The organism is Corynebacterium sp. PCR 32 (genome assembly GCF_037464985.1).
GTDB classification, from domain to species: domain Bacteria; phylum Actinomycetota; class Actinomycetes; order Mycobacteriales; family Mycobacteriaceae; genus Corynebacterium; species Corynebacterium kroppenstedtii_D.
The window spans coordinates 173,015-230,685 of the sequence record NZ_JBAHVL010000003.1; the positions used below are offsets into that span (position 1 = coordinate 173,015).

The 57,671-nt window shown below is 56.5% G+C and carries 49 protein-coding genes and 1 tRNA gene (1 of these 50 cut by a window edge); 15 read left to right on the plus strand and 35 right to left on the minus strand.

The genetic code is table 11. From position 1 onward, the window contains the following. Nucleotides 1-394 precede the first annotated feature (394 nt). The 5 genes from aceA (at nucleotide 395) to V5S80_RS05935 (ending at nucleotide 7,167) form a co-directional block, all read left to right on the plus strand. Nucleotides 395-1,690 carry an isocitrate lyase gene (aceA, locus tag V5S80_RS05915; protein ID WP_395169834.1) on the plus strand — a complete coding sequence of 432 codons (1,296 nt, stop codon included), beginning with the start codon at nucleotides 395-397 and terminating at the stop codon, nucleotides 1,688-1,690. 100 nt (nucleotides 1,691-1,790) lie between these two features. After that, nucleotides 1,791-3,260 (plus strand): acetate metabolism transcriptional regulator RamB, encoded by a 1,470-nt coding sequence (gene ramB, locus V5S80_RS05920; protein WP_395169835.1) that lies wholly within the window; start codon nucleotides 1,791-1,793, stop codon nucleotides 3,258-3,260. A gap of 197 nt (nucleotides 3,261-3,457) precedes the next feature. Beyond that, nucleotides 3,458-4,858, plus strand: coding sequence for a dicarboxylate/amino acid:cation symporter (locus tag V5S80_RS05925; RefSeq protein WP_395169836.1), 1,401 nt, complete (start codon nucleotides 3,458-3,460; stop codon nucleotides 4,856-4,858). 122 nt (nucleotides 4,859-4,980) lie between these two features. Next, a complete protein-coding gene (locus tag V5S80_RS05930; protein WP_395169837.1) occupies nucleotides 4,981-5,763 on the plus strand; it encodes an SDR family oxidoreductase in 783 nt (260 codons plus the stop codon). A 165-nt stretch (nucleotides 5,764-5,928) separates the two neighbouring features. Beyond that, nucleotides 5,929-7,167, plus strand: coding sequence for a hypothetical protein (locus V5S80_RS05935; protein WP_395169838.1), 1,239 nt, complete (start codon nucleotides 5,929-5,931; stop codon nucleotides 7,165-7,167). A gap of 185 nt (nucleotides 7,168-7,352) precedes the next feature. Here V5S80_RS05935 and V5S80_RS05940 read toward each other — a convergent pair whose 3' ends face one another. The 7 genes from V5S80_RS05940 to V5S80_RS05970 form a co-directional block, all read right to left on the minus strand. Further along, nucleotides 7,353-8,951, minus strand: a complete 1,599-nt coding sequence (locus V5S80_RS05940) for a carboxylesterase family protein (protein ID WP_395169839.1) — start codon at nucleotides 8,949-8,951, stop codon at nucleotides 7,353-7,355. Nucleotides 8,952-9,168: 217 nt separating this feature from the next. Next, nucleotides 9,169-9,636: a hypothetical protein gene (locus V5S80_RS05945; RefSeq protein WP_395169840.1), complete on the minus strand. Its 468-nt coding sequence runs from the start codon at nucleotides 9,634-9,636 to the stop codon at nucleotides 9,169-9,171. A 644-nt stretch (nucleotides 9,637-10,280) separates the two neighbouring features. Continuing rightward, the gene (locus V5S80_RS05950) at nucleotides 10,281-11,882 is read right to left on the minus strand and encodes an alpha/beta fold hydrolase (RefSeq protein WP_395169841.1); all 1,602 of its coding nucleotides are present in this window, start codon (nucleotides 11,880-11,882) and stop codon (nucleotides 10,281-10,283) included. Nucleotides 11,883-12,158: 276 nt separating this feature from the next. Beyond that, nucleotides 12,159-13,727, minus strand: a complete 1,569-nt coding sequence (locus V5S80_RS05955) for a S8 family peptidase (protein WP_395169842.1) — start codon at nucleotides 13,725-13,727, stop codon at nucleotides 12,159-12,161. A 574-nt stretch (nucleotides 13,728-14,301) separates the two neighbouring features. Further along, nucleotides 14,302-15,711 (minus strand): dihydrolipoyl dehydrogenase, encoded by a 1,410-nt coding sequence (gene lpdA, locus V5S80_RS05960; protein ID WP_395169843.1) that lies wholly within the window; start codon nucleotides 15,709-15,711, stop codon nucleotides 14,302-14,304. A gap of 112 nt (nucleotides 15,712-15,823) precedes the next feature. Continuing rightward, complete coding sequence (locus V5S80_RS05965) at nucleotides 15,824-16,531, minus strand: response regulator (protein WP_395169844.1); 708 nt, start codon at nucleotides 16,529-16,531, stop codon at nucleotides 15,824-15,826. Continuing rightward, complete coding sequence (locus V5S80_RS05970) at nucleotides 16,528-18,030, minus strand: sensor histidine kinase (protein ID WP_395169845.1); 1,503 nt, start codon at nucleotides 18,028-18,030, stop codon at nucleotides 16,528-16,530. The genes V5S80_RS05965 and V5S80_RS05970 overlap by 4 nt, the downstream gene beginning before the upstream one ends. Before the next feature lie 197 nt (nucleotides 18,031-18,227). Between V5S80_RS05970 and V5S80_RS05975 the strand changes: the two genes are divergently transcribed. Then, entirely contained in the window at nucleotides 18,228-19,364 is a 1,137-nt protein-coding gene (locus tag V5S80_RS05975) for an ABC transporter permease (protein ID WP_395169846.1), read from the plus strand. 71 nt (nucleotides 19,365-19,435) lie between these two features. Beyond that, complete coding sequence (locus V5S80_RS05980; RefSeq protein ID WP_395169847.1) at nucleotides 19,436-20,296, plus strand: ABC transporter ATP-binding protein; 861 nt, start codon at nucleotides 19,436-19,438, stop codon at nucleotides 20,294-20,296. Between the two features lie 20 nt (nucleotides 20,297-20,316). Here V5S80_RS05980 and V5S80_RS05985 read toward each other — a convergent pair whose 3' ends face one another. Further along, nucleotides 20,317-21,669 carry an MFS transporter gene (locus tag V5S80_RS05985; RefSeq protein WP_395169848.1) on the minus strand — a complete coding sequence of 451 codons (1,353 nt, stop codon included), beginning with the start codon at nucleotides 21,667-21,669 and terminating at the stop codon, nucleotides 20,317-20,319. Between the two features lie 175 nt (nucleotides 21,670-21,844). Here V5S80_RS05985 and V5S80_RS05990 point away from each other — a divergent pair, with 175 nt between their 5' ends. Continuing rightward, nucleotides 21,845-22,711 (plus strand): oxidoreductase, encoded by an 867-nt coding sequence (locus V5S80_RS05990; protein ID WP_395169849.1) that lies wholly within the window; start codon nucleotides 21,845-21,847, stop codon nucleotides 22,709-22,711. A gap of 615 nt (nucleotides 22,712-23,326) precedes the next feature. Here the strand turns inward: V5S80_RS05990 and V5S80_RS05995 are convergent. The 3 genes from V5S80_RS05995 to V5S80_RS06005 form a co-directional block, all read right to left on the minus strand. Next, a complete protein-coding gene (locus tag V5S80_RS05995; protein WP_395169850.1) occupies nucleotides 23,327-23,575 on the minus strand; it encodes a hypothetical protein in 249 nt (82 codons plus the stop codon). An 807-nt stretch (nucleotides 23,576-24,382) separates the two neighbouring features. After that, nucleotides 24,383-24,458 (minus strand) — tRNA-Thr (locus V5S80_RS06000). 133 nt (nucleotides 24,459-24,591) lie between these two features. Then, on the minus strand, nucleotides 24,592-26,004 hold the full coding sequence (locus tag V5S80_RS06005; protein ID WP_395169851.1) for a DNA polymerase III subunit delta': 1,413 nt from the start codon (nucleotides 26,002-26,004) through the stop codon (nucleotides 24,592-24,594). 104 nt (nucleotides 26,005-26,108) lie between these two features. On the opposite strand from V5S80_RS06005, the gene V5S80_RS06010 reads away from it, so the two are divergent. Beyond that, nucleotides 26,109-27,641, plus strand: coding sequence for an adenylate/guanylate cyclase domain-containing protein (locus V5S80_RS06010; RefSeq protein ID WP_395169894.1), 1,533 nt, complete (start codon nucleotides 26,109-26,111; stop codon nucleotides 27,639-27,641). Nucleotides 27,642-27,652: 11 nt separating this feature from the next. Here V5S80_RS06010 and V5S80_RS06015 read toward each other — a convergent pair whose 3' ends face one another. From V5S80_RS06015 to fepB, 3 genes are read right to left on the minus strand one after another with little or no spacing between them, the layout of a single operon-like run. Next, nucleotides 27,653-27,826, minus strand: a complete 174-nt coding sequence (locus tag V5S80_RS06015; protein ID WP_395169852.1) for a hypothetical protein — start codon at nucleotides 27,824-27,826, stop codon at nucleotides 27,653-27,655. After that, nucleotides 27,823-28,050: an iron chelate uptake ABC transporter family permease subunit gene (locus V5S80_RS06020; protein WP_395169853.1), complete on the minus strand. Its 228-nt coding sequence runs from the start codon at nucleotides 28,048-28,050 to the stop codon at nucleotides 27,823-27,825. The genes V5S80_RS06015 and V5S80_RS06020 overlap by 4 nt, the downstream gene beginning before the upstream one ends. A gap of 11 nt (nucleotides 28,051-28,061) precedes the next feature. Beyond that, nucleotides 28,062-29,072 (minus strand): Fe2+-enterobactin ABC transporter substrate-binding protein, encoded by a 1,011-nt coding sequence (fepB, locus tag V5S80_RS06025; protein ID WP_395169854.1) that lies wholly within the window; start codon nucleotides 29,070-29,072, stop codon nucleotides 28,062-28,064. A 240-nt stretch (nucleotides 29,073-29,312) separates the two neighbouring features. Between fepB and V5S80_RS06030 the strand changes: the two genes are divergently transcribed. Beyond that, nucleotides 29,313-30,341, plus strand: a complete 1,029-nt coding sequence (locus V5S80_RS06030; protein WP_395169855.1) for an enterochelin esterase domain-containing protein — start codon at nucleotides 29,313-29,315, stop codon at nucleotides 30,339-30,341. Nucleotides 30,342-30,350: 9 nt separating this feature from the next. On the opposite strand, the gene V5S80_RS06035 is transcribed toward V5S80_RS06030, so the two are convergent. The 7 genes from V5S80_RS06035 to V5S80_RS06065 all read right to left on the minus strand — a co-directional run bounded on the left by V5S80_RS06035 (nucleotide 30,351) and on the right by V5S80_RS06065 (nucleotide 42,637). Beyond that, nucleotides 30,351-32,060, minus strand: coding sequence for an AMP-binding protein (locus V5S80_RS06035; RefSeq protein WP_395169856.1), 1,710 nt, complete (start codon nucleotides 32,058-32,060; stop codon nucleotides 30,351-30,353). A 162-nt stretch (nucleotides 32,061-32,222) separates the two neighbouring features. Next, nucleotides 32,223-35,444, minus strand: a complete 3,222-nt coding sequence (locus V5S80_RS06040; protein WP_395169857.1) for a cytochrome P450 — start codon at nucleotides 35,442-35,444, stop codon at nucleotides 32,223-32,225. A gap of 108 nt (nucleotides 35,445-35,552) precedes the next feature. Beyond that, the gene (locus V5S80_RS06045) at nucleotides 35,553-35,696 is read right to left on the minus strand and encodes a hypothetical protein (protein ID WP_395169858.1); all 144 of its coding nucleotides are present in this window, start codon (nucleotides 35,694-35,696) and stop codon (nucleotides 35,553-35,555) included. 53 nt (nucleotides 35,697-35,749) lie between these two features. Next, nucleotides 35,750-36,631, minus strand: coding sequence for a GDSL-type esterase/lipase family protein (locus V5S80_RS06050; RefSeq protein ID WP_395169859.1), 882 nt, complete (start codon nucleotides 36,629-36,631; stop codon nucleotides 35,750-35,752). 193 nt (nucleotides 36,632-36,824) lie between these two features. Then, complete coding sequence (locus V5S80_RS06055; RefSeq protein ID WP_395169860.1) at nucleotides 36,825-38,510, minus strand: AMP-binding protein; 1,686 nt, start codon at nucleotides 38,508-38,510, stop codon at nucleotides 36,825-36,827. 700 nt (nucleotides 38,511-39,210) lie between these two features. Then, entirely contained in the window at nucleotides 39,211-42,138 is a 2,928-nt protein-coding gene (gene topA, locus V5S80_RS06060) for a type I DNA topoisomerase (RefSeq protein WP_395169895.1), read from the minus strand. A gap of 295 nt (nucleotides 42,139-42,433) precedes the next feature. Continuing rightward, complete coding sequence (locus tag V5S80_RS06065; protein WP_046203272.1) at nucleotides 42,434-42,637, minus strand: cold-shock protein; 204 nt, start codon at nucleotides 42,635-42,637, stop codon at nucleotides 42,434-42,436. 668 nt (nucleotides 42,638-43,305) lie between these two features. Here V5S80_RS06065 and V5S80_RS06070 point away from each other — a divergent pair. Then, entirely contained in the window at nucleotides 43,306-43,458 is a 153-nt protein-coding gene (locus V5S80_RS06070; protein ID WP_395169861.1) for a hypothetical protein, read from the plus strand. 114 nt (nucleotides 43,459-43,572) lie between these two features. On the opposite strand, the gene V5S80_RS06075 is transcribed toward V5S80_RS06070, so the two are convergent. The 7 genes from V5S80_RS06075 to ssd form a co-directional block, all read right to left on the minus strand. After that, nucleotides 43,573-43,986, minus strand: a complete 414-nt coding sequence (locus V5S80_RS06075; protein WP_395169862.1) for a pilus assembly protein TadG-related protein — start codon at nucleotides 43,984-43,986, stop codon at nucleotides 43,573-43,575. 29 nt (nucleotides 43,987-44,015) lie between these two features. Beyond that, complete coding sequence (locus V5S80_RS06080; protein ID WP_395169863.1) at nucleotides 44,016-44,441, minus strand: hypothetical protein; 426 nt, start codon at nucleotides 44,439-44,441, stop codon at nucleotides 44,016-44,018. Nucleotides 44,442-44,497: 56 nt separating this feature from the next. After that, nucleotides 44,498-44,839, minus strand: coding sequence for a DUF4244 domain-containing protein (locus tag V5S80_RS06085; RefSeq protein WP_395169864.1), 342 nt, complete (start codon nucleotides 44,837-44,839; stop codon nucleotides 44,498-44,500). A gap of 199 nt (nucleotides 44,840-45,038) precedes the next feature. Further along, entirely contained in the window at nucleotides 45,039-45,527 is a 489-nt protein-coding gene (locus V5S80_RS06090; RefSeq protein WP_395169865.1) for a type II secretion system F family protein, read from the minus strand. After that, nucleotides 45,524-46,156 carry a type II secretion system F family protein gene (locus tag V5S80_RS06095; protein ID WP_395169866.1) on the minus strand — a complete coding sequence of 211 codons (633 nt, stop codon included), beginning with the start codon at nucleotides 46,154-46,156 and terminating at the stop codon, nucleotides 45,524-45,526. The genes V5S80_RS06090 and V5S80_RS06095 overlap by 4 nt, the downstream gene beginning before the upstream one ends. Continuing rightward, complete coding sequence (locus V5S80_RS06100; RefSeq protein ID WP_395169867.1) at nucleotides 46,153-47,622, minus strand: TadA family conjugal transfer-associated ATPase; 1,470 nt, start codon at nucleotides 47,620-47,622, stop codon at nucleotides 46,153-46,155. The genes V5S80_RS06095 and V5S80_RS06100 overlap by 4 nt, the downstream gene beginning before the upstream one ends. Further along, complete coding sequence (ssd, locus tag V5S80_RS06105) at nucleotides 47,619-48,830, minus strand: septum site-determining protein Ssd (RefSeq protein WP_395169868.1); 1,212 nt, start codon at nucleotides 48,828-48,830, stop codon at nucleotides 47,619-47,621. Before ssd ends, V5S80_RS06100 begins: the two co-directional genes overlap by 4 nt. A 721-nt stretch (nucleotides 48,831-49,551) precedes the next feature. On the opposite strand from ssd, the gene V5S80_RS06110 reads away from it, so the two are divergent. Further along, nucleotides 49,552-50,091, plus strand: a complete 540-nt coding sequence (locus tag V5S80_RS06110) for a phage holin family protein (protein WP_395169869.1) — start codon at nucleotides 49,552-49,554, stop codon at nucleotides 50,089-50,091. Nucleotides 50,092-50,274: 183 nt separating this feature from the next. Continuing rightward, on the plus strand, nucleotides 50,275-51,234 hold the full coding sequence (locus V5S80_RS06115; protein ID WP_395169870.1) for an alpha/beta fold hydrolase: 960 nt from the start codon (nucleotides 50,275-50,277) through the stop codon (nucleotides 51,232-51,234). Between the two features lie 108 nt (nucleotides 51,235-51,342). On the opposite strand, the gene V5S80_RS06120 is transcribed toward V5S80_RS06115, so the two are convergent. The 4 genes from V5S80_RS06120 to nth are packed head-to-tail and all read right to left on the minus strand — an operon-like array spanning nucleotide 51,343 to nucleotide 54,872. Further along, entirely contained in the window at nucleotides 51,343-52,545 is a 1,203-nt protein-coding gene (locus V5S80_RS06120) for a MarP family serine protease (RefSeq protein WP_395169871.1), read from the minus strand. 10 nt (nucleotides 52,546-52,555) lie between these two features. Next, nucleotides 52,556-53,416 (minus strand): NUDIX hydrolase, encoded by an 861-nt coding sequence (locus V5S80_RS06125; RefSeq protein ID WP_395169872.1) that lies wholly within the window; start codon nucleotides 53,414-53,416, stop codon nucleotides 52,556-52,558. An 11-nt stretch (nucleotides 53,417-53,427) separates the two neighbouring features. Then, nucleotides 53,428-54,135, minus strand: a complete 708-nt coding sequence (locus V5S80_RS06130) for a TlpA family protein disulfide reductase (protein WP_395169873.1) — start codon at nucleotides 54,133-54,135, stop codon at nucleotides 53,428-53,430. After that, on the minus strand, nucleotides 54,135-54,872 hold the full coding sequence (nth, locus tag V5S80_RS06135) for an endonuclease III (RefSeq protein ID WP_395169874.1): 738 nt from the start codon (nucleotides 54,870-54,872) through the stop codon (nucleotides 54,135-54,137). The genes V5S80_RS06130 and nth overlap by 1 nt, the downstream gene beginning before the upstream one ends. 49 nt (nucleotides 54,873-54,921) lie before the next feature. On the opposite strand from nth, the gene V5S80_RS06140 reads away from it, so the two are divergent. Further along, on the plus strand, nucleotides 54,922-55,053 hold the full coding sequence (locus tag V5S80_RS06140) for a hypothetical protein (protein WP_395169875.1): 132 nt from the start codon (nucleotides 54,922-54,924) through the stop codon (nucleotides 55,051-55,053). Nucleotides 55,054-55,489: 436 nt separating this feature from the next. Beyond that, nucleotides 55,490-56,173 (plus strand): CRP-like cAMP-activated global transcriptional regulator GlxR, encoded by a 684-nt coding sequence (gene glxR, locus V5S80_RS06145; protein WP_395169896.1) that lies wholly within the window; start codon nucleotides 55,490-55,492, stop codon nucleotides 56,171-56,173. Nucleotides 56,174-56,189: 16 nt separating this feature from the next. Here glxR and V5S80_RS06150 read toward each other — a convergent pair whose 3' ends face one another. The 3 genes from V5S80_RS06150 to V5S80_RS06160 all read right to left on the minus strand — a co-directional run. Next, complete coding sequence (locus V5S80_RS06150; RefSeq protein WP_395169876.1) at nucleotides 56,190-57,029, minus strand: MBL fold metallo-hydrolase; 840 nt, start codon at nucleotides 57,027-57,029, stop codon at nucleotides 56,190-56,192. Between the two features lie 111 nt (nucleotides 57,030-57,140). Next, nucleotides 57,141-57,623, minus strand: a complete 483-nt coding sequence (locus tag V5S80_RS06155) for a RidA family protein (protein WP_395169877.1) — start codon at nucleotides 57,621-57,623, stop codon at nucleotides 57,141-57,143. A 4-nt stretch (nucleotides 57,624-57,627) separates the two neighbouring features. Beyond that, nucleotides 57,628-57,671, minus strand: the final stretch of a protein-coding gene (locus V5S80_RS06160; protein WP_395169878.1) for a hypothetical protein. The gene runs 115 nt beyond the window's last position; 44 of the gene's 159 nt are visible here — the last part of the coding sequence; the start codon falls outside the window, past its right edge; it ends in the stop codon at nucleotides 57,628-57,630.

Consider the following 57,671-nt stretch of genomic DNA (forward strand, 5'->3'; position numbering starts at 1 on the left):
ATATCTCTGGTGGTCCCCCCACTGATTTTCTGTGTGATGCACAAAACATGTGCGCGTGATTCACGCCATAGTTTGGAGTAGCGAAAGTTATATTTTGGATTACCGCAGCTCATCCCCGGTGCTCACAATTGTGACGTACAACATACGGTTCCGTAGGTTTGCAAGATTTGCAAAATATTAACCCACCCCCGCACAAAGATATGATTCGAAAACTCATTGACGTGGGTTTTCACATCGTCCATGGTGGATATTACGCCAGCACGGCCACCACGGCCGCCGGTTACACAGACATTCACTAACAATGCAATGTCCGGTCTCGCACGGATTTAGCCCGATACGTGGGTGTCATCGTCGCAAAACTTAGCCACAACTAAGACCTCACAGGAGGAACACCATGTCTAACGTTGGACAGGCGCGTACCGCTGCAGAAATCAAGAAGGATTGGGACACCAACCCTCGATGGAAAGGCATTACCCGCAACTACACGGCTGAGAACGTCGAAGAACTCCAGGGCACCGTTGTCGAGGAAAACACCCTCGCACGTCGCGGAGCAGAAATTCTGTTCAAGACCATCCACGAAGAAGGCGACGGATACATCAACGCACTCGGCGCCCTCACTGGTAACCAGGCCGTCCAACAGGTCCGCGCCGGACTCAAAGCCGTCTACCTATCCGGCTGGCAAGTCGCCGGCGATGCCAACTTGGCTGCTCAAACCTACCCGGACCAGTCGCTCTACCCCGCAAACTCCGTTCCACAGATCGTCCGCCGCATCAACAACGCACTGTTGCGCGCCGACGAGGTTGCACGCATCGAAGGCGACACCGCCGTCGACAACTGGCTGGTCCCGATCGTTGCTGACGCCGAAGCAGGCTTCGGCGGCGCCCTCAACGTCTTCGAACTTCAGAAGGCCATGATCCAAGCCGGCGCCGCCGGTACCCACTGGGAGGACCAGCTCGCTTCCGAGAAGAAGTGTGGCCACTTGGGCGGCAAGGTTCTCATCCCAACCCAGCAGCACATCCGCACCCTCTCATCGGCACGCCTTGCCGCCGACGTCCTCAACACCCCCACCGTGATCGTCGCTCGTACCGACGCCGAGGCTGCAACACTGATCACCTCCGACGTTGACGAACGCGACCAGAAGTTCATCACAGGCGACCGCACCGCTGAGGGCTACTACCACGTACAAAGCGGCATCGAGCCCTGCATTGCTCGTGCCAAGTCCTACGCACCGTACGCCGACCTCATCTGGATGGAAACCGGCACCCCTGACCTGGAGCTAGCCAAGAAATTCGCCGACAGCGTCCACGAAGAATTCCCCGATCAACTCCTGGCCTACAACTGCTCCCCCTCGTTCAACTGGTCCTCCCACCTGGAGAAGGACGAGATCGCGAAGTTCCAAAACGAGCTGGGCAAGATGGGCTTCAAGTTCCAGTTCATCACCCTCGCCGGCTTCCACGCCCTCAACTACTCCATGTTCGACCTGGCCTACGGCTACGCCCGCGAGCAGATGACCGCTTTCGTGGACCTACAAAACCGCGAGTTCGCCGCTGCCAAGGAGCGCGGCTTCACCGCTGTTAAGCACCAGCGTGAGGTCGGCGCCGGCTACTTCGACAAGGTTGCTACCACCGTCGACCCGAACTCCTCCACGGTCGCCCTGAAGGGTTCCACCGAGGAAGGCCAATTCCACTAATCCCTTCTGGGGTTGTTCTACACCGCCCCGTCAGGCACACCCTGGCGGGAAAACTGGACAAAACACCACATTGTCATCGGCGACGCCCTATTGTTGTCGCATGACCACTGGAGTTCACAGGGATGCGCCCCCACGAGTATTCGTTGGAACGCGTCTCAAACAGCTCCGAAAAGAACGGGAGCTCAGCCAAGCAACGCTTGCACACACTCTCGGACTCTCGGCCAGTTACGTTAATCAAATTGAAAACGACACCAGGCCACTGACCTCATCGGTTCTCCGGAAAATCACCCATGTGTTCGGAATCGATGAGGCTTTCTTTTCTCGCGATGACGATTCCCGTCTTGTCGCTGAGGTTCACGACATCACACTAGACCGAGAGGTCTGCCCGACGAGTATCGACATTCACGAAGTCGCAGATCTCGTCCGCTCACACCCCGACCTAGCGCGAACATTAGTGGACATTCACCGCCGATACCGCAACGTCTCAGACAAATTATCGCTGGTCACAGAAGAACGCAACCGCTCAGATGTCGCCGACTCCTCCACCGGAACCGACGCACTCACCATGCCCCACGAAGAAGTACGAGACTTCTTCTACGCACGACAAAACTATATTGATTCCCTCGACGTTGCAGCAGAAAAACTCGCCAGCACACTAGGACTCGGACTCACCAATATCAACCACGTCGAAGACTGCGTCGCAACACGATTAACCTCGACATACGGCGTCGATATCCGATACATATCGCACCTCGACGGCAACGACAGCATGGTACAACATCGCTTCTCCCCCGAACGCGGTGTCCTCACCATCGATGCCCACCTCACATCCGGACAAAAAGCATTCCGGATGGCCACCGAACTCGCTTACCTCGAAGTCGGAAATCACCTCCACTCCCTGGTCAACAATGACTCGCGGTTCACCTCTGACGAATCACGACACCTCGCCGTGAGGGGCGCCGCGACATACTACGCTGCAGCATTACTCCTGCCGTACACCAATTTTCATTCACACGCAGAACGCGTTGGATACGACATTGAATACCTGTCCACCGCGTTTGGCATGGGATACGAAACCATCTGCCACCGTCTCTCCACCCTTCAGCGCCCCAAACTTCGAGGAATTCCCTGGACTTTCGTCCGTGTCGATCGGGCCGGGAATGTCTCCAAGAGGCAGTCAGCGACAGGTTTTCACTTCACCCACTCCGGTGGTACATGCCCCCTGTGGAATGTGTACGAAACCTTTTCGTATCCCGGAAAAGTGATGCGCCAATTGGCTCAAATGCCTGATGGGCGCAGCTACATGTGGGTCGCTCGCACTGTGAAACACTATCGGCGCCGCTTTGGTCAACCGGGGAAGGTTTTTGCCATCGGCTTGGGATGCGAGGCTCGCCATGCAGAACGCACTGTCTATGCCGAAGGTCTCGATCTGTCCGACCTTGCCGCCGCTACCCCCATCGGACCCGGCTGCCGCGTGTGTAGCCGCACCGAGTGCCCACAGCGTGCATTCCCCTCAATCCTTCACGATACGAGGGTGAATACACACAGCTCATCGGTCAATCCGTACTAAATTAACGTCGACGATGAGCGAACCATCATCGCCCCCGGAATAGTTTTTTCACACCCGTGGTTGGAACGACAGGCACAACAACGTAACATGTGCGGCGACAATCAATAGACAGACCAGTCTCTCCATATTTCCTCATGGATGCCCACATCACCCCGAGCCCACCTTCACACAACCAACCACACCACAAAGGAGCTCCCATGGCCGAATCGCCTCACAATGGCGAGACAGCTACCGTCGCCACAAAAAACACGCTGCTTCCCGGCTGGTTGACCGGATTTGGAGCCCAAGTTTTCGCAGGCCTCCTCATTGGCCTTATCCTCGGATTCATCGCTCGAAACACCAGCACCGAACACAGTGACTCATGGCTCGCCATCGCCCTGGATACAACAGGCAGCGCATATGTCCAACTACTCAAAGTGATGATTCCACCACTCGTCGTCACCGCAGTCATCACTTCCGTGGCAAATCTACGCAAAGTAACCAATGCCGCACAGCTCGCGGTCAGCACCCTCGTCTGGTTCGCCATGACCGCGTTCTTCTCCGTCCTCACCGGCATCGCCGTCGCATTAATCCTCAAACCCGGCACAGGAACCAGCATCGACGCCTCCACCGCAGCAGAACCGTCACACACCGGTAGCTGGCTTGCCTTTATTGAAGGAATCGTCCCATCGAACATTCTGGGCCTCGGAACCACAGAGTCAGCGAACGGACACGACATCGATCTCTCATTCAATGTGCTCCAGTTACTGGTCATCGCCCTCGCCATTGGCATTGCCGCCGTCAAGACTGGCCGCACCGCGGAACCATTCCTACGGTTCAACGAGTCCGTACTCGCCATCGTCCACACCGTCCTATGGTGGATCATTCGCCTCGCACCTATCGGCACAGCTGCCCTGATCGGACACGCAGTATCAAACTACGGATGGGGCGCCCTGGGTTCACTCGGCAAATTTGTCATAGCAATCTACATCGGACTCGCCATCGTCATGGTCATCATCTACCCGGCCGCGCTGGCCGCAAACGGCATCTCCGTCACCGGGTTCTACCGTCGTGTCTGGCCCGTCACCAGCCTCGGTTTTGTCACCCGCTCGTCAATGGGAGTCATGCCCGTCACCCAGCGCGTCACCGAACAACGCATGGGCGTGCCATCCGAGTACGCATCATTCGCCATACCACTCGGCGCAACCACCAAGATGGACGGCTGCGCATCGGTATACCCCGCCGTCGCTGCAATCTTCGTGGCACAGTTCTACGGCATACCACTGGGCTTCACAGACTACCTGCTCATCATTGCCGTCTCTGTCATCGGATCCGCCGCAACCGCCGGCACAACCGGCGCGACAGTAATGCTGACCTTGACCCTATCGACAATCGGCCTACCATTGTCCGGCGTCGGCCTCTTACTAGCCATCGAACCGATTATCGACATGGGACGCACCGCCGTGAACGTTACCGGCCAATCCGTGACAGCAACCATCGTTGCCAAGCGTGCGGGAATCCTCGACACAGCAACGTGGGACGCCGGCGAGGGCCACTGGGAAGACGGACACACATTAACAGCCAAAGAGGAACCACCAGTGGGTGCGCCGACATCATAAACACCAAGGCCACCCCTGCACACCGCGGGCTATACGCAGCACAGACGACGTTTTATTTTCCATGAAAAAATAATTGACGAAATGCACCCCACCCTCACATGAGTGTGAGTACCGTTAGCGCTATGACCCGCACAGTATTCATCTCTGGAGCTGCTCAGGGCATCGGCAGAGCAACAGCACAACTATTGGCCAACCACGGTTGGATCGTTGGCGCCTACGACATCAGCAACGACTTTGACTGGGCTACCCATCACAACATCCACACCGGCCATCTTGATGTCACTCATCCAGATTCCTGGCACCACGCACTCAACGAATTTTCCCACACCACCGGTGGGCGCCTCGACGTCCTCATCAACAACGCCGGCATCCTCTACGGTGGACCTTTTGTCACCGCCGGTTCCTTTGACAAGGATGCCAGCCTCGTCGATGTCAACGTTAAAGGCGTACTCTTCGGCGCCCGGGCCAGCTACCCGTGGCTGTGCGCTCAGCCCGGCGCGCGCCTCATTAACGTGGCATCAGCAGCTGCGATTTACGGCACGCCGGATATGGCTGTGTATTCAGCCACAAAATTTGCGGTTCGCGGTATCACGGAAGCGCTAGATCTCGAATGGGATCAGGATGATATCACCGTGAGTTCTGTCTGCCCTCTGTACGCCAAAACAGGCATGCTGACTGGTGTGGAGACAGGGGGCACTAAACGAATGGGTGTTAAACTCTCGGCGAACGATATCGCCGCCGCCATCACCGCGGTAGCGGAGTCATCCCGTCGGACACCAGCCGAACCCCATCATCCTGTCGGGATGCAAGCGAAGATGCTGTATCTGGGCTCCCATTTCGCTCCCCATTGGTTAATTCGATTTGTTAACGCGAAGCTCACTACTCACCGTAAAGTTCGTCTATAGAACTCCGGTCCCGTCGAGGCGCTCACCTACGCTACTCACATTGTGGGCGCCACCATTATTGGCCAGCCTCATTGCCCCGCGTCGCGAATGGACAAAACCCTACATAACCACACCTCCAACTGGTAGCCTCTTGGAAACATTAGTTTCCAGAAACTAAAGGAAGGCATGTCTATGTCCCAGACCGACAACAAGGCCACCCCCCACGGCCGCGTGGACGACTGGAAATCCAGCGCATCATTTCCCTACGCCGACGACCCCGACATTGAACGCACACGCCAACTGGTTGACCCACCCACATTCCGAGAAATCCCCGAATTCAACGGCGTCTACGACACCTGGCCCCGTGGCGACAGATTGGAAGCCATCCGAGAAGCAGCACGCCGCTACCACGAACGGTTCTCCACCAGCGGCACCGTACTCGGAGTCAAATCCTTCGATATCGCAGCAGCGCCCTACCCCGCCCAGTACGCCTTCCAGAACTACTCCATGCACCTCAACCCGATGATCAACATCATCAACCGAATGCTGATCATCCAGTACGAAGACTTCAATGGAGCGGAACGCACCCTGGTGTGGGAACCCACCGTTGCCGACGGCTCCAAAAAAGCCGGCTTCTACAACAACCTCACCGGCGCAGGTGAAGGACCAAAAATCTTCAACCGAACCATGTCCACTCTCAAAAAAATGGGCGGAGAACGATGGTTGGCGAAATACTTCAACGACCCAGAAGATATTTTGCCCAGCCTCGGAATGGATAACACGGACGTCGACTACCTCTCCTTCGACCACCTCCATGTCCAAGACCCACGAATGATCATGGGATCCACCACCCCCGAACCCGGATCACCCGCATACGAACCACTCTTCCCACACGCACGACTCCTCGTCCACGAAGCAGAACTGGGAACATTCGAAGCACAACACCCCATGCAAAGTTCCTGGTACGTCAAAGACGGCATGCGCGGCGTCGACAGGAAACTCCTATCCACCTTCACAGGCGACGTCGAAATCGGAGTCGGAATCACCCTCCTGTGGACACCCGGCCACACCGACGGCAACCACTCCCTATGCATCAACACACCCGACGGCGTGTGGATCTCCTCCGAAAACGGCATGGCAGCAGATTCATGGCAACCCGAACTGTCGAAAATCCCAGGAATCAAAGGGCAAGCACAATTCTACGAGCGCGAAGTTGTCCTCAACGCCAACACCCTCGAAGACTCACTTGACCAATACGACTCCATGATTAAAGAAAAAGAAATGGCGTCATACTCACCACGCCACCCCGCCTGGAAACAAATCCTCCCATCATCCGAATGCGCACCGTGGAAACGGCAATGGCCACTCAACCCAACCCTCACCCACGGCGGAATCGACTACGGCACCATCAAAAACCGCAAGTAACACCACAGGCGGCCCGGACACACCCTACCGGGCCATAACCCCACCTTCTCTTCTGCCACAGACAACCATCACAGTCACCACCACCTGGGGAATAACCAAAACAAACAAAATGCACCCACCGACTCCAGGTGCAACACATGAACCACCGCCCCATACACAGAGCACCACCAACTGCTGTCGTACGATCACTCCGCGCCCGAAGCCATGAGATCAACATTCGCCCATGCTCGACGACGTTCACCCGCCGGATCCTCCACAGTGCACTCACCAGCGTCGAAAATCTGGGTAGCATACCCCTCACTAAAAGGCGCATACCCAGGATCACCACGGTGAATAAAGTTCTTCCACCTCTTCTGCATAGCAACGCCAGTGGCACGCATTGTCTTCCTCCCGCCCAACGCTAACGCCGTAGGCCCTTTGCCCGCGTCATAACGGTCAAAAAGCAGCGGCAAATCCAACGCATGGATAGCGCCTAAACCCGACACCCGGAGCGACGGAGTCGCCATATCCAACCGATACACCCAGGCACGCCCAGCCGGCCACCGCGACGCTAACTGTGTCGCTGACGCAAAGAACAACGCATCACCAGCGAACCTGCCACAATCCGCACGGGTCCTCCCCCCACGGTAAAACTCAGCCACAATATCAGGAGCATCCCCACCAATACGTGCGGCAAACTCCCGAACACGAGCTCGCTGCGCTGAGGTCGACATCCATTCCCACCGCATCACCAAGTATTCATCAGCATTCGTCCCGATCAGCAACGGAATCTCCTGCGCAGGCGTCCCATCATCCCTCACGCTCCCTCCCGGGCATGACCGGCCAATGGCCAAGGGGTGACGAGAAACAAGGTCACCATCAATAGTGGGGGCAAACGGGCCTGACAACTCCAGGTAATCGTCATTACATCTATTAAGGTGCTCAGTCACCTCCGCCACCCGCATGGCAGACACACGTCTCAGCGCAGGATTGTAAGCCCGAGCACGATCAGCCCACCGGGCAGCAGCCACCGGTGAATGAACCATCGCCACAGGCGGAGATTGCGCAATAGCCCCCGCAATAATGCCCCTCACCTCAGGAACCGCGGTCAGCGCTGTCACCATCGCACCACCCGACGACTCACCCATCACTGTAATACGCTTGGGATCCCCGCCGAACGCCTCAGCATTGGCATGAATCCACCGCAACGCCATGACAAGGTCCGAAATACCAGGGTTCGAATCCGCCTCCGTCGCCGACGACCCACCAGCCGCGTAGTTGAGCGACAACTGGCCAAACATGCCGACCCGGTAATTCACCGCAACCACAACAGCGTCCATCGCTTGGGCGAAATACTGGCCGGTCAACAAAGGCTCATTCGCTGACCCGTGAACATTCGACCCACCGTGAAAATACACGACAATAGGACGACGCGCGCTGCGGTCAAACGAGCTACGCCACCACCGGCCGGAGCGTCCGCGATCGTGACCATTGGCAACCGGGACAACCACGTTGAGCCACAAACAATCCTCGGACCCCACCCATCCCACTGTCCTGTTACGGTATTGCGCGCAATAATCACCGGGATGAGCAGCGATAAGCAACTCTGTCCATGGCTCTACTGGTTGGGCACGACGAAACCGCAGCTCCCCCCGTGGAGGTTGCGCATACGGAATACCGCGAAAGGCAACAACACCCGTCTCTGGGTGGCCTTTGACGGGGCCTGTGGTGGTCTCAACAATCCAGGCATCGCGAAAGGCATGCGGCCGGCGCGACGCGGGGCGTGGGTGTGTCGTGGTATTCATGTGCTCCGATCGTGTCGTCGGCCAGTGTAGAGGAATCTTTACGGCCTTGGCTGGAAAAGCATCTGAGGCTCACAATCTCGATCCGGATTGATGAACTACCTGAACCTCAGTAACCATTGAGCTCCAACAGCGAAGAAAAGATCATCATTATCTACGCCTGGAGTTCTCCTCGACTAACCACACACGTGACAACCAGCCAACGCCCCACAAGAAGTACTCAGGCCGGCCCATCGGTTGGCTTCAGAAATCGATTAACCAATGCTATCGCAACAATATATCCAGCAAGGCCGAGAAGAGACAGGACCCATGTGATGGGCTGATACCACACGCCTTTTAGCGTGGGAAATGCAATAACTGCAAGCCTATGCACCGATACGAGCACCCCACTAACAGCACCCACCATCAGAGACAACTGCCACGAATCAATTCCAGATATCGCGCGAAAACGAGGAGCAACCACGGTTATTGACACCATGTGCGTAATCAGCATCGCAAGCGAAAAGAGCGCCGAATAGACCCCCATAGACGGCTCGTTCACGATATTCTCCACTGGGTGGTCCCACGCCCCAGATGCACAAAACACAATAAGCGTGCTCAGCCATATCAGTACAAGAACACCATGCGGAATAACCAGCGACCGGCTCGAATCAATAACCTTCACCAGGTAGGAAAAAACCGCTCCCATAGCAACGAAAACGAGCCCATGAGCAATAACATCGGGAAGGTTATAGACACCAAGGAAATGCCCTAAAGTGGATCAAGCCAATTATCAGAGATGGTGGGAATCCGCAACAAAAGAGCTAAAGACAAGGACACGACAAGTAGAGTCCCACTTGTAAAGAACCGCCCCAAAGACGCCGTGCGAAAAAATCCAGCTCCTATGCCTATAGCGACAATGATAAGCCCAAGGATTGTTACCATCACCGCAGAAAACCTCGTTTTCTTCTCTCAGTCTTGATGCGCCGATCACCCTGCACAGTATCCAGCACATTAATATCCCCGAAGGTGGATTCAAGCTCGTGAATGCGTACCTTGACCTCATCCAAAAGCTCACCGAGAGGAACATCTTCAACGGGGATACACTCCCCCTCCTCAGCCTCGCGAGAAATCCCCCCGGCGTCGTGAGGAAGTATAACCCTCCCGCTGCCACCAATGCTTGCAAGGGACTACCCCCATATATACGCGCTAATGCCACAGCAGCATGAGCATCTGGAGGCATCCCTTGCTTCCATCGCGTGAGCATTGCAGATGAGACACCCAGCTTTTTTTGCGGCAACCACTGGAGAGTCACCCCCGATTGTACGGAGGACGAATGGCCACCAGAACGTCCTATTCGTTCATGTAGTCGGCTACTGTTTGCGCAGCAAGATCAGCATCCTGTATCAAAACACCGTGGCTGTAACCGTGATAGATGTGAAGCTCCCCACCCATCGCGTCACGCATGTCAGGAGCCCCTGTTTCCGACACCGCAGTGTCTTTATCATAACCAAGATGTAAGGGCTTAACTGTGAGCTGATGGCCAGAGACTGGCGCGAACGGCGTGTTTGTCGGCCAACCACCACAATACGCACCGCTGACGATCAAGTTGTCATTCGCTTCAAGCGCATCCCCCGGCACCACAAGGGATCCAAGGTACGGAAGAAGCTTCGAGTGATCGGGTGGAGTCGCATTCTCATTACATATGACAGCGTTACTTTGCACCATCATGGCCTGAACCAACTTTTGTTGGATTTCCTGCTGCTTACGCATATCCGGGGTGAGGGCATCGGTACTATCACCCGAACCAGGCTTCCTCGACGGCTCTTGCAAGGAGCCTTCATGATGAGATTTAGCCTTGGCGTCGCTGACTGCTTGTGCCAACTCTGGCCACGTCTTTTGATCGTATAACGAAGTGACCGCGGTCGACGTCGGCGCACCTATATTCTCCACGGGGAGCAGGCCAGCATACATCTTCATAACATCAATAAAACGACCAGCCTTCCACGACAGCGAATCGACAGTGTTTAACAAGCCTATTGCTGCCTCGGCATAATCATCCGGAACTGCGTGAACATCGTCGCGACCAGCCGGCTGTGGCCGAACCGGGGGAGCCACCCCGTAGACATCACGAATTACCGAGGCAAAAGACCTATACACCTCACGGGGGGTTGTCCCCAAGTGGTATTTCGCATCCTGCTCAGCTATCCAAGAAAAGAACGCACGTACCGCTTCCTGCCGAGTCCGTTGTCGCTTCGCAGCCATGTCATTGGCCCAGTCGCGAGGCGACGCGCTCGAATCAAGAATCACTTTGTGTGTTGAAGATGGGAACAACGTCGCATACGTGCTCATCAGTATCCCACCATAGGAAACCCCATATAAGTTGAGGGTCTTTTCCCCGAGATACTTACGTGCTTCCTCTAAATCCCGGGCGGTATTCGCGGTGTTCACTGTTTTCGTATACCCGGGGTTGTGGGATTCGCAGGCCTCATACAGTGCTGCGGCCGGCATCATCGAGGTCCTCGGCGGTTCGCAATTGAGTGGAGTGCCCCAGGTTAATCCACGGGGTTCCACTGCGATGAGGTCATAGTCTTTGCCAATGCTATCTGGGAGACGAACGCGAGGTGATGTTGGATCATCGTCGGCGGGATCACTGAACATGCCGAGCGCGTCGCCACCGGGGCCGCCAGGGTTACCCGCGATAACACCCTTCTTTTTCCCCGTGGCTGGGATTTTACTCATGGTGAGTTCAATCGTTCCGGCCGACGGATCATCGTAATCCTTCGGGACGGTAAAAGTTGCGCACGTTGCGCGTGCGACCACCCCTGACCCTTCGGGGCACGGGCCCCATGACAATGTCGATGAGGTGTCCAAAGCCTCCCCAGCGTACGCCGGGATAGCAGTAGAGAGAGTTAGTAAAGCGCTGGCTGCCAGTATTCTGGCCCGTCTTGTCATGGTTCACCTAAAGGGGGTTAGTGGGGCCAGATCATGGCCCGAGGGAGGAATGACACTAATGACAACCTACATCATGTGGCAGGCAGCCAGCCCTGAATTCCCATCCTTCTCCCCCACCCCTGGGGTGGCACCCCAGCTGTCTAATACTGCCTCACAAACGACCGCACGTCCCCCCGAGCGCTCACATACTCAGCGGGACGTGCGGAACGGCGGCACCAACCGGTGCGGATTCACATGCCACACCACCATACGGCGGGGCGATGTCACATTAGGTGTTTACCGTCGCGACCGTGCTTCGTCTCCTGGTGCGGGTTCGCGGGGTTCCTCGGCACCGCCACACTCGTGCTCATTGCGGCCCTGGGCTGCACACACAGCGGCACGTGCATTGACAATACCGGCGCCGAGCTGGTGGGTCTTCGATGAGGAGTTGCCGTAGTTGTCGTCCGGCTCCTGGGTGTAGGGGCTGGCGGTGTTACGCAGAATTTTCTCGATTTCAGGATTGGTGATACCTGGTTTAGCACTCTTGATCAGCGCGATAACACCAGCGACGAGCGGTGTTGCCATTGACGTGCCGTCCAGGTACCTGTAGCCCGGTTCAGTTTGTCCGGTCTCACCTTTGTTCACCGTGGACCAGATACCAGCTTCTTCATTCACCACACCACCGTGCCTACCGCGCGGGAGGTGGTTTCCACCTGGGGCACCAAAGTCAACCGCGTCACCGTAGTTGGAGTAATTAGCACGGTGCCCCTCAGGGCCTGTTGCCCCCACAACCATGACGCCCTTGCAATTAGCAGGCTGCGTATAGGAAGTATCGGTGTTGTCATTGCCTGCTGCGACAGCTACCGTAGCTCCCTGCTCATTAGCGAAGTCAATAGCACGCTGATATGGCGCGGAGCAGCGGGGCGCGTCGCCACCGAGGGACAGGTTAATAACATTAGCTTTGTTGGGGTTGTCGGGAACCCCATCGATATGCTTGCCGGCAGACCAGGCGATGCCATCAACGATATCGGAGAGGCGACCACCGCACGCACCCAGTGCACGCACGGGGAGGATACGGGCATCGGGGGCAACACCAGCGACCCCCTGGCCGTTATCAGTGTTCGCTGCCGCGATACCGGCCACATGGGTGCCATGCCAGGACGACGGGCCCCCATTGTCATCAGCACGGCACATTCCCGGGCGAGTCCAGTCACCCTCATCATTGGGGTTAGCGTCCCGGCCCGGGTCCCGATCGCGTGAAGCTTGATCCTCAGAGATCATGTCATAGCCGGGAAGAATCTTGCCCTCAAGGTCAGGGTGGGGCGTGATACCAGTGTCAACCACAGCGATCACTTGGTTCTGCCCACGCGCACCGGCATCCCACGCTGGGGGAATATGCGAGCCATGCTCGTGGGTAAACGACCACTGGCGACCAAAATCGGAATCGGACGGAGTGGCGGAATTTTTCTGAATCTGATCAATTTCCGCGACGTTGATCTCCGCCTTGGACTCCAACTTGCCCTTCAGACTCGGAACATCACGAGCAGGCACGGGCGGATCCAGTTTGACAACATACGAGCCATCAAACATCTGACGGGTGTACGAGCCCTTGGATTTGAACTCCGAGGTGATCTCATTGATGACATCCATGCGGTGTTTTTCATCAACCGTTGCCATCTTGTTGAATGTGACGATGAATTGATCTGCATCAAGATCATACCGGACATGATTGCGACTACGGGGAGAATCCGCAGAATGATCGGGTTCTGCGTTGGAGTTAAGGGCGGGGAGAAGGAGTGAAGATGCAGCTATTGCCACAGACAACACTGCCACAGTTGAGGCAGCAAAATTGCGATATTTTTTCACTGACACTTTCCTATGTTCAAGGGATACCGACTAGATAATTATACCTCAGATTTATGATTAATTGTTTTATTCGAGGTAGTCGCTAGAAAGAGTTGAAAATAATGTTTTGGGTAGAAAATTTGATACTTCTAAGAATGTAGATAATTTGATGCGGGAATACGCTTCAGGGGGATACATTTAGGAATACGCAAGAATAAAAGACAATCGCAGTAGCGCTGAAGATGCACGTCAACAGCGTTTTCATTCCGCCGACAACCACACCAACCGCCGTCCCATTCTCACAACAAAAGGGGTGAAAGTTGCACACACAATTCCCCCAAAACAACAATAAAGAAACAAACAATATTGACTATTATTCCCCCCGAAAAAGCCATTCCACTGCAACTCTGCCGGACCACACACAATACTTAAAATCTGCTACATAAACAAATAACATCACAGCACGCCAGACACAACCGGCACCCAGAGACCCCCAAGCTCCAAAAATACAAGGCGCTAGCAGGACCGCGTCGCGTTAAAAGACAACGAACCCACTAGCGCCAGGCACACCCCAGAACAAACCAGGACTACTGCATCACAAGTTAATCATGTGGCCAAGAGTCCCCTCAGCCGCTTCCTTAATAGCCTCCGACAACGTCGGGTGGGTGTGAACGTTACGGCCAATTTCCTCCGCAGTAAGGTCATACCGCGCAGCAAGCGTCAACTCCGGCAACATCTCAGACACATTGGAACCAACCATGTGAGCACCGAGAATCTCACCATACTCACCGTCTGTCACAACCTTCACGAAACCAGCAGGCTCACCCAACCCCTGCGCCTTACCATTCGCCGTGAACGGGAAGCTCGCAACCTTAATCTCACGATCCGGGAACTTCTCTTTCGCCGCAGCCTCCGTGTACCCCATCGACGCCACCTGCGGATTACAGAACGTCGCACGCGGCATCATCATGTAATCACCCAGTGCCTCAGTCTCCGCACCAGCAATCGTTTCCGCAGCCACAACACCCTGCGCCTCAGCAACATGCGCCAACTGCAACTTCGCAGTGACATCACCAATAGCGTAGATACCATCGACATTGGTGCGCATGAAATCATCAACCGCGATAGCACCACGATCAGTGAGCTCCACACCTGTCTTCTCCAAGCCGTAGCCCTCCACGCGCGGCGCAAACCCCACCGACACGAGCACACGATCCACAGTCAACGTCTGCTGACGAGAGCCATCCTTCTTCTCAATGTCCACCTCAACACTGTCACCATTATCACGCACAGCGGTGGTCTTGTGACCAGTCATAATGGTCACACCAAGCTTCTTATACTGCTTCGCAATCTCCCGGGAAACATCCTTATCCTCGTTGGGCAGGACAGAATCCATAAATTCAACGATGGTGACATCCACACCATAGTTCGCCAGCACATAGGCAAACTCCATACCAATCGCGCCCGCGCCGACAATCACCATCGACCCCGGAAGATCCTCATTGAGAATCTGCTCCTCATAGGACACCACATTGCCACCGAATTCAATACCAGGGAGGGACCTCACCACAGAACCCGTCGCAATAATGCAATTATCGAACGTGATGGTGGTACCAGCATCATCCCCATCGGACACCTCAATGGTGTGCGCATCGGTAAACGTCCCCAAGCCATGAATCTCTGTGATCTTGTTCTTCTTCATCAAGAAGTGAACACCCTTCACAATGTTGGCGGACACCTTCCTGGAACGCTTATGCGCCGCACCAAAGTCAAACGACACATCACCAGACATGCCAAAAGTCTTCGCCTCATGCGTGAACGTGTGCGCCAATTCAGCATTGCGGAGCAGCGCCTTCGAGGGAATACACCCCACATTCAGGCACACACCACCCCAATACTGCTTTTCCACAACAGCGACTTTCTTACCCAACTGGGCGGCACGAATCGCTGCCACGTAACCGCCGGGACCTGCACCAAGAATAACTACGTCATAATGTTCAGCCACGGTTGTTTAGGATACGACGCTGCCACAGAGATTTCAGGTTTGGGGGCAATATCCGTCGCCTTACCTACATTACGAACAACAAAACACGACGACACCGCGCCACGCGCCCGGACTACATCACCCGTAATTCCCTCGCACGCACAAGAGCAGCAGTCCGATTGGAGACCTGCAATTTCTCGTAGATGTGCACCAGGTGAGTCTTCACTGTCGCTTCTGAAATAAATAACGACTGGGCGATCTGTTTATTAGTTGCACCGGTCGACAAGTGGCCGAGTATTTCCACTTCCCTCTCGGACAGTTCCACATTGGCGGGGCTGTATGTGAGCGCCGCAAGAATATCCGGCGATAGCGTTGTTTTTCCTGCTGCGGTGTCAACAATCGCCTGGTGAACCGCGGAGGCCGGCGCATCTTTAAGAAGGTAGCCGAGGGCGCCGCCTTTCACAGCAGCAACAATATCGGCGGTGGTGTCGAAAGTAGTGAGGATGAGAACTGGCGGGCCACCCTGCGCTGCGATGTTCTTGGTGGCCGTAATCCCATCCATCACAGGCATTTGGATATCCATGACCACGACATCCACAGGGGCAGTACCAGAATCAGCTCTACTCTCGTTCAGGGAATGATGCGCACCACTACCCCCGGCAACCCGCTCTGCACCACCATCGGTCACACCCGACGTTCCTGCAAGGTAGTCGAGGGCAGCGCGCCCGTGTTCCGCTTCCCCAACAACACTAATGTCGGGGAAACTGTCGAGAACCGCGCGGAGCCCGGCGCGGACGATAGGGTGATCGTCGACAAGGAGGACGCGGATAGTGGCAGTCATGGGGTGTTCCGTTCGGTGTCGTCCGTGATGGCATGTTGTGATGTCAACGGTAGGCGTAGTGCGATAGCAGTTCCATGGCCCGGGGTGGATTCCACGGTGAGGGTTCCGTCGAGGGCTTCTGCGCGTTGCCGCACACTTGTGAGACCAAATCCGAGAGTTGATGTGTCGGTGTTGAATCCACAACCATTATCGACGACATCAAGGGTGACGGTGTCATCCCAGAGTCCGAGGGTGACAACGGCGCGCGTCGCACGGGCGTGGAGGCGCACGTTAGCCATGGTGGATTGGACGACTCTGATCAGTGTGTGGCTGATCGTGTCCGGGATGGGTGGTGTGGCGTCGTCACCGTGGTTGCTTTCGTAGCGGAATTCACAGGTGAGGTGTTGTCCCTCTGCGAGGGCTTGAGCTTGTGTTTGTCGGCAGGCCGCCTCGAGGTGGTGGCGAATGTTGACGTCGCCTGGTTGGGTCATGTTGTGGATGAAGCGTCGCGCTTCGGCCAGGTTGTCGGTGGCGGTGGCTTCGATGGTGGCGATGGTGTGGTGGAACGTAGCGAGGTCAGCGTGATCGGTGGGTACGGTGCCCGTGGCGGGGTCGGCAGAACCGCGGGGAATCTGTAGTGATCTGCTCATAAGCACGATGGAGCTTAATCCTTGAGCGACGGTGTCATGGATTTCTCGGGCTAGTCGCTCTCTTTCCTCCATGCGCCCTGCTGTGTGTTCAGTGGTAGCACGTTCAGCCTGGGATGCTTTAAGAGCGTCGGCTGTACGACGGTATTGGTTAGCTAGGCTTCGGTATTCGCGCGCAATGTGGAGGTATCGCTGAGATTCATTATAAAGAGCCCGATACGCCCATGAGATAACAAGAGCGAAAGCTGCCCCGAAGGTGGGGCCGAGGGCGATGCCGAGGGAGTAGCCATCTGTGCGACCCTGGGAGGCCAGGTGGAGATAGGGTACGGCTGCGGCCATCACGGTGACTGCAATGACGGCGACGATACCTTTCCACGATGGCCACACGTGCATGCACAGGAACATGATGGGCAGTGCCAGCCATACGAAGTTCGGGGAGATGAGGATGAGGAGAAACCATAACCCGGTGACGGCTGCGATCCACCACGGTGCGTAGCGACGGGGGTCCGGAATGCGACGCCCTCCCTGGTGTCCACGGCCAGCGTGGGTGTGGTTGTGCTTGGTGTATCGGTTTTCCCAGATCGTTCCGCCCATGTAGACGATAGCCAGCAGAACGACCCCACCGATGGCGCACATCGCGGGGGCTGTATCTGGGCCGTTGTTTCCTGCCGGTGGTGTGATGAGGGTGGTGCCGTGTGACGAGGCGCCGCCCATGCCTGCCAGGTATCGGCTGAGGCCGACGACGAGGAGCGCGGCCACCATGACGTGAAGGGCGACGCGGAGGACCATCAACACAGCGGAATGCGATGTCACCTCGGGCGCGTGGGAGTCCATTCCGGTGTCGTGTGCTGGGTGGGGGCGCGGCATCACCATAGTGGTCATTCTAGGTTTTGTCCCACCCACGGGCATCAACCTTTTGGTTGAGTCACAATCCTCCTAAATCCCGATGCATATCGATGTCCCCCTGGTGGAGACTGGGATTCACCACCGGATCAACACGACGTTGGGGCCCACGGCACGCATGACACATGCGGGGAGAGGCTCCGGAACACAGGAAAGGACGTGGGCTGATGTTTCTTGGTATGAGGGAGGTCCTGTATGCCAAAGGGCGGTTTGCTCTGATGACAGCGGTGATCGGGTTGATCACCGTTTTGTTGGTGATGCTGACGGGCCTCACACATGGGTTGGGCCAGCAGAATACGTCGGTGTTGACGTCGATGGGTGCGGATCGGTTTGTTTTTGGTGCTCCGGTATCTGAGGCTCCGGCTAACCCAGCGGGTGCGACGGCGACGACGGGTAAGGCCGAGGTGTCTTTTGCGAACGCGGCGGTGACGGAGGATCAAGTTGCGCGGTGGCGGGATGCCGGCGCGGTGGCCACACCGGTGGGTTTTGCGCAGACCAAGGTGGAGGCGTCGACATCCGATGGGGCCGCCATTCTTGGTGTCCCCAGTGATGCGAAGTTCATGACGAGCGTCGTGGGGGATCCTCAGCGTGGCAGGGTGGATACGCTTCACGCCCAGGACATTGCCCTGTCGGAGTCGTTGGCGAAAAAAATTAACGCTCACGTGAATGAGAACGTCATTGTCCAAGGTGAGACGCTGACGGTCGTTGGCATCGTGGCGGATGAATACTACAGCCACAGTCTTGTGGCATGGACAAATACGTCAACGTGGCGGGATCTCGTCCACCAGCCTGAATCGGTGGTGGGGAGTGCGTTGGTTGTCACTGGTGGCGTATCAGCAGATGCGTGGTCGAGGCTGGAGAAGGACACAAAAATGGTGTCTGCCAGTACCCATGGTTCATTCCGGGGTCTCCCGGCGTATTCCACGGAGAATGGGTCGTTGGTGACGATGCAGGGTTTTCTGTATGTCATTTCTGCGCTGGTGACCGTGTCGTTCTTAACAGTATGGACGATGCAGCGTACTCGCGATATTGCGGTTCTTCGGGCTCTTGGGGCGGCACGGGGCTACTTGATGCGTGACGCATTGGGGCAGGCTGCGGTTGTGCTTGCAGCAGGTGTAGTGGGTGGTGGCGTGGTGGGGTGGGCCCTTGGGCTCCTCGCAGGCCGGACGGTGCCCTTCGAAACCTCATGGGTCACCACGGCTGGGCCGGCAGTTGGGATGTGGGGGCTCGGCATCCTTGGCGCGGTGTGTGCTGTACGCAAAGTGTCGACAACGAACCCTCTTATTGCATTGGGCGGGAACTAGGTATGACAACGAATTGTGAGAAGAGGCCTGTCAGTAGACCGGGCATGGGCAACGATGAAAGGACACACACCATGGTCACAGCGGCCGCACAGACAACTCGTTCCACCACTACTGCTGCTGGTCACAGTGGTGGCAACAATGAACCGGTGTTGCGCCTTAATGATGTCACGGTGAGGTACCCCGATGGTGTCGATGCCACGGGGAATCCTCGAAGCATCACGGCGTTGGACGCGGTGACGTTCACGGTGTCGCGAGGCCACGTTGTCGGGCTTGTTGGTGAATCTGGCTCGGGGAAATCCACGTTGCTCTCGGTGGCGGCTGGGCTGATGCCGCCGACGTCAGGGGAGGTCATCATTGATGGTGTGTCGCTCACAGATGGGGAGTCTCAGTCACCGGTGGCGACTCGGTGGCCTGTGGGATTGCGGGCATGGGCGAGACGAGTGTCGGCCACCAATGAGGCGCGTCGCTCCCGCATCCGGTTGGATAAGGTCGGGGTGATTTTTCAGCAGCCTAACTTGCTCGCGCCGCTGACTGCTCGCGAGCAGCTGCTGATCAGTGATCATATTCGCGGGGTGCGTGGGCGTGCTCTTCGGCGGCGGCGGTCGCGTGCCGATGAGTTGTTGGAGCTCGTTGGCCTCGACGCTATGGCCGACCGTCGTGTTCATGAGCTCTCTGGTGGGCAGCGTCAGCGGGTGAATATCGCGCGGGCGTTGATGGGGGAACCGGTTGTGTTGTTGGCAGATGAGCCGACATCTGCTCTTGATGCTGCACGCTCACGTTCGATGATGGATTTGTTGTCGACGATCACGCGTCGCCTTGATCTCGCCACGGTGGTGGTGACTCACGATCATGGTGTGTTGGAGTATGTGGATACGACGGTGACCATGGCTGATGGGCGCGCGCATGCGACTGTGGCACCGTCGGCGTGGTGACGCTGCCGGGGAATGTCAGCTTAGTGGCGTGACGGGGGTGTCGTCTCCGCGGTGGTCGGCACGTTCTTGCGGGAGACCATCACCAAGAAAATGAGCGTGAGTGTTGCTTCCACGGCGCCGAACCCGAGCATGGTGACATAGTCGAAACGCCCGGAGAGCTTCGTGAGAATCATGGGGAAGAAGAACCCGACGTAGGTGAGCGCGTAGAAGACTGATGTCAAGCCAGCAAGATCGTCGGGGCCGGCCAACCGTTGAACTTCGATAAGCCCAGAGATGAGAACGAGACCATAACCCAGGCCCAGTAAGGCTGCGACGGTGAGGGTTCCGATAATGGTGAGCTGCGTAGATACGAAGGCTGCGAGTGCCATTCCGACGGCGACGAAAATGATGCCGATGATCGGTCCACGTGCACTCCGTGCGGTGTTGATGCGGCCGCCAACTTTTTGGATGCCGAACCCGAAAGCGAGGCAGACCACGGTGAGGAGCGATGAGTACGCGACGGGCGCGCCTACGTGTGAGGACATGAGTGCGGGTGTGACAGCGTAAGCGACGCCGGCGGCGCCAAATCCCCATGGGGCCATGGGCACAACGACTGTCAGGAATCGCGGGTGCTTCACGGTGGGGACGGCGAGGTCAGACCAGAAGCTGCCATGGACGTTAAGGTGAGCGGACTGCCGTGTTTCTGGGGTTTTCACCAGGAACAGTAGTGCGGGAATGGATAGGGTGATGTGAACGAGGTAGGACAGTTGGCCGGGTATGGGGCCCCACTGTGCGAGAACACCTGCCATGCCCGCTCCCAGTCCAAGGCCGCTGGTTAAGGCCATTGCAGCGCGTCCTGCTCCGGAGGAGGGTTTCGCATGCGGGTCAAATGGTGCTTGTGAGAGTTCCTTGACCCATGATCCACCTACTGTCATGGCGATGCCGACTGCCAGTCCGGCGAGGAATCGCCCGGTGAACATGGGGAGTTCAGTTTTCTCACCGATGGCGATGAGGGCAGATCCGAGGATCGCGGCAACTGGCCCGCCAAGCATGACGGTCTTTCTGCCATAACGGTCTGAGAGGGGGCCGAGAAAAATGAGGCCAATCATGATTCCGGTGGCGTAGGAGCCCAATAATGAATCGACGAATACTGGTGAAAACACGCTTTCATTGCGGTAGAAGATGAGCAGTGGTGTGAACTCGTTGCCGCCCCAGGTCATGACGAACATCGCGAACGCCACGCACAGCCAGGCATATCGATGAGACGATGCAGAGGTGTGTGTGGCACGGGCACGGATCTCTCGTGGTGTGAACTCACTGGTGGCGGTCGTGTGGGGCGTGTGGGGGGCGGGTGCATCTGAGTTATTGCTCTCAGACGAGTTCAGGGAGGACATGGCATTATCGTAGAAGTGCCTAGTTTTTCAACCAAGTAGAATCGTGATTTTCAGCGAAAATCGACGCCCCGGCTACAGGGCAACACGGTACCAACCCCGTATCCACGGCATCTATCGGCTGACAACTGGGGTACGACCACAACGTCAATGACATCACGGAGAGGATATGGCACCTATGGCCCACACAGACTCTGGCGATTCACGCACCACCCCTGTCGGTACGACGAAAGTGGCATTAGTGACCGGGGCGACGTCGGGAATTGGCGAATCGGCAGCGCGCATGCTCCTGAAAAAGGGTTTCGTGGTGTACGGGGCTGCCCGGCGTGAGGATCGCTTGCGAGAACTTGAACAGTGTGGGGTGCGCACGTTGCGCATGGATGTGACAGATGAGGAGTCGATGCGCGTGGGGATCGACACCATTATTCGCGACGAAAACCATATTGATGTTCTCGTCAATTGTGCCGGTTACGGCGTTGTCGGCGCCATTGAGGATATTGATCTGGAGGATGCGCGTCGCCAGTTTGAGGTGAATGTCATCGGACCTATGGCACTGGTGCGGCTCATAGCCCCGTATATGCGTGAGCGTGGGGACGGGCGGATTGTGAATGTGTCGTCGATCGCGGGGAAGGTGCCGGCTCCGCTCGGCGGCTGGTACCACGGTTCGAAGTTCGCCTTGGAGGGGTTGAGTGATTGCCTTCGGCTGGAGCTGGCGCCATGGGGTATCGACGTGTCGGTGGTGGAGCCCGCACCCGTCACGACCGAGTGGGCACCGATTGCGCACAAGGCGTTGGAAAAAACCAGCAAGGGCGGCGCGTATGAGTCCATGGCACACAAAGTGGCGGACTCGTTTGAGTTCAACCATCGACCCGGTTTGGCCTCCCGACCAGCGAGCGTTGCCCGTGCCATAGTTAAGGCTGCAACGGCGAAACGCCCACGCACGCGGTATGCGGTTGGGCCAGTGGCAAAGTCAACGATGGTGTCGCGGAAGATACTTCCGGATCGCGCCATGGACTGGGTTATTCGGAAATCGTACAAGTTGTGATGGGTGCATTGCCGCAGCATGGCACAGCCAACAAAACCCTGCCGGGTTTAGTACATCATTCGCACTAAGCAGCCCTCAATTGCCATGCGAAGCGTGTAGTCAGGAAGATACTCCGGGATAAAACCAAACCTCGCACCGACACCAAAGAATCCCGCTGTATTGAGATTACACGCTTGTAGCGACTTGTCCTGCTTCGAACCCAGCTCTTTAATTGTCGGAAATATGTGATCACGAAAGCGATTAACATAACCTTTTGTGGCGGTCTCTATATTCACCACACCCGACAACGAGGGGCAGGTAAGCACCCGAGCGTGCACTGAAAGGGTTCTGTGTTCATCATGACCACACCATACTTTCCCCTTTTATCCTTTTATATTTTTATTAAAACTCACTGACCAGCACAAATGCGCCATCAGGTGAAACGCACTGCTATTCCCCGCCGAGAAGTTCGTGGAGGAGACGTGCGCGGTAGGCCTCGTGGCCGGCGGTGTCCAGTACGGCGTAGGCGGAAATTTCTTCTACAATGTGAGTGACGTTATCATTCACGATTCAACTCCTCGTCAATGTGAAGATAAAGTGACCTTGCCACCTACAAGAGGTAGGTTTTACTGTAGCTTATAGTCGTCCCATCACTTCCCGATCAAACTCTTCTCCGTAGGTCTCCTCGATCCTGCGCATCACGATGTCCATGAATATAGCCTGAATACTGGTCTTTTCTTTCTTAACAGCAAAGTCAATGATGGCTTTTTGTTCTTCAGTCCCACGTAGAGTTGTGAACTGGAATTTGCGACCCTTCTCTGCGCGTTCTTTAACCCGTTCGTCTACAGTGACATCCCGAGGTTGTGAATCTTCTACAGATTTCATAGGCGATCCTTCTGTTTCTTGGCCAAGCTTTTTAAGCATTATTGCGACTTTTTCTTCCTAGTTGTTAGTCCTGTGCTCAGTGTTCCCATCGGCTGCTTTGGGGTCGGAGATTCCGACAAAACCGGTGGTGAGAGCTCAATCCCCGTCTACACCGAAAACACTAGCTGTGGGCACACTGAAAGCATCCTTCCCTTCAACAGATATAATTACCACAAAGGAGATGGATTTTCCGGGATCGTCAGACAAAAACGGAAAGCATCATCTTGACAGCGCCACGTATTAAATCCCGTATCGCATCACTCTTGTTACGGCCGACCCGACACTCTGAACCCGTACTTATTATCTCACACAAACATCAAAATGCCAGGGTGTAGCCGCGCACTGCCTATCAAAACCGAAGCGCAGCGCTTCCCTAAGCAGGATTGAGCTCTTATCATTCCCCAGGCAGCTGTAGCCCAAATGCTTTGATCTCCCCGCCGAAGTCCTCCTCATCACGCGTCATACGTGCAGGCAACCACGCCATATTCGCCATCAAGGGCGCGCAATGGTACTAGTCAGCTCCATCCCTCCGAAGACGTAGTACCGGGGACTAGCCGTATTCTGCACCTTAAGAGCAATAACCTCAACAAGTCGACTCAGCATTACGGACGCTCTTCATTCACCAGCTGCTTCTGCAACGATGGTCCACCCGTCAGGTGGTGAGGATGGCGAAAAAGATAATGCCTAAGAGGCATGAAACGACACTATCCAACTACCCCTATGGATAGTGCTCAACCCCCAGACTGTTGAGCCTGGGGGTTGTTTGTCTGGAGCCGCCTGTCAGAATCGAACTGACGACCTTCTCATTACGAGTGAGATGCTCTACCGACTGAGCTAAGGCGGCACGTTGTACCTCGACGCATGTTACCCGAACCCGTCGCGGGACCACAACACGCCAGGCACCATGCACGTTCCCCCACAAACCCGCCCCCGTGGTGGCACTTCCCATTCAGGCATGTCACGCTGCTATCACCGGTTCACCTCACGGGGCCGGTGACGCAAATTTGTCGTAGCCGGCCAACCATCGCGTCAAGGGCACTTTCCTGGCGAACACCCGCGGTAAGGAGTTCACGCCCCATACGCACAGCATCGACACACTGGAGTAATTGCTCGGGGGTGTTCCGGCGGGCTAGCTCAGTAGCAGTATTGGCATGATCCGGATGAATGATGGGTACCCCAGCACTACCCTTACCATCGCCCACATCACTACCGACACTGGCGCCAGCCCCAGCAGCGCCGACGCTGATCATCAGTGCATCGCGGTACAGACCAGCAATGTCCATGAGCAGGAGATCAAGCATGTCGATGACCATGCGGGTACGCCGGTTCTTTTGCCTCGTTTCGAGTTCCTTGATGGCACCAGCACTCCCCCGCTGAGCTTTCGCTGCCCCCCTCCCTTTAGCGCCGACACCGAGGGCTTCGCGTAGTTTCGCCAATTCAGCATCATCACGCTCACCAGTGGCCGCGTCGGCTTCACTCTTTGCTGCTGCGACCAGGTCGCCGGTGTACAGGTAGGCATCACCATCCCTGTAGATCATCTCAGGGACACGTAGTGCACGTTTCCGCTGATTGCGGGCGTTATCGTCAACTGCTAACCGCCTCGCCCGGCCTACATGCCCCCCCGAGACGGACGCTGCCCAGTCAATCTGCTTCTCGGTGAGTTCCATGGTGGGATCCTCGGCAAGAATACGTGTGACATCATCCACGGATGGGGTGGGGATATAGACATGCCGGCACCGTGAGCGAATGGTGACGTGCACATCATCGGGATCCGTTGACGGCGCACACAGGATGAACACGGTGCGCGGTGGCGGCTCTTCAATGGACTTGAGAAGAGCGTTAGCCCCAGCGTCATTGAGCCGATCAGCATCTTCAACGATAACAACTCGCCAGTGCGCGGTAGTAGGCATGCGGGAGGCAGCCTCGATCATGTCTCGCACATGTTTCACGGGGATAACGACCCCTTCCGGCACAATGGCCACAGTGTCGGCATGCGTCCCAGCAAGTGCGGTGCGACACGCCTCGCATTGACCACAACCCGGCACCGCGTCCTTGCACATAAGTGACGCGGCAAATGCTTTCGCAGCGACAGACCGCCCAGCACCTGGAGGCCCCGTGAACAACCACGCGTGCGTCATATGACCGCGCTGCGCCGACGATACCTGCTCCTCCCCCACCATGTTGTCACCTGACCCGCTGAACTCTGCCGAATCCGCACCGGGTGTATCCATGTGAGTGCCCGGACGTTCAGGTGCCGGCGCGCCACCATCCACGGCGGCAATCTGACGTGCAGCATTGACTGCGTTGGTGAGTATGCCACGCACGGTGGGTGAGCCAACCATCTGCCGAAGTAGGGCCGGTTCGGTGGGGCGGGCGGCGCGGGAATTCATGAGGATAGTGTACGTCGCACCCGGGACATGGCAGCCGGCACGCATCTCCATCGCGGTATAGGCCGGACCACCGCCATCGCACACGGTGACCAGTTATCCTATTGATCATGACGATTCAGGAGTATCTCCGGTGGCTTCGGGGTACGTCGTGGCCTATGTATGCGGCGTTGGTGCTCTTGGCTAACGTGGTGGGCTCGTTGGCGGTGGGGGCGTTTCTGCGGTTTTTGTTGCCGTTGGAGCAGCGGGATGAGCTGACAGATTTTTCTAGTTCTGTGGCTGTTCTTTATGCCGTGTATTTCGCGTCCGCTGTTGTGATGGGTGTTGGTAGTACGGTTTTTTTGTTTCAATCGGTGTTGAGGTGGCAGCGGCATCCTGACCGTTTTGATCCAATTATGATTCGTCACCTGGTGTTACGTATTCCTGCATTTCAGGCTTTTTTGGGTGCGGCGTTGTGGCTGATTGGCGTCGTTATTTTTACTGCTGTTGCAGCTACGCATTCAGCCAACCTAGCGGTGTCTGTGTGCGTGACAGCGTTGCTTGGTGGTGTGCTGGTAACGATGCTGACGTATTTTATTGCGGAGCGTCGGGTTCGTCCGATTGCGATTGCTGCGTTGGCGGTGAATGCGGATCGTACGTTTTTGGAGCCGTCGATTAGTGGTCGTATCCGTCAGGTGTGGATTACGACGACGGCTATCCCGGTGGTCGGGATTTTATTGCTTGCTGTGGGGGCTCGTCAGGGTTTTTTCTCAAGTAACGCAGCGAATTTGATGCCTGCTGTGGTGGCGTTAGCCGTGACATCGTTAGTAACGGGGTGGGCTGGTGCTGCACTGCTGTCAATGAGCATTGCGGATCCGATTGGTGAGTTGCAGGATGCGATTCTTCGCGTGCGCCGCGGAGAGACAGAGACGGATGTCCCAATTTATGACGGTTCGGAGATTGGTGTTCTTCAGGCTGGTTTTAACGAGATGATGCGTGGTCTGCGGGATCGTCAGCGGGTGCGTGATGTCTTTGGTCAGTATGTGGGTATTGAGGTTGCGCGTCAGGCGATGGAGGAGAACCCGGTGCTGGGTGGGGAGGATCGCCTGGTCGGAGTGTTGTTTGTTGATGTGATTGGTTCGACGACGTTCGCGGTGAATCATCCACCGGAGGAGGTGGTGGAGACGCTGAACCAGTATTTTGATCGGGTTGTGGAGATTGTGCACAAGCACAAGGGCATTATTAACAAGTTTGAGGGCGATGCTGTGTTGGCTGTGTTTGGTGCGCCACTCCCGCTGGATGATATTGCTGGCCATGCGTTGGCGGCGGCGCGTGAGCTGCGCGCAGAGTTGCGTGGTTTGCGTTTACAGTCGGGTATTGGGGTGGCGACGGGTCATGTTGTTGCTGGCCATATTGGTGCACATGATCGTTTTGAGTACACAGTTATTGGCGACGCGGTGAATCAGGCGGCCAGGTTGACGGATTTAGCTAAGCACACGCCTGGGCGGGTGTTGACGTCGGCGGCGACATTACGGCGGGCGAATGAGGTGGAGCAGGCGCGATGGACGGTGTTGAAATCGGTGGAGTTGCGTGGCCGTAAGGAGATGACGCAACTGGCCAGGCCGATCCGCCCAACCCTGGCGGACCGCTCAGAAGTGTGATCCTGATCAGGCTATCGGTATGCCACCATGGGGCGTCCGGTGGTGGGGTTGTCACGGATGAGGCAGTCAATGTCGTAGACGTTGCGGATAAGGTCCTCGGTGATGATGTCCGACGGGTCCCGTCCGCGGGGATTTTCCGTCTTCCATAATGATGAGATGGCTGGAATGATTGTTTCCCATGTCAATGCTGTGAGGAAACCAACGCCACTCCGGCGGATGCAACACCGTTGACGCCAAGAATACCGGGTTCCGCCAGCGAGTTTCGGGTGAGCGACTGCATAAGAGCTCCTGATAGGCCGAGGCCTGTGCCTGCAGACACAGCGATGAATACGCATGCGAGTCGGCGTTTCCAGATGACAAGAGGCGTCCCACGGTGCAAGACCGTGAGAGGGGTGAGGGGTTTGGGCATATCAAGATGGACTAGTTTTGGTTGGTTTCTTTCACAACATTGTCAACGACGTCACGAGCAGAGTAGGGGTCGAGGCGGAAAGAGGACAGACCAAGCGGGTAGACATGCTGGTCTTTGACGGCGGGTAGGCTGGCGACGAGTGAATCTTTGGTGAATTCTTTCACTGTCTTGTCGTTGGCGGAGAAGAGGAAGACGGTTTTGCCTTGAATACCCTTGGTGAGGTTTTCATGGGAGATGAAGGTGAAGTCCTGGCGCACCTGCCGAGAAGTGTCCATTCCGTTGGGCGCTTCCTTGACGTCGAAGCCAAGGTCGTTGAGTAGCTTGGCGTGTGGTCCACTGGTTTTAGCAATGCCTTGTTCTTTACCCGGGCCATTGTAGGAGACAATGCTCACACCACCGTCAGCGGGATGAATTTTCTTCTTTTGCTTGGCAACGTAGTCGTCGAATTCTTTGATAGCCTTCTCGGCGTTCTTCTCGAGACCCAGTGCGTGGCCAAGTTCCTTAGCCAGGTCCTGCCAGGATTGTTTGGAGTAATCGACAGCGATCGTCGGAAAGGTCTCGGAGATCCGTTTGTACTGGTCAGAAACTGAGTCTGCACCAGATACCGACACAATAACTAGGTCCGGATCCTGTGCGATGAGCGATTCCATGTCGAACGTCAAGCCGGAGTAGAGAACGCCCACCCCCTTGTGATCAGCTACCTTCGCCCACTGGTTAAAGAAGCCCTTGCTATCAGTGACTTCTGACGGGCTAGTGGCAGCCGTGGCTTTAAGTGGCGCATCCATAGCCAGAAGAGTGCCAGTGACAGAAAGCGCCGTATTCGCAATCTTCTTCGGTTGATGGTCGAGTGTAGTCTCCCCTCGTTCATGCTTGATCGTTCGAGGCCACTGCCCCTGTTGAGCTATTGCAGACCCCCCTCCCGAAGGGGAAGCAGGGCTATCGCTCCCCCAACAAGCCGACAGGCTCAACACCAGGACAATCGCAGACACTACTGTCGCGAGCTTAATTAAGAGAGAGCGCACATTATCTCCTTCGATACAGCAGCCGTTGCTAGTTGACCATACCCCATAGATAGTTATGGCTAACCTAGGCTAAAAATTAAATTATAATGAAGTCCAATTACATATACCTTTTAATCATCATAAGATAAACCTGGCCACATATGGCGAGGATGGCAGTATTGCGTTCTACCACCGTGTTAACGTGCACAGGCCCTTTCTCCGGGCTAAACGCTTTCTGCCATTACTTTCTAAGGAGTCCGCGTGACGAGTATTTTCGAGTTCCCGCTCTCCTACTTACCGTCATTCGATGAATCGATGCCGGCACGAGTCTATGTTCATGTGGCCGCGATTCATGACCATCATGCTGAGGAACTTCACCACATGGTTCGTGGTACCGATGGAACGTGGAGTGCGCGATTAGAGCTTCCAGATGATGTGTGTTCCTCCTACCTCATTGCGCCGGTTGATGAGGGTTTCATCAGGCGTTTCGACCCGCCTGGCCCTGTTGATACTCGGGCTCGATGGCATGCGCTCGTTGAACGAGCTATCCCTGGTCCTCCAGCTCTATCTGGATGCACGGGCAGAGTTCGTGGTCCGCACGCATTGCCTGAACCGGAATGGGAGGACCTCACCCCTACACCTGGTTACTGGGAATCATTGAATGTATCGGGCCGGCAGACGTGGCGCACACTGACGGGAGATTCGCCGCGTTTCCTTCTTCTACTTTTTGATGGCTCGTCGTGGATCAGAACGCCACTCCCCCGGGCGCTTCGTGAAGGAGGTTTCCCTCCACTCGAGGTCATCGCTATTCATACAGGTACTGGGAACGAGCGCTTCGATATCTTGGGGTGCACCCCCGCCTTACCACGCTGGCTTCATGAGGAATTGCTGCCCCGCACGTCTTGGACTCCGGAGGAGACAATAGTGTGTGGACAATCTCTCGGTGGCCTCGCTGCGCTCGCAGTAGCGATTGGCGAACCCCATATTGCGAATCATGTTCTCTCGCAGTCGGGTTCGTTCTGGTTCCCCGCCTGGGGTGGTAGAGACGGTGGTCAACTTGCCACCACTCTCCAGGATCCTCAGGTCATCAACAGAATTCAGACACGTCGTATCCGGGCGCATATGAGTGTGGGTTGGGGAGAGGCGGATATGATTCCTCACACTCGGGCTGTTGCCGACTGTCTCATGGCAGCCGATGTTCGGACATCCCTGGAGATGAGTAACCATGGGCACGAAATGGCTGGGTGGATGGGTGCCCTCACCCGCGGGCTAGGGCACCTTCTGCGCTAAAGCCCTTGTCTAGTCGATGGTGGAGTGTCCGGGGAGTTTTTTCCGGATAACTTTGCCCATGGGGTTGCGGGGGAATTCCTCAACGAAGAAAACATCACGGGGGCGGTGCCCTTCAGAGAGTTCAGCCACGATGTGTTCGCGGACTTCGTCGGCAGTGATGGGGGGTGTGTTGTGTTCACGGATGACATAGGCGCGGATGGCTTGGCCGTATTGGTCGTCGGCGACACCGTGGACGTAGGCATCATGGATACGTGGGTGCGAAACAAGGGCGTTGTCGATCTCGATGGGGAAGATTTTTTCGGCGAATTGGGTGATGATGAGGTCATCGCCGCGTCCAAGGACGTGGAGCATGTTGCCGTCGGTGATATAGCCGCGATCGTGCATACAGATGGCGCCATTGATCGTAGGGATGGTGATGTCTTGGTCGGTGTATCCGGCAAAGAGGTCGTAGACGGCGACCCAGATGATTCCGATTTCTCCTTCAGGGAGAGGGTTACCGTTGTCATCGCGAATGTCGACGATTTCGCCGGGGTAGATGCGTCCACTGAGGGCGGTGTCTGCGGCGAGCTCGTGAGGGCGGGAGACGGCGATGGGGCCGGATTCTGAACTGCCATAGAGGTTGCAGAGGACGGGTCGGAGTTCGTTGCTGCCGGGGATGGGAGTGCCGAATTTTTCGTTGGTTTTGTGGATTTCGTGTTCGGCGAGGGGGCTGCCTGCGGAGACAATGAATTCGAGGCCATCAAGATGGTCGATGCCTTCATTGTCCATATAGGAGACGATGGAACGGAGCCGTGAGGCTGCGGAGCACATCGCTGTGGCGTTGTATTTTTTGATGTCATCGAGGGTTTCGGCAGGGTCGAAGCCTCGTCGGGCGATGATCGTGGATTGGGTGAAGAGGGAGAGGCAGAGGTTTGCCCATCCGTAGTCGTGGAAGAGAACACTGGTGAGAATGACGCTGAGGCCGCGCCGCCACGGGATTCCGGAGACCAGTGGGGCAACACCTTGGGGTGATTTGAAGGCGCCGCGAATGACGCCTTTGGGCATTCCGGTGGTCCCTGATGTCATGACGACGTGGAATCCGCGTTTGGGTCGTAGAGGCAGGGAGTCGGTGACTCGGGCGTGGTTGATGATGCCGTCGAGGGTGTCGTAGCCGGTGGCGTTGTCTGGGTTATCAACGTGGCCGAGGATGATGTCGTAGGTGTCGGCGGCAGTGTCGGCGAGCATGGGGAGGAATTCGTCGTCGAGGATGAAGACGTCGATGTGGTGGAACGCAAGGACTTGGTCGAGTTGTTTTGCCGACGTGTTCGCGTTGATCATGAAGATGTTGAAGCCGAGCATGTGGCGGCATGTGAGGGGGAGGACGGATGCTCGGCCGTTTCGGGCGAGGACGGCGACGTTGGTGCCGGCTGTGACGCCGCGGGCTTGGAGGGCGAGAGCAAGGCGGGTGGTGTGTTCCCAGAGTTGGGCGTAGGTGAGTTCGCCGTCGTCATCGACGAGTCCGAGGCGGTTCGGGTTTTGTCGCGCTGCGGTGGCGAGCATGGTGGTTTCGAGCGCTCCCCAGCGGACGACGTTTTTTGCCACGGCGGCGAGGTCTTTGGGCCCCATGGGTTCTATGACGTCGAGATCTTTGAGGATTCGCAAAAAGTAAATAAACTGCTGCAGCTTAGCTTTCGCAGGAGCTCCGTGGTTAACCTGTGGAGTAAGGGTAAACGTTGGCATAGGACTAACCCCTCAAGCGAGTGTGCGGTGTGCACATTCCGTTAAAACAGTGTCGAGTATATGGAACGGCGTCCCCCGCGACCCAAATGTCCAGCGGGGTCACGCCGCATCTCTGGTGGTATGAATCGCCGTGGTGTCTACTCGGCGCCGAGTGAGCGGTGATTAGGAGAAGAAATCCGTCGCCATGCGGTGGTGAGTGTGTTCGAGGTTGTTGAGCCAGGCTTGTGCGTCCTGGTCTGAACAGTCGGTGTACGACGAGTAGATGCGGGCAAGGGTGGAGCGGACACCCGTTGACAAGCCGCCTGCATCACCGCAGATGAAGATCCGCCCATCGGTGTCGTTGAGGAACGTCCAGACGAGTTCGCGTTCTGCCCATAGTCTGTCTTGTACGTACGTGATGGGGTTTCCATGAATTGTTTCAGGTGTACGGGAGAAGGCAGGGAAGACATCGAGAAGGCCACGCTTATGTGAGTGTTCGAACTCTTCTTTGTAGAGGTAATCGCTGCTATCGGAGTGGCATCCGTAGAATAGGTAGCTCTTAGCCACACCTGTGGGATCGCCGTCTTCCAGGAATGTCCTGTCGTCGACGAAGGCGAGCAAGGGGGCAATTCCGGTGCCCGCGCCGATGAGGAGCATGCCTTTCTTAGGGTCGGGTTCTCCGCGGAATTCTGGTTTCCCTGGGATGATGGAGAGTTTGATTCGGGATCCGACGGGGTGGTTGCGCAGCCAGTTGGTAGCGACACCGTAGAAGGGTCCTCGGCCGGAGAGGGCGTCGCCGTGAATTTGCGAATAGGTGACTTTTACCAGGTGTGGGTCACGGTTTGGTGAGGACGATATTGAGTAGCGTCGTGGTTCCATCGGTGGGAGCATCGCGATGAATTTTTCGAACGAGATGCTGATTGATGGGAATTCTTCCAGTAGGTCGAGGACGCTCTTTCGCGTAGCAATGATGGCGTCGTCGTAGTGTTCGCTGGCGTAGGCGTCGAGTTTCGCTTTTTCCGGGGGGCATGGGCACGCGTCGGCGAGTTCTTTGATGTGTCGCTTGCCCGCTGGGCGGGAGAGTTCAACATATGAGCTCAGCAGTGCGCCGATCGTGACCGTCGTGCCGTCGGAGACAGGGCTGCCCGTGCCGCGGAAGGTGAGTACGGAATCCGGATCGCTGTTGAAGCGGGTGAGGGCTCGGTCGACGTCAGTCGGCGGGTTATTGGGAAGGAATTCTGCATAGTCACCGAGTTCGAAACGTTGTGATTCGGGGAGACGGATGCACATCTCCCATTTGTTTGTGGTGAACTTTTTGTCGTCAACCGAGATCTTTTTGTTTGATTCGACGACGCCGAATGTGAAGTCTATGGCTTCGGATGAGCAGAGTTCAGAATACCGGCCGGTGGTGGCAACGTCGATGGAAAAACTTTCTTCGATGGAGTCCTGGTCAAGCTCAAGGTTTACTCCGTCGAGTTCGGAATCAATCTGTTCCCACAGTTCATCGGACCAATCTTGGAAGGGGCCGAGGTAGTCGGAGTGGACATCGCCTTCACCGTGGTCGATGAGACGTCGTGCGCCGGCGTGGGCAAGTTTGTCGTCTACCAGTTTCGGGATCCTCTGGTAGGTTGCCGCCCATTCGGAGTTTCCGCACCCGAAGACGGCGTATGTGATGTTGTCGAGGTTCTTGGGTTCGTTCGACTCCAGCCATGAGACGAATCTGAATGCGTTCTCTGGGGGTTGCCCCTCGTATGAGGAGGTGACGATAAGGTTGAGTGCATCGGGGTCGAGGTTCTCAACGGCGTCGTCAAGGTCATAGAGTGCGGTGTCGAATCCCTGGGATTGCGCGAAGGTGAGGAGGCGGGTGCCGAGATTTCGGCAGATCCCGGCGGTGGTTCCCACGAAGACTTTCACCGTATGCCCGTTCTTCGGAACCTCGACCTCATGCTGGGGGTGGGTGACGTCGGTGCCGGTGGCAGATCCACCGGAGAAATCAACGTCACCGGTGAGTCCTGTGTAGGGGTGGCCGGGGCGTTTTTTCATTCGGACGATGAGGTCGCCTGGTTTGGAGGCGAGGCTGTTGTCCCGGTGTAGGTGATAGTTCGGGTCGACGAACTCGGGGTCGAAATGTTGAAGCAAAAGAATGAGGACCATTTTCGCTTCTTGAAGTGCAAAAGCCCGGCCGATGCATGAGCGTTGGCCGTGTCCGAAGGGCTTCCACGCGTTGGAAGGGATTTTCTTAACGTTCTCCGGGGAGAATCGCTCGGGGTCGAATGTGTCGGGTGAGTCCCAGATCGTGGGGTCCCGGTGGAATTTGTCTTCGAGAATGTAGATGGAGTCGTTAACGTCGACTTCGTAGCCGTCGTGGTTGTCGTCTCGGCCGACGACAGTTTTTTCCAGAGGGTAGACAGCGTAGACGGGGACAGGACCATTCATGCGGAGAGTTTCGTACATGATCTGGTCGATGTATCCAAGTTCATCGAGGTCTTCAAACGTGGGGAATCTGCCCTCAAGTTTGTCGTCGACAAGTTTTCGCGCTGTCGTAAACACCTGTGGGTTAGAGATCAGTCGGTACACGCAGAAGCCTAAGAGGCTTGATGTTGTTTCGTGGCCCGCGATGAGGAATGTCATGAGTTGGTTTTTGACATTTTGATCACTGAGTCGTTGTCCCGTCACGTGATCTTTGGCAGTAAGCATGACATCGAGGATGTCTTCCCGGCCAGGGGGATTGGGATTTTCACGGCGGTCGGCGAGGATCCTGTCGCAGGTCTTTTCAAGAACTTTCGTGTTTCGTTTGAAGACCGCGTCAGTCACCGTTGTGTAGAACTTCGGAAGCAATCCGCGCGATGGGGAGAGTCGAAGATTTTGCTGGAAAGCATCAACGAATGGGTCGAATTTCTCAGAGTAGAATGAGTTAAACCGATAACTAAACGATGCCAAGGCGATCGTGTCGAGGGTCATTCGGGTGAAGTCATCAGCGACGTCGATAGGGGTGTCTTCGCTCATCCGCTGCCACTTCAGCATCAGCTGGTCTGCGCAGTCTGCCATGTCGCGGAACATGTTGTGAAGAGCGACTTTGTTGAAGGCTGGCATCAAGATGCGGTGCGCCTGCTGCCATTCTGGTTCGTCAGTGCGGGCGGTGAAGAGGCCGTTGCCGACAAACTTCCTCACCTCCATGAAGGACCCATGAATACGCTTGTCAAACCGTGTTTGGTCTGACAGCTCGTTGACGACCCGGTGTGAACTGACCAAGATGACTTTGCGTCCATCGGGGAATACATGGCGGTACATTTCGCCATACTTATCGGCACCCTTTTCCAGGGACGTCACGAGATCTAGAGGATTAAGTTCCTTCAAAGTCCCGACGACGGGCAATTCACGTGGTCCGGGAAGAACACTGGTCATTCTCGCTCCTATATGAGACGTATTCGATAGGAAAACCTAGAGGTGAGTCCGTCAGTATTCGAATCAGGCCCAGTCTGGTGTTCACCGTGAAACTATAAAACGGGCTGTTTAGTGGATGAATGGATGCAGGTCAGGAACATAATTGTAGAGCCGTGCGGCAAAGTCGGAAAAGTCCCATGATCCTTGGAGGAAAACAAGGGGGTTTTTCGGGGCGTACCGTGCTACCTGTTCGAGTACAGTCTGAAGATCCATAATGTTCCTTTCATACGGTATACCGTGGGAATCCACGGTACGGGGTGGTGTGCCTAGGTCAACCGAGATGCAACCTGGTCAGCGTAGAAATCATGTCCCTTGTCCGTGAGGTGGCCCCATAGGTGGTGGGGGGCATCGTCATAGAACGCAGCCGACAGGCGATCGGGGTTAGATACACACCCATTGTTGTTGTTTGGGGTATTGATCATGGACATCATGTCGAGGAATTCAACATGGTTCTGCGCAGCAACGTCTGCTTGCCATTGGCGAATGTTGTCCTGAATGAATGCAAGCAGCGGGTAGTAAAACTTAAGTTGGACACCAAATCCGTTTGACATGCAGATATTGTTGCGACCGTCGGTGAGATCAGGGTTTCCGATCAACAGAATCTTCGCGTTCGGCGCTGCATGTTTGACTCGTGCAATTTGGTCATTCATGACCCGACCTGCGGTGACCTTCCGGTCTTCCACTGAACGACCAATATTCGGGTCCTGATACCAATCATTGAATCCGAACGCGAGACTTACTAATCGCGTACTAGGGTTGAGGGTCCCTTCGCGGAGAGCAGTGTCGACTTGCCGTGCAATGTCGCCGCCGATAGCGTGTGGGAATTCGACGGTCGCTGCGGCGCATCCGTAGTTCTGGACCTCAAGCCCGGTCCTCGCACCCACCCGCTTCGGGTACGGGTTCGGGCTGGACACACATCGCCCTGGAGCGGGGGCAGGTAGGTTAAGAGCCTTCTCTAGCATGGGGCTCTTAGCAGCAGCGAGCTGAACGTCGTTGGGGTCCATCTGGATGGAATCACCAAAAGCGACGTAGTTGTCGCTCCCCTCCGCGTGTGCGTGGGTTTGGGGGCCATTCTGGATACCGAAGGCAACTGAGCCTGCCAAGGCCACAGCCCCCACCGCTGCCGCAATACTTTTTCTACCTGCCATATCCGCGTTTCCTTCTTGAGCCTTCAGTTTCTACAAACAACACCATAAATAGTTTCTGTGAACTACCTGCCCATGTTACAAAGCTGATGACCGTTGTGTACCTGAAAAAGAAATTTCTATCCACACTGCCCCGGCGGTCGATGCTCGCTGAGCCACATCCCCACTGGGGCAGAACGGACCTATTTCACAACGACTACTCGTCGACGGTTGACTTACCAGGCAGGTACCGCTTCATAACCTTGCCCATCGGATTGCGGGGGAACTCATCAACGAAGAAAACGTCACGTGGCTCGTGCGCATCGGAAAGTTCATCCTTGACGTACTTCTTTACCTCATCGGCGCTGATTGTGCTGCCTTCTTCCCGAATGATGTACGCGCGAATGGCCTGACCATACTGCGCATCCTCGACACCATGAACGTAGGCAGTGTCAATGCGCGGGTTGGTTTCCAGAGTTGACACGATCTGCTGCGGGAAGATCTTCTCCGCGTACTGGGTAATGATCAAGTCATCAGCGCGGCCGAGAACATGCAGCCGATTCCCGTTCTCGATATATCCTTCATCCCCCATCGGCATGAGGCCACGGTCATCATGAGGAATCTTAATTTCCTCATCGGTGTACCCCACGCACATGTCGTACTCCGCGGCCCAAATGTTGCCAACCTTCCCCTCCGGAAGGTTATTGCCCTCATCATCACGAATCTCGATAGTGATACCGGGGTAGATAATGCCGCTGAGGGTGTGATCGTCGTCGAGCTCTTCGGCACTTGCAGACGCAAGGGCAACACTCTCAGAACTTCCGTACATGGTACACAGGCAACGCCCGAAGAAGTCGTTCGTACGGTCAATTTCGGTCGGTGTCAACGGGCTACCGGAGGAGAAAATGAACTCCATCTGGTTAACGTCCGTCATCTTGTTCTCATCCTTGTAGGCAAGAAGAGCCCTGATGCGGGAAGCTGCCGTCGCCATAGCGTTGATGTTGTACCGCTCGATGTCGTCAAATGACTGCTTCGGGTCGAAGTGACGACGCAGGACAAGGGTTGATCCACTGAGGAAGCCCAACAGCGTGTTTAAAATGCCAAAGCCATGGAAAAGGACAGCGGTGACCATCACAGTGAGGTTTTGTCGCCACGGAACAGCCGCTAACACCGGCGCGAGGGTTTGCGGAGATTTCGGATTCCTCCTAATAACCCCCTTGGGAAGCCCCGTGGTTCCCGAAGTCATAATGACGAGCTGGCTGGACTGTGGCTTGAGCGGGATTTTATCCGTAACGCGCGCCTCACTAATGATGCCATCTACCGTCGGAAGGCCATCAGTGTTCACACCAGCTGTTCCATTGTAGCCAATGATGAGTTCGCACTGCAGGTCAAAGTCTTTAACTGACTCATAGAATTCATCATCCAGGATGAAATACTTAATTTCGTGGAAATTAAGGATACGCTCGATCTGAGCTGGTGAGGAATTCCCGTTAATCAGAATCGTATTGAAACCAATGAGGTGACGGGCACACATGGGGTACAAGGTGTAACGGCTGTTTAAAGCCAGTACTGCCACATTGTCACCAGGTTTGACGCCCCGCCGCTTGAGCGCACGAGCCAAACGGTTGGAGTTTTCCCACAACTCTGAATACGTCAGCTCACCCGCATCGTCAATGACCGCGGTGCGCTCCGGCCAGTGGCGGGCACTATCTGCAATGATGGAACCCTCCAGCGACTTCCACCGCCACCGGTTAACAAGCGACTGAACCGTATCTTTCGCCCCCTGGTTTTCGATAAAATCCCAGTCCTTCAAGTTTTGCATCATAAACAAGAACTGGCGCATGACATTCAGTTTGGTCTGACCATGCTTATTTCCTTTTGGATTAAGATTCAACGTGGGCATATCAAAAACTCCTTATGATCGGCTCGTTTCATTCACTGTAACGCGTCGAGTTTCCTGCATGTAAGCGACACTCCCCTTATTTTCGTTTTGCAGCCAAAAACTATTACATAGGGGGCAACCAACCACGGCTCACATCAAGCAGAACAGCATAGCTGACAATTCGTATACATCGACTGTACACCCACATCACCCGGCCGCCACCGTGCCGCAATAATACCTAACCATGAGGGGGTGAGGGGAAGGATAGAGAAACACGCGGCAAAGACGGAGATCACAACGAAAAGGGGGCGCCACCCCACCATTCCGTAAAGCTGAGATAACCTACAGAACACCACCGTCCCGAAGAGCAAACCAACTTATCGACCCCCGCACCACACACGGAACTAAACGAGAACTATTTCTTCGACGGTTGAGTGAGGTAGAAGCTATCCACAATTAGATCTTTGATAAAATCAATTGAGTCAAATTCCTCAATATTAATACTGACCCAATTCTTTTTATCCGTATAAAACCTGGATAAACCCCTTTCTCCAGCCATAATTCCTCTATATTTTCTTTACGAACTTTGACCAGGGAAACACGGCCTCTACGCCACATTCTTGCTTAACACAATCAAACACCTCTCGCCGAGTTACCATAGATCCCGCTCCCCTGTTAGCTTCACACTCTTTACCCAGGCCAGAAGATAACTCTGGCCACCTTATGATGACTTCACAGTCTTTTTCGTAGACTTCCGCCCCACTTTCCTCGCCGACTTTGCGGCACCCTTCTTCGCCCCCTTCTTCGCACCACCATCAGCAGCTTCCTTCGCCCGACGCTCAGACAACAACTCGCATGCACGCGCATCCGTCAGCGTCTCCGGCGTATCACCACGCCTCAGGCTCGCATTCGTCTCACCATCCGTCACATAAGGGCCAAAACGACCCTCCTTCACAGACATCGGCTTGCCGGACACGTCATTATCCCCCAACTGCTTCAGCGGAGGTTTCGCCGCAGCACGCCCACGACGCTTCGGCTCAGCATACATACGCCGCGCCTCCTCCAACGTCACGGTAAAAATCTGCTCCTCGCTCCCCAACGAACGGGAATCAGAACCCTTCTTCAAATACGGGCCATACCTGCCATTCTGCGCCGTAATAACCTCACCATCAGACGGATCCACCCCCACCTCACGCGGCAGACTCATCACCATGAGAGCCTCATCAAGCGTCACCGTCGACGGCTCCATGCTGCTCAACAATGATGCCGTCTTCGGCTTCAACATATCAGTGACCAACTCATCAATACGCTTCTCGCGCCGCTTCGCAGCTGTCTTCGTTTCCCGGTTCAGAGGCTTCTTCCCCTCCGCCGCGCGGGCCTTATCATCAGCATCCCACTCAGCGTCAACCGTCGCTACAGCTTTCGTCTCAGCCTTCTCACGCTCATCATCACGAACAAGCTCGGTGACATACGGACCGTACCGACCCTCTTTCGCCACAACCATCCGACCATTCGCAGGGTTCGCCCCCAGCTCCCGACCAGTCGGCGGCGTCGCCAAAAGCTTCTCAGCCAACGCGCGATCCAACTCATCCGGGGTCACAGTATCCGGCAAATTCGCCCGCTGAGGCTCCCCGCCCCCCTCAACAGTGCGCTCCAAATACGGCCCATACCGGCCAACACGCACAACGATGGGCGAACCGTCCTCATCGTCAAACATATGAAGCGAGTTCACCTCGCGCGCATCAATAGTCTCCAGATTGCCGCCAACAAGATGCTTCAAGCCACCAAGGCGGGCAATAGTCTCCGCCTTCGCGCTCGACGCGCCATCATCACCGTAATAGAAGCCCTCCAACCAGTGCGAACGATTCTCAGAACCATTCGCAATAGAATCCAGAACATCCTCCATTGACGAGGTAAAATCGTAATCAATCAGCGAGCCGAAATTCTGCTCCAACAACCCAACCACAGCAAACGCTACCCACGACGGCACCAACGCATTACCACGGGAATACACATATCCACGATCCTGAATCGTCTTAATAATCGACGCATACGTCGACGGACGACCAATCCCCAGGTCCTCCATCTTCTTCACCAAGCTTGCCTCAGTGAACCGCGCCGGCGGCGTCGTCGAATGCCCATCAGCCTCCACCGTCGACGCAGTCAGCGGCTGCCCCTCATGCAAAACAGGCAAACGATTCTCGGCATCATCAGCAACCTGATGACCATCCGCCGTGCGCGACACCTCCACATACGCCTTCAAGAACCCCGGGAAGGTAATAGTCCGGCCCGTCGCTGCAAACACACAATCACGACCATCCGCGGATTCACCCGCCACGAACACCTTCACCGACGTACCCTTGGCATCCGCCATCTGCGACGCCACCGTCCGCTGCCAAATAAGTTCGTAGAGCTTAAACTCCTCGGCATCCAACTGGTCACCCAACTGACCCGGCGTCGCAAAAGACTCACCAGCAGGACGGATAGCCTCGTGAGCCTCCTGCGAATTCTTCACCTTACGGGAATACTGACGCGGGGAACTCGCCACAAACTGCGGCCCATACAACTCCCGAGCTTGCGTACGAGCAGCATTAATACCCGACTCTGACAGCGTCGTTGAATCCGTCCGCATATACGTAATATGCCCATTCTCATACAACCGCTGTGCAATACGCATCGTCCGCTCAGACGTAAAATGCAGCTTCCGCCCAGCTTCCTGCTGAAGAGTCGACGTCATAAACGGAGGATACGGGCGCCGCGTATACGGCTTCTCCTCCACCGACCGCACCGACATCGCAGCACCCGTCAACTGGTCTGCTAACTGACGAGCAGCCTGCTCATCCAGAGCCACAGCCTTCGACGTCAACTCGCCATCGTCATTAAAATCCCTCCCTTGCGCCACACGCTGACCATCAATCTCAGCCAACCGGGCCGGAAACGAACGGGGAGCATCGTGTGACGCAGCAGCACCGGCATCATCACACAGATCAAACGTTCCCGACAGATCCCAATACTCTGCCGACGTAAACGCAATACGCTCACGCTCACGCTCCACAATGACACGCGTCGCCACCGACTGCACACGACCCGCCGACAGACGCGGCATCACCTTTTTCCACAACACCGGCGAAATCTCATACCCATACAACCGGTCCAACACACGACGAGTCTCCTGAGCATTCACCAAATTCTGATCAAGCTCACGTGTATGCTTCGCCGCCTCCACAATGGCCGGCTTTGTGATCTCATGGAACACCATGCGCCGAACAGGCACCTTCGGCTTGAGCACCTCCAATAAATGCCACGCAATAGCCTCCCCCTCGCGGTCAGGGTCAGTGGCCAAATAGAGCTCATCAACCTGCTTCAACTTCGCCTTAAGATCAGCGACCTTCTTCTTTTTATCCTGGTTAACGACATAAAGCGGGGCAAAATTATTCTCAACATCAACGCCCAACCGCGCCCACGGTTTCTTCTTATACTTCGCGGGCACATCGGCTGCACCCCTCGGCAGATCGCGGATATGCCCCACAGAGGCCTCCACAATGTAATCCGACCCAAGGTACGGCTGAATCTTGCGCGCCTTCGTCGCCGACTCCACAATGACCAGCCGTTTCACACCGTCTCCTCCGGCGCTACCAGATGCTGCCACGTTGGCTTCTCGCCTTCCCTTCACACAGGCCCAGTAAAAATTGTTCCCAACCCAAGCAGGGGATCACTGCCCAGGATCAGCACCACGATGCCTATGTAAACATCGCAACTGGGTGTTTCCGTGTCACCTTAGACCATGCACTATAACCAAGCCACAAAATCGCAAAAGCCCATCACGTAAATTGGGGTGAAAAAGCCCTCCCACCGAACTCAAGCCGGCGGGAGGGCATAATTTCATAGTTCCTCAACGCAAGCCATCACGAACGGATGACTACCGGGGAACTGCTCCGGAGTTCTTAGAGAGCGCGAACCTGCTGAGCCTGGGGGCCCTTAGCACCTTCACCAATCTCGAACTCAACCTTCTGATTTTCCTCCAGGGTGCGGAAACCGCTTCCCTGAATCTCGGTGTAGTGGACGAAGACGTCCTGCGAGCCGTCTTCCGGAGCAATGAAGCCGAAGCCCTTCTCCGCGTTAAACCACTTCACAGTTCCCTGTGCCATACCTTGTACCCAATTTCTTTCGTGCAGCAAAAACGACAACCAAACTCAACGATCATCGTCGAAGACCCAGCGTACTCGATACATACGCCAACAGCCACGTCCGGTAGACATCCCCCACATTTGGGGAACAAAAGAGCAGGTCACAGGAACAGCTCCCATCTAAACTTCTGATTAAGAACCACGCGGGGCGAAGTTGTAACCACGTTTATGCGGGCTCGGCACGGGCTGTTCCTGTCGCAACAAACGGCGAATGCGCAGCCGACACATTCACAGTCACCTGCAATATTCATTAATATCGGCGACCACTCGACAGGCGTGCAGCATTTCTCGGCACAACCTCATAGCATGTCGCACGCCACTACCTGCTGATTCGAGGCTATCGCGCAGCAGCTCCAAACTACTATTCAGTCTCGTAACCCTGACCAACTTGGAATAGTAAACTTATGGGGACTTCCACATATCGGCTGGCCTCATGTTTCTAAAGAAGATGTTTGCCCGTATGTTGTTGGTTCCGTTGGATTTGTTCACCACCTTGCCTGGGAAGAAGTTTTAGCACTCGCTGCCGTACACCCGGCCAGCGCGATTCTCGCAGGACTCGGAGAAACACTTTTCTGGACTTGGATTTCATCCCACTGCTGATTGACATAGAACCCACCACTGAAGGAGTCATGATGTCACCATTAATTGTCGCGGCAATCGTGTTCGCAGGGGGTGGTATCGGGTATGCCATCGGCCTGAGAAAACGCATGGAGAACAACCCCGATCTCCAGGGGAAAGGCCTCAAGGTCCTGTTCAAAAACAATAAAGACCAGAAAAAATAGGCCACTCTGCTACAAGCCAATGGAAAGCCCGATCTATTACGAACCCCGCTGTCACCAACGGCGGGGTCTGCACGTTGACCAATAAATTGAGTTCTGGCAGAACAACTGGTTTATTTATGCGGGCCCGGCGCGGGCTGTTCCTGCCGCAACAAACGGCGAATGCGCAGCCGACACATTCACAGTCACCACCACATCCTCACCGTCAACAATGCACGAAGTCAGCGAAGCATCGTTCTTCATAGCGACCTCGCGAGCTATCACGCATCCATCAGAAGATGCAGTTCCACTGGCAATGTCAGCGGAGGATTGTGGACTCGTGTGAGCTCCAGCACCTCTGGGTTGTGTTCCTGAGTCCGCCCCCTGATCCCCTCCCCCCATCGTGTTCTGCACCGCGTACGCGGCCGCGAGTGCGGATAAATCCGCTGCCCTGTCAGCTTTTCTTGAGTCCACAACCATCGAACCCATGACGACCAACGCTCCGAACACGCCAATAACCAGCGTGCACATGACGGCACCCACGATGGTCATGGATCCACGAGTCCAAAAACCCGCCGATCTCATTGTGCACGTCCCCCGATGTCCTCCTCATTCACGGCCACCGACGTCGACTTCGCATCGCGTACTGCGTTCTCCACGGTCACCGTCGCAACAACAAAGCCAGGTTGTCCGCCCGATCCCGGGATTGTCGATACCTCGATCGTCGCTTTTGTGAGTCCACCCGCGACACGACGTTCAACCTCAGAACGATCCTCACCACGCGCAACAGCTCGTGCAACCTGTGCTGATGCTTCTGTCGCAGCAATCTGTCCCGCCACTGCCACCATCCCCGCAACGACAACCCCGATCACGATCAACATCGCCGAAATAGCAAACGCCGCTTCAATGGTGACACTGCCCCGCGTCCACCATGACGCGCCCTTGCGGACTGGCTGCGCGGACGTGGCTGTGGCACCGGCGGCCTGGCAACAGTATGGCCTAGTCATCGGTAATCCGGAAGAACACCGCGCGGTGAAAAACCACGTATCGCCCTCCATGTGGCTCACTTCTTACTATGTAACGCGTCTTCAATGATTCCTTTGAGCGCGTTTTCTACCTCACCGCCTGAGACGATGACATAGAGGAGCCCTGCGAACGCAGCCGCTGCCACGCACACTAAGGCATATTCCAAGGTAGCCATGCCGCGTTCATTCCAGACGGCAGCTCTCCCTCGCTCCCACCAGGCTAATACTGGTGGTTGTTCACCTCGGGCTGGGGTCGATCCATCAAGCGAGGGTAAGCCTTCTGTGTTCACAAGGAGGCCACTGGTCACTACCTCACCACCTTTGAGGTCAATCAAGGTGGGATCAGTAGTTTTCTGGTCACTAAGGACTGCACAAGTCATGGTGATTCCTTTCCCCTATGGCATGAGGTTGGTACATATGGTTAGTTACGTGGACGCACTGAGAAAGCACGGCCAAAAATAGTGGGTAGAGCAGGTCGTGAGACGTGGTAGTCGGTGCTCCCCGGCGGAGCGCGTGGGCGCTGAGCGCGGCGCCCATTCGGAATCGGCGTGCCATCATTGGTTGCTCTATGTGTGGCTGTCATGACAGCCCCGCCAGCAGCCCCATCGCGATAGGGACCAGCCCCACCGTGATGAACGCCGGAAGAAAACACAAACTCAACGGCAGTGCCACATACACACTTGCTTTCTCGGCTTCGGCGACTGCCTGATCCGTCGCCCGATGCCGCAGTTGCGTGGCCAGCGCACCCATATCAGAGGCCAATCTGGAGCCCGAGTGGGCACTTCGTCGAGCTCGCCGCGCAAAATCTCCCAACACGCCACTCTTCTGACACAGCGCCCACGCACGGTCGGCATCCAACCCCATGGCCAGGCGGCGGGCCGTGCCCGTCCACACGTCTGCGAACTGAGAACCTCCACACTCCGCGACTGCCCCCACTGCCGTACCCACCGGAAGACCACATGACAAACATGCCGTAATCAAATCCAGATCTGCCGCCGCATTCAGCATCGACCCAGCCGACACATGTGGTTGTCCGCCTGTAGATTGCGCCCGTCTCGTGATGGTCACAACGCCCCCGCTTTCGCCATCAATGCGCGAGACCATTCCAGCCCCACGATCTCTAACACAACTCCCGCCAGCAACAACATGCCGCCGAGTTGTGTTGTTAATAAAAATTGAACCGACCCTGCCCCCAGTGATTGGCCCATCACGATTCCGGCAAGCGGTAGACACATCAGCACCCGTGTCGAGGCCCGAGGACCAGCCAACGACGCCTCCGTCCGTTCCTGGTGATGAAGCTTCGCCTGAAGATCCGTCGCCGTGCTCTGCATGACCTCCGCCAACGGCACACCAGTGCGATGCGATAACAACCACGCGCGAACAACCGCATGACGCCCAGCATCCTTCGCACCCTGTGTCCACTCACCCAACGGCGCACACGGCACCCCTAACCAGGCGCAATGATTCACCATGGCGTGAAGGTCCGCCGCGACGACACCATCCATATCCTCGGCGACATGACGCACCGCCATCAGCGGGCTCGCCCCCGCTGATAGTTCACCCGCGATCATGCTGCTGGCCTGCGCCCATTGAGACACCACACGACGAACCTCACCACGAGCCCGTTTATCCCGCCGTGCACGGCGAACTTCCACCGCCGCCGCCACGCACGCGAGCGGCACACCAAGCGGAATCATCGCGCACCCCCATGCACCATGTGTTCCCACAGGGGCCATGCATCCGTACGACCACCTTCCGCCGTCCACACAGGAACAACAGTTGGCGTCGATGGTGGGGCTGTGGCAGCCGAACCCCCGTGGTCCGCACTATCCATCCACGCTGGTGGCACCACACCAACGCGTCCGAGCCTGCGCCTCACACCATGTGGCTTCACCGCGTGGGGTTCCATGCCGCCGGGTGGGCCAGATGCGCACCGTTCCACGTGAAGCACAACTCGAATCGCGGCGTGAAGTTGCATCCTCACCGACTCAGGTGACATCCCTGCCATTGCCCCCAGTGCTTCACATCGGGCAGGGATTTCCTCCGGGCCGTTCGCGTGAATCGTCCCGCATCCACCATCATGCCCAGTATTCAGTGCCGCGAAGAGTTCCCCGATCTCCCCGCCGCGAATCTCACCAACAACGATACGATCCGGCCGCATCCGCAACGTCTGCCGCACCACATCACGTAACGTAATCTCTCCACGCCCTTCAACGTTCGCGGGGGACGTCGTCAAGGCAACAATATGTGGGTGCTCGGGCTGCAACTCAGGAGTGTCCTCCACACACACGATCCGCTCCCCCGGCGACACCTCGCTCAACAGTGCAGACAACAGCGTAGTCTTCCCCGCACCAGTGCCTCCAGACACCAAGAATGCCTGGCGGCTCCGTACCAACGCGCGTAACTCATCGGCCATCTCGTGGGGGACACTCCCACCCTCGACGAGAGCGTCAAGACGTGCCGACGCCGTGCCCAACAGCCTTAGCGACATGCACGGGCGGTCCACCACTGGTGGCAACACCGCATGGACACGAACACGTGCCCCCGTGGGAGGGGTGGTAGATCCATACGAATCACCCGATGCGGAACTCGTTCGGGTGATTGCAGTGGTGCTGGGGATATGCGCGCTGGTAGAGGTTCTGCGGCCGAGGTGCGCAGACGGGACTCCACGGTGATAGAACCCATCCGCATACGGGGACGCATCATCCAATCGACGCCCACACGCAGCCGCCACACGGACCGCCGTCGCACGCACCTGCTCGTCGTCACGGAAAGGAGAATCCACGCGCCTCAAACCCGAGGCACCATCAACCCACACTTCAGCATGCCCATTCACCAGAACGTCTGTCACACCGGGAATATCCAGTAGCGGCTCAATGGGGCCTGCCCCGTGAATATCTCCACGAATCCGCCGAATCTCGTGCATCACCCCCGATACACCAATCCCCGGGCATTCTGCCCTCACCGCCGACGCAATAGCCGACGGGGATGTATCCCCTTCCCCGGTCGCAAGCTTCATACGAATTCGATCACGCGCAGTGACACTCGCACCAGAATCAGCCGCATACCTCCTCCCCACGGTCACATCATCTGAGAACGAATCGGGTGACAATGTGTCACCATTAGCGCCGCATGCACGCACAAAACTTCGAACCCGATTCACGCCACACGCTCCTCACCTACACATGGCTCAGGAGATGTCGATGTCGGACCCAATGTCCTTGCATCTGCCGCGGTGAATGATGACGAGAGTGAACCCGTCGGGTTCAACGCCGCCGACGCTGGCTCCGGTGGCAGAGCACACTTCACATACCCATCCGCTACCTCACACAACCCTGATACCATCCGCGACAACCCCGACCGTCCGCGAAGCCGCAACCCCGTCGACTCAATTTCCCTCGCTATCTTCTTCTCTCTGGCGAACTCCGCTACCACCGGCATCGACGTCACAGACTCCACGTCCTTCGCCTTCACGGATGCCGACACCCCGTGGCTCACCACCGCCAACGGCTCGGCCCCGCCCTGACGTACGACCCGAGACCACCACAGAGCGCCCCCCACACCACGTAAGGTCGCCGGAACAATCACAAAAACACAATCACAACGAGCAAAATCAGCAGGCGCCCACCATGATGCACCCGACACGTCGACCACCACCGAATACCCCTCCCCTGCAACCGCATCTGCCACACATCTCACCAACGGGCCACGCCTGTCCCACCCCACTGGCGCAGGGCCACCACGTCCTACCGACAACACTCCCACGCCCTCCGGTGTTGCAGGAACGCTCACTGCTACTGATCGTCCGTCGATCCCGCTGTCTTCCCACTGCCTCACACTCAAATCGCCCCACCGCGTTCCCGGTTCACTTTCCACGCCCAGCAGAAGATCATCAGCACCTGACACGCAATTTGCGTCCACCAGCACAGACCCACGCCCCCTTCGAGCCCATGCCAGCCCCAAGCCCGCTGCAATAGTGCTTCCACCAGCTCCGCCCACAGCAGAAACCACCGCTACACATCCACCTGAGGTCACGCCACGGCCGCATTCCGCCGATAATGCCTCGACCAAATCACCTGACCGTGCGGGTATCACAACAACATCCTCTGCACTCCACCGCATTGCGCACTCCCACGGCGGTTCACCTCCGCACACCACATACAGTCCCCGACGTTGTGGAAGATCTAGCGACGACACCTCATCCAGGCCATCGCAATCTGCCACCACCACGTCAGCGGTCCGCCAGTGGGCCGATAACGATGCATCCATTAGGCCATCAATCAGTGAGAAGCCCAGGGCAGCGACGCACTGTTCAACCTCCGCGATGAGATGCGGATCTGACACCACACACAGAATTTCCTTCGAGGACATGACGCAATCGTGGCAAAAATGCCCACGTGGTCATATCGACACCAGAACCTCGGGCGTGCTCGCTGTGGATAGGCCGCGGGTATCCACAAAATGTCAAAATTCTGACCGTCAATACATGCACCCACGGTACGAAAACTAGACAATATATGCCGATGATGGCGCTCGATGGGTGACACGGTTCGATTTGTGTGGACCCACATTTTTATGTCATCTCGCGATGTCAGCGGAGTCATTGGGGTGGGATATAGAGCGACGGCCCGCATCAGGGGGGATCGATGCGGGCCGTCTTACCCGGCTCGGGGGGGTTGGCCGGGGCGGGCCACGCTCCTCACCCTTCAGGGGAGGGGGGCCTGCGTCGACAATTGTTGCACATGAAAGGATCCAAATGCAACACCTTCTCTAAAAGTTCCGTCACGCTACTCAAAAAATTCTCTCACCTCCAATGATGCTCCCGGCTTCTCATCACCCGAATATGTGAGCACCCCTGTCTGGAAAAGACTCTCAATGAGCCGAGAAATCCACCATGCCCGATTCTTCACCTCGCCTCTCAACCCGGCCTACCCCCGACAGCCCTGGCAGCTGGGGGCCACTCACAGTAATGTCCACACTCTCCTAGTCAGAATTTCTGCGAAACACCTCGATCGCTATTTTCCCTAGCTCATGGCACAATTAAGAACAAACGTTTCTATTTCCCTATGAATTAATGCGCAGGAGGATGCCCGTGAGCTCCACGACTAAGAATGGGCTGTACACCGATAGCTCAGACTCGATTTTTCCCGAGGTAGGCAGCATCCCTCTCCGCGATGCCGACACCCATGCAGCGGGCCAAGGCAGCATTAACCGCCTGGTTAAAGATGCATCTGCCCAAATTTCGACGCTCGTTCGCACCGAAATTGAACTCGCCAAAGCGGAAATCGCCCAATCTGTCAAAAAGGGTGCTATCGGTGGCGCTATGTTCGCCATCGCGGCTGTCATCGCTTTCTTCAGCTCTTTCTTCCTGTTTTTCACACTGGCTGAAGTCCTCGATATCTGGCTCTATCGCTGGGCAGCGTTCGCTATTGTCTTCGCCGGCATGCTCATCCTCGCAGGGATCTTCGTACTTATTGGACTCAAGCAGATCAAACAGGTCAAAAAACCCGAAGCAACTATCGATTCCTTCGGCAAACTCCCCGACGTCGTCCCCAGTGGTTCATCACAGGCAGGTTCCACCAAAGCTGCGCGTTCCACGAACATTGAGTCTGCAGAAGGACTCTACAGTTAACACAGACTGCGACCGTGTCACCACATGAACATGGGGTAGTTGAGTCCCCCTAACCCTTATCACGTCACCGGCAGCGCCACGCGGCACCGCCGGTGTTGTCATTTCGGCATCATCGGCACATCACCCACAACGAATTAATGCAAACGCCTTTCACCCATTCCCACGATTTGGTAAACCTGGTGTGTGCCTCAACGCCCGACGAATCCATCTGCCATTGAACTCGATGGCCCCTGGACCCATCACCTACACCACAGTCGGGGCGTCCGAATTCATTGCGCGGAAAGCGGGAATCCTGACGCACCATTAGTCCTCCTTGTTCATGGTTTCGTCGGTGGCTGGTTCGACTGGCAATCCGTCCTTCCCCTGCTCGCTGAGAATTACCACACTGTTGCCATGGACCTGCGTGGCTACGGTCTCTCCGACAAGCCACCCCGCGGTTACGACCTAGGAACAACGGCTCTCGACATCGCCGGCCTTGTCCTCGCTCTCGGACATACGTCCGCAACTGTCGTCGCCCATGGCGATAGTGTTCCCGCCGCGATCATCGCCGGTGTGAACGAGCCCGCACGCATCAATCGCGTCATCGCACTCAACCCGACGCACCCGCGTCAAAACCTCGATCTTTGTGCCCGGCACCCCATCCGAAGTTGCGATCGCATCACGCTGGGCCTTGCCACTCGGTTTCCACGCTTGGGCGAGCGACGCCTCAAAGTGAATCACAGCGCGTTCCTTGAAACAATGACTGCTCACTTATCAGGGCCAACTTTTCGCTATTCAGAACGTTTTGACGAATACCTCGCCATCCGGCGCTTTGCAATGGGGGTGGAGCGCGTTGCGTACTACGCGTGCCTCCGGCACCACAAAGTCGCCATCGCCACCATGCCCCGGTCAACGGAACAGACTGTGCTGGCAGATTGGTCTGATTGGGGCGGCAACGATTCACTCACCTCACTTGGCTGTTCCCCTCCACCCGCGGTGAGTGTTCTCCATGGCGCCAAAGACCCGTTGATAACAGCATCGAAAACAGCACGCGACGCTATTCGCGACGCCTCCACCGTCACGTTAGTCCCCGGAGTGGGCCATTTTGTGCACATGGAAGCACCCCAGGCCGTGCGCGATGCGGTTGTCACTGCGGAATCCTAGGGTGACAACGGAGCGCCGAAAGGCGGGGCTGGCAGAAGCACAGCACAGGCACCGGAAGAGGGGAGGCGCGGAAAGCTGGGCCTACAGCGCGCATCCCGTATGCTTCCTCTACTTGGCGACGCATGACTTGGTGTCTACCGGGGTGCGGAGGCTCTGGGCGTGGGCTGCCGAATGTAACGACGCCATAACCTCGCGACCAGTCAGAGCGTATCCTGTGTCGCGGTCGTCCACCCCAGCACCAAAGATGAGACCGAGAACGTCACCGTCACCATCGACAACGGGCCCCCCGGAGTTGCCCTCGCGGACGAGCCCGCGCAGGGTATAGGCTTCACGTTGCAGTCGATGGGTGGAGTAAATATTCGGCCCGTCGATGGTCAGACGGTCACGGATTCGCGCATTTTGAACGTCGAATGGCCCACCCAAGGGATAGCCAAGAACGACCGCATCAGCCCCCGTAGTTGCTGGTTTGTTGTCTAGTGCCAGGGGGTTTAACCCCAAGTCCACGGCGTGCAAAACAGCGATGTCTTTGTCGGGGTTGAAATAGGTGACGGTGGCGACGTCTTCGCCGTTCACCGTGCGTAGTTTGACCTCATTTGATCCTGCGACGACGTGGGCGTTTGTCACGACCGTGTCGGGGGCGATCACGAATCCGCTCCCCTCGAGCATCTTGCGGCATTGTTGTGCCGTCGATAGGACTTGGACTATAGATGGCCGGATCTGATTGAGGCGCTCGGTGGAGAGCACTGAGTCCGCGGGCGCAGGAACATCTTTGTTGGGCAGTTCCCCAAATGGATCGGTGAGTGTCGGCATGCCGTTGCGGTTGAGGAACATGCCGACCCGGCTACCCCAGTTGTTGACCTGTGGTGGAGCTAGTGAATCGACTGCACCCAGGACCCTGGAATTGCGCAGTGTTTTTGACACGTTTCCCTTGGATGCGGAGACCACGGGAAGGGCGATCATCCAGATCACGACGATGGCGGTGAATACTTGAACTACAGCGCCCACAGCAGCGTCGGCTTTATAGACTGCTCGGGTGCGGATCATGTTCCGCAGGGCGGCACCGAGGGAGGATCCCAGTGCGTATCCGATGATGACGGCGAAGATAGCGATGCCCAACGCGAGGAGGAAGCGCATGGTGTTGTCGTCAGTTCGGGCCATGGCGTAGGGGGCGGCCCACAAACCTACCAAGCCCCCGATGATGACGCCTATCACTGCGGCAATGGACGATAATCCGCCTTGTCTCCATCCGGAACGCATCACCGATAGTGCGATGAGCACAATGGCGATGTCCACAATGGTGGAATCACTCATTCAGCGTCTCTCAGTTCTGGGTCATGGGGGTTGTCAGGTTGGTGGAGGTGTTTGTCCGCCATCGTGACACCGGCTCATTGTTCGCGGACCGAGCAAGCGTCTGTGCAAGATCGTACACAGGTGTTGGGTTCCATGGTTTCTCCCAACCCGCTTCACGAAGCAACCCGTCAACTAAGCCGCCGGTAAAACCCCACAGAAGAAGGTTTCCGATCCAAAACGCCGGGCCTTTCCATCCCTGGGCGCCGACCGTCATCCGTATCGCCGGATCGGCGAGTTGAGCAATGGGGATGACCATCGTTTCGGCAACCTCGGCAGGACTTGCGGCATACACGCGTGTGGGGGTTCGCCAATACGCCACGACTGGGGAGACCACGTTGCCCGTGCGTGGAATAAGAATCGGATGAAGCACTGCCAGTGGGTCGATCGTGTCCGAGAGAGCCGCTGTCTCTTCTTCTGCTTCGCGGAGGGCCGTATCGATGGGTGTGATGTCCTCAGGGTCTTTGCGTCCCCCGGGGAATGCCATTTGCCCTGAATGAGAGCGCAGGGTGGGTGCCCTGTGAGTCAGAAGCAGGCGGGCGTCGTCAGGGTAGGGTTTTGCGTGGGAGGGGTGGTGAGTGGCGTCGCCAGCCAGGAGGATGAGCACTGCTGAGGGGCAGACTGTTCCCTTGCCACGGTGTGCATGAGGGTGGCCAGTGTTGGTATCGGATTGGTCGTTGTGGGTGTCGGGTTTCCGTCGGGAGAGGTCCGACAATTGGCGGCGGATGCCGCCCTGGCGTGCCCGCTGGGTGATATCTCTCAGCCATGGAGGAACAACCTCAGGTAGCTGCGGTTGGATAGGTTCTGAGAATGAGCGAGGAAACTCGGTGTCCACGTGCGACCTCCTTAGCTGAGTGCAGCGGTCACTGCCGCTTCCAGCTCATCTTTGCTCCGAAATGTGTGTGGATATATTTTGGCGACGTCTCCGCTGGCTTTAAGCACCACCGTGACAGGGATAACCGCGGGTAGACGCAGTGCTCGTGCGATAGTCCCGTCGGGGTCTTGGAAGCTGGGCAGGTGTTTCGCGTGGACATTCGCGAGTACGCTCGCCCCCGCATCGCCGTGTTTATCCACGTGAACACCAACGACGTTCCACTCCGGATGAGCCTGAGCTACGGTATCCATGATAGGAAGTTCCTTCCTACACGGCTGGCACCAGTATGCCCACACATTTATCACGGTCGGTTTACCGGCCACGGTGTCGGCGAATGATCGTGATTTTGTTGTCGCTGTGGTGTTTCCCAGGCACGGTAGTATCACGGACGATAACGGTGAGTTGTGGACCTGGCTGTCTGTCGCGGCCGGGCATGCTGGGCGGCCGGTCTCCGGGTTGGAGGCACCGGTGTCGCGAGCCTCACTTGGGTTTGCTCCGTTGACGGGGGCGCCACCGCCACGGTGGGCGCCCGTGCCAGCCAGGGCACCGCCGGTGGCTGTCGGTGGTGTTCCTGCGTCGTTACTGTTCGAGGTGGATGTGAGCATGAGCGGCACAGCACAGATGACGAGGCCGGTGAGCACAGCGATGACAAGAATGGTCCATCGTTGGTGTTGTCCCATCAGTGTTCCCCCCAGGCGAGTTCAAGGATGCGATCACGCTCCGCGCCTGTGACCAGCTTTTCTGCTTCGGTGGGGTTTGTCGGCCCCCACACACCATAACCGTGACAGTCGCGAGCCAGGAAACATGCTCCACACGCTGCGCGGCGTGAATGGCAGACGCGGCGGCCGTGAATGATGACCTCATGTGAGAACGGTGTCCACCGTTTTTTGTCAATAAGCTGGGCGATGTCGTGCTCGACTGTGTGGGGGTTTGTCGCGTCGGTAAGGCCGAATCGGCGCATCAGGCGGCCGAAATGGGTGTCTACTGTGATTCCGGGCTTGCCGAATGCGTTTCCGAGGACGGTGTTTGCTGTCTTTCTTCCCACGCCGGGTAGTGATACTAGGTCGGTGAGTGTATCTGGGACGATCCCGTCGAATCGGGTGACGAGTTCGTGGCCTAGGGCTACGAGGTTTCGCGCTTTGTTGTGGTAGAACCCTGTCGGGCGGATGTAGTCTTCAACCTCGTCAATACTGGCGTTGTCTAAGTCTTCGGGCCCGGGGAATCGGTCAAACAATGCCGGTGTTACTTGGTTGACCCGACGGTCTGTGCATTGAGCGGACAAGATGGTGGCGACGACCATCTGGTAGGGGTTCTCGGCGTTGAGTTCTGTGTGTGCGTCGGGGTAGGCGCGATGCAGGGTGCGTGAGATCCGTCGCGCACGGCGGGTCTTGGCAAGCGGGGTCTCAGCGGTGGCCATGCCAACACCATAGCGGCCCGGTGGTCGGGGCGCCGGTATGGTAGAGGCTATGGCTGGATTATTTGCTCTTTTCGCGCCTTTTATTCTCATGGGTTTCGCAATTGGTATGGAGCATTATGAACTTTTCGCGAAGAATGCTGGGAGGAGGAAGGTGTCAAGTCCGAGTATCGAAGTACGGTAGGCAGTGTTTGGTACGTGTGGGGGGTACTGGCTGGGTATGTGTCGTGTGATGTGGTGGCACGTTTTTTAGTACCGCGATGTCGTGGTTCTGTCGATACGATTGGGTGTGTTTTTCGCCACGCCGGTGGGTGCGGGGGTGCACTATGCGTCATCAGCGTCCCCTGCCGTTCGAAAACGTGACTAAGCACACAAGCTGGGGTTTTAGTGGTATATGTCCGAATCTGGGAAATTTTTTCCGTATGTCTGTGTATGGATTGATTATTTTTCACTATAAGGCACCGGGTGGACCACTATTCCCTTTTCGAATAGAGCTCAGCTTTTCCGCCCGCTACGTAGTAATGTGAGTTGCGATACGGCGAAGTGTGTGGAGTTGGGTATCTAACAAACCTGACCGTGCACCATAGCACTCAAACGTACTGAGAGAAGTGGAGACAACGTTGAGCGACGTCACCGAGATCCTCTCCCGTGCCGGCATTTTTCAAGGCGTCGACCCTGTAGCAGTTCGAAGTCTCATCCATGATCTTGAGACGGTCCGATTCCCCCGTGGCACCACCATTTTCGACGAAGGTGAGCCTGGCGATCGCCTCTACATCATCACCGAGGGGAAAGTGAAGCTAGCCCGGCATGCCGCCGATGGTCGCGAAAACCTCCTGACCATCATGGGGCCCTCAGACATGTTCGGCGAACTGTCCATCTTTGATCCCAATCCCCGCACATCATCAGCGATTTGTGTGACAGAAGTATCCGCCGCAACGATGAACTCGGAAAAGCTCCACGAGTGGATCGGCAACCACCCTGCGATCTCTGAACAACTTCTCCGCGTTCTCGCACGCCGCCTCCGCCGCACCAACAATTCGCTGGCCGACCTTATCTTCACTGACGTCCCCGGTCGCGTGGCCAAAGCCCTTCTCCAACTGGCCAATCGCTTCGGCGTCCACGACAACGGAAACTGGCGCGTTCACCACGACCTCACCCAGGAAGAAATCGCGCAACTTGTTGGCGCATCTCGCGAAACAGTCAACAAAGCACTCGCCGAATTTGCTCACCGCGGATGGATCCGTCTAGAAGGAAAAACTGTCGTCATCTGCGATAGCGAACGCCTCGCACGGCGAGCTAGGTAGCACGATGCCCAGCCGGTCACTCACCCTGGGCGTTCAAATACCGCAACGCTACCCGCGTTGACTGCTGAGCAGCACCACGAAGAACAGGATCCACGTCGGTATAAATCTCATCAACCAACTGGTCGACCGAAATATCGTCGCCCAATCTCTGACGAGCCTCACGAATCTGATCCAGACGGCGGTAACGTCGGTCAAGGTACTTCTGAGCAAACGGCTCCAGGTCAGGATGATCCGGCCCATGTGCTGGTAACAATGGAACCCCCGCGCCACGCTGTCTCAGCATGTCCAATGTCGCCAAATACTGCCCCAGATCACCATCAGTCTCAGAAATCATCGTCGTATGCTTGCCGGCGATCGTATCCCCTGTCACAATCCCCTCTGGTTTCACCGCACCCGATCCATCATCGGCATGGGCAGCCTCACCACTCGGATACAGAAAAAAACTCACTGAATCCGCCGTATGTCCCGGAGTAGCAACCGCCTTCACCGCCGGGGTCACCCCCTCAACAGTGATCACCTCGCCGTCGACAAGATGGCCCCCCGCCTTACAAAAATGCTTATCCGCCGACCGCACAGAAGCACCCGTAATCTGCGATAACCGGGCCGCCCCATCGGCATGATCGGGGTGGCGGTGAGTCAAAAGAATAAGCCCAATCTCGCAGGCATGATGGTTGAGAACATTAAGATGACCTTCATCCTGAGGGCCTGGATCCACCACAATCGACCGAGGATCACCCTCAGCTCGAATAATCCAACTATTTGTTCCCTCAAGTGCGCCATAGCTGGGGTTGGGACATAAAACAACGCCCGCGTTGGGGGTCACGGGACGCAACTGGCTATACGCAGGATGCTCCATGACTGTCAGTGTACGTCCTCCTGTGACGTGTCCACATCCCACCACGACACGACGGCATATCCGAAACGAGGAGGACACGACCGGTTCAACCGCATCCCACCCAGTCGTGAGTCACTCGTTTGGCCCACACACCTCAGCAATAAGTTCCACCTCAACCGGCGTATTCAGAGGCAACTCCGACACCCCCACCGCCGACCGAGCATGTGCACCACCGAACACGTCGCCAAGGAAGTCCGAAGCCCCATTAATGACCCCAGGCTGTCCACCAAATCCAGGTGCTGACGCTACAAAGCCCGTCACCTTCACCACGCGCACCGCATTAAGATCAGCAACCGAATTCACCGCAGCCACAGCATTGAGAGCTGCTTGGCGGGCACAGGTGGCCGCAACCTCCGGTGAGACATCCGCTCCGACCGCGCCCGTCGCGAGAAGCTCCCCATCCTTAAACGGCAGTTGCCCCGATACATAAATCATGTTCCCCGACACCACAGCAGGCGCATACGACGCGACTGGTGCCACAACTTCTGGGAGGGTAATTCCCAGTGCCGCGATATTGTCCCGGGGACTCTTCGGTGCCTGTGTGTTCGTTGCCATGCGACTAGTCACCCTTCGGGCGCTTCATATATGCAATGTGCTGTTCGC

Bases quoted from the DNA above. Each gene is read 5' to 3' on its own strand.
- nth (WP_395169874.1), bottom strand. From the start codon at position 54,872: ATGGCCACCGCTGAGACCCCGCTTGCCAAGACCCGCCGTGCGCGACGG.
- V5S80_RS06080 (WP_395169863.1), bottom strand. From the start codon at position 44,441: ATGACTAGGCCATACTGTTGCCAGGCCGCCGGTGCCACAGCCACGTCC.
- V5S80_RS05995 (WP_395169850.1), bottom strand. From the start codon at position 23,575: ATGAAATCTGTAGAAGATTCACAACCTCGGGATGTCACTGTAGACGAA.
- V5S80_RS06095 (WP_395169866.1), bottom strand. From the start codon at position 46,156: ATGATTCCGCTTGGTGTGCCGCTCGCGTGCGTGGCGGCGGCGGTGGAA.
- V5S80_RS06155 (WP_395169877.1), bottom strand. From the start codon at position 57,623: ATGGCAACGAACACACAGGCACCGAAGAGTCCCCGGGACAATATCGCG.
- V5S80_RS06005 (WP_395169851.1), bottom strand. From the start codon at position 26,004: ATGAATTCCCGCGCCGCCCGCCCCACCGAACCGGCCCTACTTCGGCAG.
- V5S80_RS06075 (WP_395169862.1), bottom strand. From the start codon at position 43,986: ATGACCATCGTGGGTGCCGTCATGTGCACGCTGGTTATTGGCGTGTTC.
- ssd (WP_395169868.1), bottom strand. From the start codon at position 48,830: ATGTCCTCGAAGGAAATTCTGTGTGTGGTGTCAGATCCGCATCTCATC.
- V5S80_RS05990 (WP_395169849.1), top strand. From the start codon at position 21,845: ATGGCCCACACAGACTCTGGCGATTCACGCACCACCCCTGTCGGTACG.
- V5S80_RS05975 (WP_395169846.1), top strand. From the start codon at position 18,228: ATGTTTCTTGGTATGAGGGAGGTCCTGTATGCCAAAGGGCGGTTTGCT.
- aceA (WP_395169834.1), top strand. From the start codon at position 395: ATGTCTAACGTTGGACAGGCGCGTACCGCTGCAGAAATCAAGAAGGAT.
- V5S80_RS06040 (WP_395169857.1), bottom strand. From the start codon at position 35,444: ATGACCAGTGTTCTTCCCGGACCACGTGAATTGCCCGTCGTCGGGACT.
- V5S80_RS06050 (WP_395169859.1), bottom strand. From the start codon at position 36,631: ATGGCAGGTAGAAAAAGTATTGCGGCAGCGGTGGGGGCTGTGGCCTTG.
- V5S80_RS05980 (WP_395169847.1), top strand. From the start codon at position 19,436: ATGGTCACAGCGGCCGCACAGACAACTCGTTCCACCACTACTGCTGCT.
- V5S80_RS05930 (WP_395169837.1), top strand. From the start codon at position 4,981: ATGACCCGCACAGTATTCATCTCTGGAGCTGCTCAGGGCATCGGCAGA.
- V5S80_RS06070 (WP_395169861.1), top strand. From the start codon at position 43,306: ATGATGTCACCATTAATTGTCGCGGCAATCGTGTTCGCAGGGGGTGGT.
- V5S80_RS06055 (WP_395169860.1), bottom strand. From the start codon at position 38,510: ATGCCCACGTTGAATCTTAATCCAAAAGGAAATAAGCATGGTCAGACC.
- V5S80_RS06120 (WP_395169871.1), bottom strand. From the start codon at position 52,545: ATGAGTGATTCCACCATTGTGGACATCGCCATTGTGCTCATCGCACTA.
- V5S80_RS06045 (WP_395169858.1), bottom strand. From the start codon at position 35,696: ATGGATCTTCAGACTGTACTCGAACAGGTAGCACGGTACGCCCCGAAA.
- V5S80_RS05945 (WP_395169840.1), bottom strand. From the start codon at position 9,636: ATGGGAGCGGTTTTTTCCTACCTGGTGAAGGTTATTGATTCGAGCCGG.
- V5S80_RS05940 (WP_395169839.1), bottom strand. From the start codon at position 8,951: ATGAATACCACGACACACCCACGCCCCGCGTCGCGCCGGCCGCATGCC.
- V5S80_RS06065 (WP_046203272.1), bottom strand. From the start codon at position 42,637: ATGGCACAGGGAACTGTGAAGTGGTTTAACGCGGAGAAGGGCTTCGGC.
- V5S80_RS05925 (WP_395169836.1), top strand. From the start codon at position 3,458: ATGGCCGAATCGCCTCACAATGGCGAGACAGCTACCGTCGCCACAAAA.
- V5S80_RS05985 (WP_395169848.1), bottom strand. From the start codon at position 21,669: ATGTCCTCCCTGAACTCGTCTGAGAGCAATAACTCAGATGCACCCGCC.
- V5S80_RS06085 (WP_395169864.1), bottom strand. From the start codon at position 44,839: ATGACTTGTGCAGTCCTTAGTGACCAGAAAACTACTGATCCCACCTTG.
- V5S80_RS06020 (WP_395169853.1), bottom strand. From the start codon at position 28,050: ATGCCCAAACCCCTCACCCCTCTCACGGTCTTGCACCGTGGGACGCCT.
- V5S80_RS06140 (WP_395169875.1), top strand. From the start codon at position 54,922: ATGGCTGGATTATTTGCTCTTTTCGCGCCTTTTATTCTCATGGGTTTC.
- V5S80_RS05950 (WP_395169841.1), bottom strand. From the start codon at position 11,882: ATGACAAGACGGGCCAGAATACTGGCAGCCAGCGCTTTACTAACTCTC.
- V5S80_RS05970 (WP_395169845.1), bottom strand. From the start codon at position 18,030: ATGGTGATGCCGCGCCCCCACCCAGCACACGACACCGGAATGGACTCC.
- V5S80_RS05965 (WP_395169844.1), bottom strand. From the start codon at position 16,531: ATGACTGCCACTATCCGCGTCCTCCTTGTCGACGATCACCCTATCGTC.
- ramB (WP_395169835.1), top strand. From the start codon at position 1,791: ATGACCACTGGAGTTCACAGGGATGCGCCCCCACGAGTATTCGTTGGA.
- V5S80_RS06130 (WP_395169873.1), bottom strand. From the start codon at position 54,135: ATGGGACAACACCAACGATGGACCATTCTTGTCATCGCTGTGCTCACC.
- V5S80_RS05935 (WP_395169838.1), top strand. From the start codon at position 5,929: ATGTCTATGTCCCAGACCGACAACAAGGCCACCCCCCACGGCCGCGTG.
- V5S80_RS06150 (WP_395169876.1), bottom strand. From the start codon at position 57,029: ATGGAGCATCCTGCGTATAGCCAGTTGCGTCCCGTGACCCCCAACGCG.
- V5S80_RS06035 (WP_395169856.1), bottom strand. From the start codon at position 32,060: ATGCCAACGTTTACCCTTACTCCACAGGTTAACCACGGAGCTCCTGCG.